Below are 57,671 nucleotides of genomic sequence, written 5' to 3' on the forward strand. Positions count from 1 at the left end.
AGTATTGGTATCACCTAAAACTATACTAAGTACACTAGATTAGGGTGAAACCTAGCTCCACCCTCCCCTTAAAAATCAAGGTGTTGACATCTATAGGTGTACTATCTGTACCATCCGCACCTTTTTGGGTGGGTGCATTGGATGGCAGTGGTTCAGGTGGTAGCGAAGGTGGTGGTTGACGGCACGGGAATCCAGAGCGAGATTCCTGTCTTGATCACAGAGCACGGTGTGGTCTCCTCGCTGATTGACTACCTCCTGGCCAACCATCATCTGAGCCCTAGTTGGCAGCGTGCGGTAACCCAGGCCACAAAGCTGCTGCTGGAGTACATGGAGGCCAACCAGCACCATTTCTCCGACCCCCGCTCTCTCTTCCAGGCCTTTGCCTCACGTCTCTATACGGGAACAATCGGAGATGATGGGCTAGATCCATCTGGCTTAGGGTGGGTGCCAGCCAGTCGTAACTCATCAGACCGTCATATCTCAGTCCTCAAGGGCTTCACAGACTATCTGGCTGATCTGTACGACGCTCCGGCCATGAACCCCCTGATGACCGCCAGTACCTATGATCAGCGGCTTAATTACGCTGCCTGGCACCGCCGCAACAGCAATGATTTCCTAGGGCACATCAAAAGCAAAGCGCTCTCGAAGAACGTCGATCAGGCGCGGAATATTCGAGGCCGGCGCGCACTCAGCAAGGCTGATGATGACGCCATCGCGTTCCCTGAGAAGCTTTTCCAAGCGATGTACATGGAGGGCTTCGGTGGCGCTCCTGATCCTAGGTGCGCAGTGCGAGATCAACTGATACTGATCATGATGCACGGCGCGGGCTTACGAGAGAGCGACGCACAGCACCTCTGGGTAGTGGATGTCGAAGATCACCCTCTGATCGAGGGTGGCGCCATGGTTCGTGTCTATCATCCCGAGGAAGGCAAGGCCCCAGACAACTGGAGAGGCCGCAAGGGCACCACGACTCGCGCAGCGTACTTGAGGGAGAAGTATGCCCTAACGGCCAGGAACCTTCGCCAAGGCACGAAGCGTGTTGGGTGGAAAACGAGACTGGTCGACCACGCGGACAACTACATCCAACTGTACTGGTTCCCTACACGCTTCAGCGTGCTATTCATGATGCTTTGGAAGGTTCATATCCGATACTTGGCGACTGTAGAGCGGCACCATCCTTACGCCTTCGTTTCCTACGAAGAATCCGTCGCAGGCCAGCCATACACCCTTCAAGCACTGAACGGCAATTACAAGCGAGCCTTGGCGCGTATTGGGCAAACCGTATCGAAGCCTGAGGGTCGATCCACCCATGGCCATCGGCACGCTTTTGGTCGGCGCCTGAGGAAGGCTGAGGTTCCCCCGCAGATCATCCGCAAGGCTATGCACCACACCTCCCTGGACTCGCAGAAAAGATATACCGCACCAGGTATCGCGGACGTTTCCTCTGCGCTTACCGCCGCAGGGGAAAGGCTCGACGAGCTGACCGACAGCGGCCAGATCATTTCGCCCTTCAACGATTGGGACGAAGCGCTACCAGCGACTCTGGAAGCATTCGAATCGCCACAAACAAGGTACAGAGTTAAGAAATTTTGACTAAGACAACACGACGCGGATCACGAGACGGTCGCTCTTCGGACACGAACTTCACTTGGATTGTGCAGGAGCGAGGCGAAGCCTGGGAGCGCTGGCGTCAACTCCTATCCGGCTGGATTGCAACGCAGACCGGCTCAATTGGTGTGAAGATCAACGCGATGAATTGGTTCATGGCCAATTACCTGCCGACGGTGCCAGGCGGATCTAGTCCTGACGTGTTCTTTCAGGTCGCGGAGAAGGGTTTGCTGCCAGAGTTGAGGCCGCTCATGGAGTCATCCATGAACGCTGCGACTGCCGTGAAAAACCAGAACTGGATCGTGGATCTGCTCGACTGGATCATCATCCACAGCTACAGCGAGCCAAATGACCATGGCGTCCCTATGGCTCTGGTCAAGAATCCGTTCGCCAAGGGCAAGGAAAAGACGGTAATCACCGAGACCGTGCACAATCCGTTGCCCTACGCATATCTTCGTGAACTTCGCGAAATTCTGTGCCCGCAGCCCAGGGGTACATTCCGCGATTGGGAGTGGGCTCAGCGACAGTCCGGTCAACTGCGCTCTGATTTTGGAGATTGGTTCCCGGTCGAGCAGTCGGTTATCGACGAGGATGACCCGGATTGCGTATGGCGCTACAAAAATGATCGCTACGAAATCTGGTCGCCTGTTCGGTCGATGGCGCTTCACGTAAAGCTTCATTTGCCGCTTCGTACCTATCAGGTACGTTTCCTGGACTCTGGCGAGGCTGATACGTGGCGGTATGAGGGTGGCGACTGGGTTCTGAACAATCGCCATGGGTTCTCTCTAGGTCGCGAGGGAAACCCCTGGAAACGGGGAATCTTCTGCCGTATCCACGACCAGGACATCGGTGAAATCATGACCGGTCTCTACGTCAGCACAAACAAAACGGCAGACCAGAACAAGGAGTCTCGTGAGCGAGGCTACACGATTCCATGGCAGAACGAAGATGTCCTGTACTGGCTGGAGCGCCTGAGGAATTGGCAAGAGAAGTACAACCCCATTAACGGCCCAACCTCCTGTGCTGATCTGGCAGAGAAGCACTTCGGTAGTGTCAAAACTGCCGAGCAGAAGAAAGACATGGGCTCGATCTGCTTCCTCTTCCGCGACCCCACGGCGCCTCCAGGAGAGCGTGACAAGCCCATGGGAGGCTACACACTGCCTAACCTGTGGTATCGATTGCTCTCGACGTTAGAAGATCGGGTTGCCGCACGTGGCCAGACCCTTTCTGACGGCTCTAGGTTGCGTTTCGTACAGCCTCCCGACCCCAAATTGAATGTGCTGCCGATCAAAACGGATTTCCCACTCCACAGCCTCCGTGTTTCGCTTCTGACGTGTTATGCCATGGAGGGGCGCGTCCCGATTCAAGTGCTATCCAAGCTGATTGCAGGTCACTCTCGGATCATCATGACGCTGCACTACACGAAGCCGACCCCGGCTATGGTGTCCCAGGTAATGGACGTTGCAAGCGGACGCATCAGCGCTACGCAGGATGAAAATCTGAAGATCTTCCTTCGGGACGCTGACATGCGTCAGATCCACTCTAAAACGGCCTTCATTGATGGCAGCGCAATCGAGATTGCGTTGGCGAATCGCAATGCAATCGGCTGGGAGCAGCGTCACATCGGGCTGTGCCTTGTCGGTGGAAACAGCGCTCGATCTGACGAAATGAGCAACATAGGCGGATGCTGGAACGGTGGGGAGGTCATAACTCGGGGCAATAAAGGGCCTGTCTATGGCCCAGTCCCACATGGCCTAGAGAACTGCCCACGTTGCCGCTGGTTCATCACCGATGCACGTTATTTACCAGCGCTTGTGGCCCACCTCAACATGCTGAGTTATCGAGCCTCCCAGGTTTCGTCGCTTGCCGTTGAGATCGAGCAGCAGCGCGATGATCTGCTAGACGAGATGTACTTTGCTGAGCAGGAAAACCGCCCATTCCTGCTACAAGCAGAGCTGCAACAGGCTCAAAGACGCTATGAGAAGCAAATCAAAGAGGCTGACGAGTACGCGAAAGACCTGATCTCCTGCTTCCAGATCATCAGCAAGATTGTCTCAATCGAAGAGGGTCGGGACACAGGTGATTCGGCCACGAAGTTGGTAGCCGTGGGATCTTTGGAGGACATTCATCAGCCCATCTCATTCATCGAGACCAGTAGTGAGCTGTGGCAGATCTCCCAGCTGTGCGAAAACGCTGAAATCTATGCTGATTTGACGGATGAGCTGAGGGCCACACCTGCCATCGAGAAGCGCTCTCGCGCTTTGAATCACCTTCTGATGCGGGGCGGCTACGCACCTATTTTGATGGGAATGGATGATCGCCTCCAGCTTATTGCCGGGAATGCGATGATGAGGTCTATGGCTTTGACGCTGTCTCCCAATGACCGAATGGAGGGATTCCGTGAGGTTTCCAGCCTGCTTGAGGCAGGAGAAGGCCTACAGCTTCTACCAGCCGCTATGGAGCCGCTGGAGCGCCTCACGAAGCAACCGGTGGCGAAGCTATCCGATCTGATCACAACCACCTCAAAACACGTCCGGGAGGCCATCCGTGATCGATCCCCAGCTCATCTTTGAAGAATTGGTAAGCCAGGCCACCAAACAGCAAGCCAAGTCCCTGACGGTGCTGCATGGCGTCCTGGAGGCACATCAGAAAACGAAGAGTCGCAACTTCTCGATTGCCACGATTGCCAAGCTATCCGTTGCGGCTGGCGGGCCATCTGCCTCAACGATCCGCAACAGCGGAGGGTTTCGTTTCCGTCAGCTGATTGAGGCCTGGGCTGCAAGTGTGGGCACGGATAGGAGACTGCCTACGAAGTCCAAGGAACAGGGCATACCAAGCGACAACGAGCTGCTTCAACGTATTGACGATCCAGCTCTGCGTGCGGTGTTTACACAGGTTATGGCCGAGCGCCGTCGCTACTTGGCTGAACTCAACCTTCTGAAATCCCAGAAGGACATCGTTGTCGACCGCCGCCCAAATGTGGTCGAGATACCTCAAGAGAGGGAGTCAGTTCAGCTTTTGCCCTCATTGACAGGGGTTCTTAGTGACATGGAGATCACAGCCCTCAGAGCGGCGGTATCGGACGATTTCTTCGATAGGCAAGGCTGGATGGTGACCAGGGCGGGCCAGGTGAAAGGCGATTCAGGTGAGATCTATAAGCATGGGTACGTGCCTGCAATTCGGAAAATTCTGAAAGAAATCGAATGATCTGACACAGCTGCGTGGAGATGGCTTGTAGTACATAGACATAGTACATATACTAACCATCCCTCGCGGCTGTAGCCCCCATGGTTAATGGCCCACGATCATCTTAGTACAGTAGGTGATCTTATCTGTACTCATTTAGTCGAGTTATAAGTTAGATTTACTCCACGGCACATCCCTTTCAAATCAATCTAGAGCCAACTAGAGCCAACACGCTCTCCCTACCTTCGCTCTGTTCCAGCGCAGCCCTGCCACGTTCGCCGATGGGTGATAGATCCATAGTGGTCAGCGTCACGCCGGAGTACTCGCGTGTTGCGGCAGCCGTCGACCTAAGGGGCATGTTCCTCAACAGGTCGAACCGTACTTACCTAACGACCGCTGCGGTTACCCTTTGACTAGACGCAAGTGGGCCGCGGAAGGCGGGCGCGAGACGTCGGCATCGCCGCCCTGCCCCTTCAAGACATTCAGCATCAGGCCAAAGGTCAACTCGTTGATCTCCTCAGGCGGAATGGCCAGCTGCGCGGCCACAGCCGATTTGCTCAGCCCTTCGGCCCGTAACGCCCCGAAAATCTTTTCCAAAACCACCGAGCGCTCATGTTGCATCGGCTGTGGCTCATTGGTGCGGTAGCCTTCCTGGGCAATCTGAATGCACAAGGTTCGATAGGTCCAATCAGAGCTGAGGCCCAGGCTGTGCAAGCGATAGTTCAATGCGGCAACCGAGACGGCCCATACCCGCTTGAACTTGATCAAGCTGTTCAAGGTGATCGAGCGCGGTGCACTTGCCAGTACGCTTGCGCGCGGCATCAGAAATGCCGACGCGAATGCGTTGGCTTCGCGCTCCAAATCGGGGCCCTGGGGATGGGCGTGCTGGTGCATAACCAGGTGGCCCAATTCATGCGCCGCATCAAACCGGCATCGTTCCGCTGACTTATAGGTGTTGAGGAACATGAACGGTCGCCCTCCGCTCCACATGGAGAACGCGTCGACCTCCTTGGCGTCGATGGCCAAGGAGTAGACCCTGATGCCCTTCGATTCCAGTAATAGAATGAGATTTTTAATCGGCTGCTCGCCGAGCTGCCACTGCGCCCGCAACATTTCGGCAGCGACTTCCGGGGTTTGATCGGCTCCCGCCACTCCATCCACGAAGGTCTGTGCGCCGCGCTCGCTGCCCAAGTCAGGTACATCTACCGGTGGAAGATCGAAGCGTGATTCCAGCCAGTCGTTGAGCAAAAGGGCAATCGCCCCGGCGCCTAACGCACTGTCACGCAGGCCGGCTGACATTTTCGACAGCGAGCGAAAGCTGGCCACGTCAGGGGTGGGTAGTTCCGGATCGTCGCCGAAAAAGAACGCTTCAGGGAAACCCAGTGCCTGAGCAATCCGCGTCATCGTGGTAGCTTCAGGTTCTTGTGTGCCACTTTCATAGCTCGATACAGAGCGCTCCGTCACACCGATACGGGAGGCCAGCTCCCGTTTTTTCATACCGCGCCGCCGTCGGGCAAGCGCAAACCGCAGGGAGTTAAACATACAGAAATCAGGCGTTCTTACGGCGGATGTCAATTTCGATGTCAGCACCGCTCGGCGTCGAGAGGGCAGTGAAATCATCATTCAGGTCAATGGGAGACAACAGGATGCGTTCAAACCAGGCAGTAATTTTCCCGCCGCGGCCAATACTCGCTGGACGGGACAGCTCCAGACGAATTTCATTTTTTACCGTGTCCGTGTGATGTAGCAGAATCCAGGTTTCGTGTCCGTCAGTCCCGTGGGGGCCGCTCAACTGCGGGATCAACTCGGCAAACATGTCCAATTGGCGGTTCTGCTGGACCGCATCGACGGTGCTCTTGCCCTTTTTGGAGCGATTGGTGGGCGTGCACGATGGATTCCCTACCCCAGCGTCAGCCGAGGCGACGCTGAGAGCAAGCAAAAGATCCGGGTGCACGGTCAGGGGGTAATTGGCATTCTCGTGAGCCATCCAACCGAACGGGCGCAACTGATCACGCAGCGAGCTCACTATCCAGCCCCACATTTCCATACCTGGGAAAATCCCCGGATGATTGGGGGTCAGCCTGACCCGGTGCAAGTGGCCTTGATAGACAGCTTCAGCGATCGCCTCGGCTGGCATGCGTAACTGGCCGAGACGGTCAGCCACTTCGACAATATCTTCGTAAACCTGACAAACCTGCATGCCAACTTCCTCCAGGGGACGCGCTTCCGGTTATCCTCCCTCTTTTGAGGGATAAAAACAAGAAGTCCTGCACTGCAAGCAGCTGTTCTGCAGACTGCTAAAGTAGCGCTGCTAGCCAGTACCACCATCTCAGCGCCGCCTTCACCAAAACCAAGGTCTGTACGTCCAGCTCACTTAACGCCTCCCCGTTGCTTCACCCACTGCTTCGACAACGCTACTCCCATCGATTGTGGCAGCTCACTCGCTACCATGAGCTTCGGCGGGAAACGTCGTTGCCAGAAGTGACGTCAATGTAAAGGGTCGAGCGGCTTTGACCTGCGCTTCAGCCTATACCTGCCTAGCATTGCCCCTACATGCCGACATCAATACCTCACCAAGTCGAGCACATCAGGCGAGCAAGGCCTGAGCGAGACAGTGCTGGAAACTTTCCAGGAATACTGTCTCTGCCATGGTCATCCTCTGGTCCCTATTCCAGAGCAAGTGCAAGTCCGCGTTGACGATACCTTCAGCCGGCGGCAGCCGCCACAACAGCCCTTTTTCCACATCATCATGGAGGAGGTGCTCAGGCATGCAGCCCACTCCAAACCCTGCACAAACCAGCCTCTGAACCTCCTCTACGCTAGGTGAGGAAGCGACTATGCGCCCAGTGAACCCATGCTGGTCACGGAATACCGCAAGAGGTGATAGGTTGCCCCCCAACTGGTCGCTGACAAAGCTCACGAAATTCTCCCCACGTAGAGACTCTAGCGTCACATCGCTGCGCCCGAACAAGCGATGCCGCACGCCACAGAAGAACGCATAACGCTGGGTGAGCAATAGGCGCTGTTCCAGTTTAGGCTGTGGAATGCGACACAAGCCAACACCGGCAGTGGCCGTTTTTTGGAGCAAAGAACTGATTATGTCGGCACTACGCATGACATCAATTTCCAGCTCCACACGGGGATGCGCCTCATGGAAATCACCCAGAAAATCGTCATAGATCTGTGACTGCACACGACTCACGCTCAGCAGTCGCACCTTGCCTACTACGTCATCACTTTCCTTCTCCACCGCTGCGCTGATGCGCGATACGTCGCCATAGATATCGATGGCGATACGCAGCACCTCCTCCCCGGCAGCCGTCAGGTCGAAGCGCGGGCCACCTCGAAGAATGAGGGCACAGCCAAGTTGCTCTTCAAGACGCCTGAGCGCCTGGCTAACCGCTGACTGGGTCACGTGCAATCTCGCTGCAGCCCTGCTGATGCTGCCCTCCTGGCCTATCGCAAGGTAGGTACGCAGCAAGTTCCAGTCCAGGCGGTCGTTCAGAAATCGACGCCCTTCCCATTTGTTGACCAAAGCATCAGATCTTGAAGTTGGCGGATTCATTAACGGGCCCATTAGTAGCGCTGCTAATACGACGGATAAGAATTAGCAAATTGACTAATCATAGCCCCAAGGCGATAAATCTCGAAAGCGCCGAACAGAGCGCGACCGGTTTAGCCAAACCTGCCCACCTGCCTATAACTCTAAGAAGGGCCTTGCATGCATACGTCAAACCAGCCGCGTCGTGCGGCGGCTGCCGCATTTGTCGGCACCACCATCGAGTTCTACGACTTCTACATCTACGCCACGGCGGCTGCACTCGTACTGGGTCAGGTGTTCTTCCCGAGCAGCAACCCCTTGCTCAGCACCTTGGCGGCATTCGGCACCTTTGCCGTAGGCTTCATTGCCCGACCGATGGCAGGCATGGTCTTCGGCCATCTGGGCGACCGTCTGGGCCGCAAGAAAATGCTGCTGGTCACCATGGTACTGATGGGCCTGGCCACCACAGGCATTGGCCTGCTGCCCAGCTACGCCTCTGCTGGCATCTGGGCCCCCATCGGACTGATTGCCCTTCGAATTGTCCAGGGGATCTCTGTCGGTGGTGAGTGGGGTGGTGCTGTCCTGATGGCCAGCGAGCATGCGCCGGCCAAACGCAAAGTGTTCTACGCCTCGTTCGCTCAGCTCGGCAGCCCGGCTGGCCTGCTGCTCGCGCTGATCGCATTCCGCCTGGTGTCTTCCTTGGAGCCCGAAGAGTTCCTGAGCTGGGGTTGGCGTCTGCCGTTCCTGGCCAGTGGCGTCCTGATGCTGGTGGGTCTGGCTATCCGCTTCGGCGTCGAGGAAAGCCCTGAGTTCCAGGCTGCCAAGGCCAAGCAAGAGGTCGTCAAATACCCGGTGCTGGAAGTGGTACGTGACTGCTGGAGACAGATCCTGTTTGCCGCTCTCGCGGTGACCATCGGCTCCGCCGGCTTCTTCTTCACGAACACCTTCATGATCACCTACGTCACCACCTACCAGGGTATCCCTCGAGCAACCATCCTCGACTGCCTTTTCCTGGTGACCATCCTGCAGTTCTTGACCCAGCCCCTAGCCGCGCTGCTGGCTGAACGCATTGGTGAAGGCCGCTTCCTCAAGCTGGTAGCTCTGCTGTGCATGGCTGTGCCTTACCCCATGTTCATGCTGGTCGGCACCCAGAATCTGGTGTTGATGACAGCCGGCATCGCCATGGCAGTGGTCACGCTCTCGGCACTGTATGCGGTGATCGCCGGCTACATGACGCAGGCCTTCCCTGCTCACCTGCGCTACTCCGGGATCTCTCTGGCCTACCAGTTGATTTGCGCTATCGCCGGGGGCAGCACGCCGATCATCGGCACTTTGCTGGCCGACCGCTTCGCCGGCCAGTGGCTGCCACTCGCCGTGTTCTTCACCGCGCTCTCCACGCTTTCCTTGATCGGCGTCTGTGGCCTCTCTCGCCTGCGTGGCGAGCAGCAGCAACCCACCCCCGCCATCGCTCGTTAAATCAGGAGTTTTTATGAGCAAGCCGCACAACATTAGCGATGTCGAATGGCAGGCACGCTGCGAACTGGCCGCGCTGTACCGGATGGTTGCGCACTTCCGCATGACCGATTTGATCGACACCCACATCACCCTGCGTATTCCTGGGCCTGAGCATCACTTCCTGATCAACCAATACGGCGTGATCTTCGACCGGATGCGCGCCAGTGATCTGGTACGCATCGACCAACATGGCAATGTGGTCGACCAGGCCAATGGCGAGCGCCGGGTGAACGCGGCTGGCTTCGTGATCCATTCGGCGATCCACATGGCACGACCGGACATGCACTGCGTGATCCACACCCACACCGCAGCCGGCATCGCCGTCTCGGCTCAGGAGCACGGGTTGCTGCCGATCAGCCAGCACGCGCTGAAGTTCTACGGCAAGCTGGCCTACCACCAGTACGAAGGCATCGCCCTGTCTCTGGATGAACGCGAGCGCCTCATCGCCGACCTCGGCACGCACAAAGCAATGATCCTGCGAAACCACGGCCTGCTGGCCGGCGGAGCCAGTGTTGCCGAGGCCTTCCACGAGATTCACTTCCTGGAGCGCGCCTGCCAGGCGCAAGTACAGGCATTGGCCGGCGGCAGCAAGCTCATCTACCCCAGCGAAGAAGTCTGCCGCCACACCGCCGCGCAGTTCCAACGCGACGAGTCAGCGCAAATCATCAGCCTGAGCTGGAACGCCGCCCTGACCTTGATCGAACACCAACGCGAGTCGTACTGCTCATGAAACCGCTGGTACTGCTTTCAACCGACCAGGCACTTCTGGGCCAACTGCAGTCTGCCTTCGCTCGCAGTGCTCCCCAGCTACGTGTGGTGCTGGCCAACGACCCCGCAGCCCAGGAGGCTCAGGTAGCCGCATGCTGGTTCCCTCCCGTAGGCAGCCTCAGCGCATTACCCAACCTGAAGCTGATCCACTCGGTGGCTGCAGGTGTCGATCACCTGGCCAACGACCCGAGCCAGCCAGCATTGCCAGTGTGTAGAGTCGTAGACCCAGCTCACCGCCAAGGCATGGCGGAGTATGTTCGCTGGGCGGTCATCCACTACCACCGGGACTTCGACCGAGCACTTGCCCAACAGCAGCAACCGGTATGGCAACGTCACCCTCAACGCCTCGCTAGTGAATACCGCATCGGCGTCATGGGGCTCGGCTCCCTTGGAGGGGCTATTGCGGGCGAGTTGGCCGAGGCTGGATATGCTGTCCGAGGTTGGACGAGGAGTGCCAGGCAGCTGAGCGGCGTGCGCACATTCTCGGGCCCAGCGGAGTTCGATCAGTTCCTGGATGGCCTCGACCTGTTGATCAACCTGCTGCCTTTGACCGATGCCACTCGCGGCATCCTCTGCCAGAAGACCTTTGAAGCCTTGGCGCCAAACGCGGCAGTGATCAACTGCGGACGCGGGCAGCACCTGCAGGTGGATGACCTGGTCAACGCCGTCAACAGTGGCCGACTGCGCGGTGCGCTTCTCGATGTGTTCGAGAAAGAGCCGCTGCCATTGGACAGCCGCCTCTGGAACACGCCGGGAATCGTCGTCACACCCCACATGGCCTCATGCGCTTCCCACGACTGTATCGCCCAGCAAGTTGCCGAGAACGCTCGGCGTCTGGCCTGTGCTGAACCACTCCTGAACCAAGTAGACCCCGCGCTCGGATACTGATCCCACCGCCTGTTTGAGGATTCACATCATGCATACATGCAATGGCACACGGCTGTGGGACAGCCTCATGGACATGGCCAAGGTCGGCCCAACCGCCAAAGGCGGCAACTGCCGCTTGGCACTGTCGAAAGAAGACCGAGACGGACGCGAGCTGTTCGCAAGCTGGTGCCGCGAGGCCGGAATGAGCATCCATGTTGATGCCATCGGCAACCTATTCGCACGCCTGCCAGGTCGCAATGACGCCCTGCCCCCTGTGGTCATGGGCAGCCATTTGGACACCCAGCCGAAGGGCGGTCGCTTCGATGGCATCTACGGCGTACTTGCCGGCCTGGAAGTGGTACGTAGCCTTCAGGACAAAGGCCTGCAGCTCGAGCGCCCATTGGAAATCGCGGTCTGGACGAACGAAGAAGGCGCTCGTTTCACTCCTGCCATGCTCGGATCGGCGGTGTTCACGGGCGAGCTGCCCCTCGAGCAAGCGCTGTCCAGCCGCGATACTGAAGGCGTCAGCGTTGCCGAAGCGTTGGAGCAAACCGGCTACGCAGGTGAGCTACCTCTGGGCCGTGAGTTCGACGCGTACTTCGAAGCACACATCGAACAAGGCCCAATCCTTGAGGACGCCGGCCTGCCCGTAGGGTTGGTCACGGGTGGGCAAGCGATCTGCTGGCTGGACATCGAGATCAGTGGTCAGGCCGCTCACGCAGGCACCACGCCAATGCCTCTGCGCCGCGACTCTTTGTTCGGCGTAGGGGAAATGATCACCGCACTGGAACAACTGTCACGCGACTTCGCGCCCAAAGGTCTCGTTACCGTTGGCCAATTGCAGATCGCCCGCTCTTCCCGCAACACCATCCCTGGCCACGTGGCGTTTACCCTCGATCTTCGCCACCACGAAGATGCCGCCATCGCAGACATGGAAGCCAGCGCCCGTGCACTCATCGACCAAATCGCCACCAAGCGTGGCTTGGAAGTCCAGATCAACCGTCACTGGCTGAGCCCGGCCACGCCTTTCGACCCGGCCTGCATCGATGCAGTACGCAAAGCCATCGAAGGCCTGGGCTACCCGTACCAGCCAATCGTCAGCGGCGCCGGCCATGACGCCATTCACCTGGCCCGTCACTGCCCAACCACCATGGTGTTCATCCCCTGCGTCGGCGGTCTGAGCCATAACGAAGCCGAAGACGCCTTGCCCAACGACGTGACCATGGGCTGCGACGTACTGCTCAACGCCGTGCTGACCCGCGCCGACAGACGCTGACTTAACCAGATCCACCCAGGCGCCCAGCCAATTCAAGAAAGCTGGGCCACGGGAACGCTTTGCCCAAAAACAAGAAATAGCCGCTCCACCTTCAGCTGCCAATAACAACCAGAACCCATCTTTCGGGAGAAAATGGCAATGACCAGCCCTGCGTACACCGAGGTTGCCAGTGCGCAACCACAACGCACCGCCGACATGAAAAAAGTCGCGGTCGCCAGTGTGATCGGCACCACCGTTGAGTGGTATGACCTGTTCCTCTTCGCCACGGCCTCGGCCCTTGTATTCAACAAGATCTTCTTCCCAGGCTTTGATCCCCTGGTAGGCACCCTCCTCGCTTTCGGCACCTTTGCTTCAGCCTACGGCGCCCGGATGATCGGCGCCGCTCTCTTCGGTCACTTCGGTGACCGCCTGGGCCGAAAGTCGATGCTGCTCATCTCGCTGCTGACCATGGGTGCGGCCACCTTCGCCATCGGCCTGTTGCCGAGCTATGAATCGGTGGGCATCTGGGCGCCGATCATGTTGCTGACACTGCGCATCATCCAGGGCCTGGCTCTGGGCGGAGAATGGGGCGGCGCCGTGTTGATGGCGGTGGAACATGCGCCAAAGCATCAACGCGGACTCTACGGCTCGTGGGTTCAAATCGGCGTACCGGCGGGGACGATGCTGGCCAACCTCGTGTTCCTGATGTTCGCCACCACGCTGACCAACGAGCAGCTGCTGGATTGGGGTTGGCGTGTGCCGTTCCTGCTCAGCGTTCTGCTGATCGGACTGGGCTTGTACATCCGCCTCAACATCCATGAAACGCCGTCGTTCAAAGCAGTGGAGAACAAAGGCACCCAAGTCAAAGTGCCGCTGTTCGAAGTGTTCCGTAAATACTGGAAGCAGGTAGTCCTGGGTGGTGTGGCAACTATGTCTACTGGCACCTCCTACAATCTCATCGTGGCCTTCGGCCTGACCTACGGCACCCAGACCTTGGGCTTCACACGTGGCGAAATGCTCACGGTTGTTCTGGTTTCCTGCGCTGCCTGTATCGCCATGCTGCCGTTCTTCGGCGCCCTCTCCGACAAGGTTGGCCGCAAGCCGATCATCATCGGCGGGATCATCGCCGAGGCACTCGTGGCCTTCCCGATGTTCTGGCTGATGGATTCCAAAGTTCTCGGGCTGGCGTTCGCCGGTTACATGCTGATGATGACGGCATTCGCGGCCAACTACGGCCCCATTGCCACATTCCTCGCGGAGTTGTTCGGCACTCGAGTTCGTTACTCGGGCCTGTCGATCAGCTACATGCTTTCCGGCCTGCTCGGAAGCGCCGCAACGCCTCTGGTTACCACCGCATTGCTGTCGTGGACTGGCAAAGGCTCATCAATTGCCTGGTACATGATCGGCTCAGCCGTTGTTTCTCTGATCGCGCTGCTGCTACTCACTGAGACCTTCAAACGGGATATCGACCAAGCACGGCAGTAATTCCGTGCTGTACCCCCGAGTTTCTCTCGCCAACCAGGCGAGTGTTTCCTACTTCTGTTTGAAGAGTTTCCAGATGAAAAAATACCTGATGAGTGCAGGCGTTTTCGCCTTGTCCCCTTTCGCTCAAGCCGATCTGGTGGGCGACAGCCATGCGAACCTTGGCCTGCGCAATTTTTACTTCAACAACGACTTTCGCGACCAAGCCGGTAGCCTCGGCCAAAGCAAAACCGAAGAGTGGGCCCAGGCCTTCGTGCTCGACTTCAAATCCGGCTACACCGAAGGGCCAATTGGGGGCGGCGTGGATGCCCTGGGCTTGATGGGCGTGACACTGGATAGCGGCGACGGTCGCCACCGGGGCAGCAGCATGATCCCCGACGACGGCAGTGGCGCGGCCCGACAGTGGAGCCGCCTGGGCCTGACACCCAAGCTGAAAGTCGCCAACACCGAACTGCGATACGGCACGCTGATGCCCAAGCTGCCGGTGCTGACCTACAACGATGGTCGCCTGCTGCCCCAAACGTTCGAGGGGGCCCAGATCACCTCAACCGACCTGGATGGCCTGACCCTTACCGGCGGGCGCCTCAATCGTGCTACGGGTCGTGCCTCCAGTGACCGTACTGGATTGGCCGTAGCTGGCGGCACCCGTGAGAGCGACCAGTTCCTCTTCGCGGGTGGCGACTACCGGATCGGCAAACAACTCACGGCGCAATACTACGTTGCCAACCTCGAGGACTATTACACCCAGCACTTCGTCGGTCTCACCCACACGCTTCCACTCTCCGAAGGGCAATCGCTGCGAACTGATCTGCGCTACTTCCGCACCTTCGCCGATGGAGCCAACGACTCTGCTGCTGGTCGCGCAAGTGGATACCGCGTGGGCGGCTACACCGAGGACGGTGACGGCAAGATCGATAACCATACCTGGAGCGCCGCGCTGACCTATTACGTCCAGGGCCACGCGCTCATGGCCGGCTATCAGGAGGTGTCGGATGGAAGCAACTTCGTCCAGCCGAACCAGGGCTCCCTCAGCGGCAAGGGCGCAGGTGGTGCCAGTGTCTACCTCTACACCGACCGGATGCTCGCGAGCTTCAACCGAGCGGGCGAGCGTACCGCGTTTGCCCAGTACAGCTATGACTTCGCCGCTGCCGGCGTACCTGGCCTGAAATTCTCCCTGATGTACCTGAAGGGTGAAGACATCCGCACCACCAGCGGCAATGACGCGTCCGAGTGGGAACGGGATGTGGGCCTGGACTATGTCATCCAGGACGGTGCGCTAAAAGGCCTCGGCCTGGCTTGGCGCCATGGATTGCTGCACTCCGAAATCGACCCCAACCAAGAGCAGAACCGACTCATCGTCAGCTACACCCTGGCGCTCTTCTGATCTCTGACCACGTGCTGCCGGCGAGCCAGCGGCACATCTTCGCTTCAAGGAGCTCTCAATGAAACGCATACACAGCGCCCCTGGCACCATTAGCCCAGTGGGCCCCTACTCCCAAGCCGTGGTCAGCGGCCACTTGGTGTTCACCGCCGGCCAAATCCCATCGCTGGGCAGCCTGGAAGAACAGCCCGACAATTTCAAAGACCAGGTCAAGCAGACCTTCTCCAACCTTGCCGCGATCCTCGAAGCGGCGGGCTCCAGCCTTTCCCACATCGTCAAGGTGAACGCCTACCTGACAGACCCCGATCAACTGGTGCCCTTCAACGAGGTGTACAAGGAAATCCTTGGCCATGCACCACCCGCACGTACAACCGTCTGCGTGCAGTTGTGGGGCGTGAGCTTGGAAATCGACTGTGTGGCCGAGCTGATCGACATGGAGCGCGGGCATTGAACGACGACCTGATCGCAAAACTACGGGAGGTGAGCTTCGCCACGCTGGGCCACTTCCTCGAGCGCGGGTTCGTCAGCCATGAAGTCCGCGCAATGGTGCCGGGCGGTCGCGTTGTTGGGCGCGCCGTGACGCTTCGCCTGGCCGAGCCAGATGCCATCGCTGTCAACCGCGCCCTGATCGCCCTGCAGCCAGGAGACGCCCTGGTGATCGACATGACGGGTGACCATGCCCACGCTTGCGTGGGTGCGGTCACGCAGTTTGCGGCTCGCTGCGCGGGTGCCGCCGGCATCATCGTCGACGGCTTAGTCACCGACATCAACGAACTGCGTACCTGCCAGTTGCCGGTGTTCGCTCGTGGCACCACTCAGCTGACTACCAAGCTGATCGGCGGCCAAACGAGTCAGGTAAACGTACCCGTGAACTGCGCGGGGGTTGAAGTCCATCCCGGCGATTATGTCCTGGCCGATGACAACGGTGTGCTCATCTTGTCAGCGCGAGAGTTGGCAACAGTAATAGACAAAGCGCTGCATTCCGACCTCACTGAACCTAATTTACTGGGGCGCCTGCGCAATGGCGAACCGCTCTACGAGGTGTTAGCTACGAGTATCGGAAACGGCTAGCTCAACCGAGTGACGCTGCTCGTAAATAGGTGATTGGGAAACCTGCCGGTCACCTTTAGGCGCTACAAGCCATAGAGCAAAAATCGCCACTAAGGCGCTACCCGAGGCGTTAGTAGAAACACCTGCGGCTCTTCTCGGCGTAGGTGGCTGTTGAACGTGTGAGAAATCGGCTCGAACCACTCTACCCGGAGTGACGGGGAATGGGAGGCGCCCCCCGCGCCCCCACGCTCTAGCTACCTCAACAAAGGTGAACCACGTTATACAGCCAGTGAACGCTCACGCAATTCCCCATTAAGGATACGGTCGTTTTCGCTGTAGTCGACCGGGCAGTCGATCACGTGCACACCGGGGTTGGCAATGCAGTGATCCAGCAGCGGCAGCAAAGCATCAGCACTGTCAACTCGGTAACCATTGGCACCGTAAGCTTCGGCGTATTTGACGAAGTCCGGGTTGCCGTAGTCCAGGCCGAAATCGGTGAAGCCCATGTTGGCCTGCTTCCAGCGGATCATGCCGTAGCCGTCGTCACGCAGGATCACCACGGTGATGTGCATGCCCAGACGTACAGCCGTTTCCAGCTCCTGGCTGTTCATCATGAAGCCGCCGTCACCACACACCGAAATCACCGGGCGGTCCGGGTGCACCAGGTGCGCCGCCATCGCCGATGGCAGGCCGGCGCCCATGGTCGCCAGGGCGTTGTCCAGCAACACGGTGTTCGGTTTGTGCGCCTTGTAGTTACGGGCGAACCAGATCTTGTAGATGCCGTTGTCCAGGGCAACGATGCCTTCGGACGGCAGCACGCGACGGATGTCGGCAACCAGGCGCTGTGGGTAGACCGGGAAGCGGTTGTCGTCACCACCTTCGGCGATCTGTGCTTCGTTGGCTTCACGGATGGCCATCAGGCGGGTGAAGTCCCAGTGCGACGTGTCGTTCAGCGCTTCGCTGATCTGCCACACGGCGTTGGCGATGTCGCCGATCACTTCAACCTGCGGGAAGTACACGGCATCGACTTCGGCGGAGCGGAAGTTGATGTGGATGACTTCGGTGCCGCCACGGACCATGAAGAACGGCGGCTTCTCGATCACGTCGTGGCCGATGTTGATGATCAGGTCGGCCGCTTCGACGGCGCGGTGAACGAAGTCACCCGACGACAGCGCAGCGTTGCCCAGGAAGCGCGGGTGGCGCTCGTCGACCACACCTTTACCCATCTGGGTGGTGATGAACGGGATGCCGGTCTTGTCGATCAGCTGCTTGAGGACCTTGGCGGTCATCTTGCGGTTGGCGCCGGCGCCGATCACCAGAATTGGGCTGCGAGCATTCTGCAGTTTCTCAACCGCTGCCTCGACGGCCTTGTGTTCTGCCAGCGGTCGCCGGTGCAGGCTTGGTGGAATCGGCAAACTGTCGGTCTGTTCAGCCGCGATGTCCTCTGGCAATTCCAGGTGAACGGCGCCCGGTTTTTCTTCTTCAGCCAGGCGGAACGCTTCACGCATGCGCGCCGGGATGTTGTCGGCCGAGGCGAACTGGTGAGTGTACTTGGTGATGGGGGCCATCATGCCGCACACGTCGATGATCTGGAAGCGGCCCTGCTTGGACTTCTTGATCGGCTTCTGGCCGGTAATCATCATCATCGGCATGCCGCCGAGATAGGCGTAGGCACTGGCAGTCACCAGGTTGGTCGCGCCAGGGCCCAGGGTCGACAGGCTGACGCCGGTCTTGCCGGTCAGGCGGCCATAGGTGGCGGCCATGAAGCCCGCGGACTGCTCGTGGCGGGTCAGTACCAGCTTGATCTTCGACTTGCGCAGGGACTCCAGCAGGTCGAGGTTTTCCTCACCAGGAATGCCGAACACATACTCGACACCTTCGTTTTCCAGGCATTGCACAACGACATCGGCGGCCTTGGTCATATCACTTCTACTCTCTGAGATTGTTGCGGAATTAAACGGACGAGGAACGGCAGTCCCCCTAGATTGACCCAGGCTTCTGGCGCCTTAGAACAACAAAACGGCCTGCAACCAAATGCGCTCCCCCTGTGCTCTGTTTTCCACCAGCGCTTCATGTTGCCACTTCAGGACGACTCCGAATTCTGCAGTCTGATATTTCACCACAGGGCCAAATGCAGCGACCTGACCGCGGTTACCGTTCTCTCCAACCGATTCACCATGCTGCTCGTCATCGCTGACCTGTTTGTACAGATAGCCACTCAAACCCACCTGCCAGTGCTCATTTACGCTGTAGCCAAGGTGGTAGTCGATGTTGACTTCTTTTCCAGATCGGTAATCCGTCTCACGGTTGTTCTCATTGATCATGTACAGCATCTTTGCACTGATCTCGAGTTCATCAATGGGGTTGGCTGTGATTGAGTACCAAGGCGAGTACGACCACACATTCGTCCCGGGATTGAATAGTCGGTCTTTGTCATACGAGCCCGTGGGGGCGTAGACATCCACCCCGAGCATTTGGTGAACACGTGGCGAGCTCCAGCCCATAAAAAGTGGGGTAAAGGCGAGGTTGGCAAGCCCCGCGCTTTTGCCGCTATAGCGCACCCGGCCCTGAGGCGTGTTCGTGTACCAACTCACTTGGCCACTGATGTAAGGTTGCGCTGCTCGGCTGGCCAGTGTTGCACCGAACAAGGTGTAGTCGCTGTACACATAATCAAGGCATACGGCGAGCGCCTCGTAACTGATGCTGAAGTCCTCGACACCCGACTGTTCATGACCATTTGCATCTTTCAGTTCTGTTGCCTTGTACGCAGAACTGTAAAGAAAGGTTGTCAGCCCTGGAGGTGGCATTCGGCCGGCGAGCACCGTGTCCAGTCCTAATGGGTACGCAGTACCGTTATACTCAGTCGCTTGAGCGAACGTATTCAATAACAGGGTGGCGGCTGCACAAAAAACAGGGAAACGGTTGCCGATCAGCAACGCAGGGGCACGCAGCATAAAGATGATCTCGTATGGATTGTTGTTGTAATTACGAAGATTCATGTCGTAGGTGCATCATTTCAGACAGCAGTGTTCCTCCTGGCACCAGGTCACTTGCTCGGATTTGGGGGAATGCTTTAGTTGCCCGCGACACCCTCGCCATAGTGGAGGATGCCGCGGCCATGATGGTTGAGCGCTACCAGGCAGTAGTACCGCCGTCTACGCGGATATCCGTACCGGTGATGAATGAGCTTTCATCCGAAGCGAGGAATAGCGCCGTGGCAGCGACTTCTTCAGGTTTTCCCATGCGCCCCAGCATGACCTTACCTACCATGGTCTCGGCCCACACGGGATCTTTCAACAGCGGGATGGTCTGCTTGGACTCGATCAGGCCGGGTGAAATGCTGTTAGCCCGTAGCCCGTGGGTTCGCCCCTCCAGCGCCAGCTGACGAGTCATCGACAGCACGGCACCTTTCGCTGCCGAATGAGCAATCCCGGGCAGCAGTTTGTAAGTGGACCAAGCGGACACAGAGGCTGTGTTGATGATCGACGCACCCGGCGACTTGATCAGTTCAGGCCAGGCGGCCCGCACCATGTGAAAGACCAGATTAACTTCCTGATCAATGGTGCGGTGCCAGTCCTCATCGGAGATCTGATCAACCCATCCGAAATAGGCCATTGCAGCGTTGTTGAACAGCACGTCCACACGGCCATATGTCGATACAGCGAGATCAACCAGCTTGGCACAACTGGCTGGGTCAGTCAGGTCGCAACGGCTGAGGGAAACCATATCGCCGCCCTCCCCCTTGACCATCTCAACTGTCTCTTCGGCAGATTCCGGATACACATCGCAGCCCACTACCTTGGCGCCCTGCCGAGCAAACATAAGGGCAGCGGCGCGGCCCATTGAGCCACCGGTACCAGTAATGATGCAGACCTTGCCTTTCAAACGATCGCTCATGTCGGTGTTCCTTGTTGTTATATGAACATTTCCAAGCGCAACATCTAAAATAAGACTGTGGAGTCGATAATTAAGCAAACTTTAGGGACTTGCTCACTTGGGTGACTAGTCGAGCAAATCACCAAAGACTGTTGCGTGTGAGCAACAATAATCATCGGGGCTGAGGTGGTATCGAGTGGACTTATACCTTGGCCCGCGCCCTTCAGATCTCACGCTGCCTGAACGTGCAAGCCGAGGATTTTCATAGCCTCAAGAAGATCTACGTGCATATCGTGCTGCCATAGCCAGTCAAATCGCTCGCTCAGCTCTTTGCCCAACATTTGCTGATTATCTAGTACACCAGGGTTACGAAACTCATAAAGCTCGCCCGCCTCCCACGACGTTCTTTGTGCACGGCAGGCGCGTGGGCGGCGTACGGCGTCGTATGCCTCCAGCACGGCTTCAGGCTGCTTGTTGACCACTTGTGGGTAGGCAAGCAGGCGCGCGAGTAGCCAGGCGTCTTCTAGGCCTTGACCAGCACCCGCACCTTGATGCGGCAGCATTGCATGTGCCGCGTCGCCGATCACGGCCACGCGGCCATACGTGTAACTTGGCAGCTCTGGGAGGTCATGCAGTGCCCATAACGATGGGGTCGCAATACATTCCAACAGGATGCGTGCGGCGTCCCCCCAGCCCGCAAATGCCTGCAGCATTTCTGCCTGATTTGCAGTCCTGACCCAAGGCTCATCCTTCGGCCAGGTTGGATTGGGTTGGGTACGATTGGAGGTGAATGCGACCACATTGATCAGCCTCCCCTGTTTGACAGGGAATGTGAGGATATGACCATCCAGACCGAGGTACATCTGCGGCACATTCAGTAGGTGTTCATCAACCCCACGCGCCCGGTAGGCGCTGCGTAACTGCTGGCTGTCGATGAGGCCGCGGTAGGCGCAAGTACCACTGAACCGGGGTGAAACCAAGGGCTGCTGCAAGCCCTGTAGCACATGGTCACGAATCGATGACTTGATGCCGTCGGCGCCGATCAACAAATCACAGCAATGCTCACTACCATCGGAAAACGTAACGCGAACCCCCTCCTCATTCTGAACCACCTGTTGCGCACGCTTTCCAAACTGAGCGATACCCGATGGCAGCTGGCTGGCCAGCGCATCCAGAAAATCAGCACGATGGACCGAAGACTGGCCAACCCCCTCTGCAATGCTGTTACCCAAATAGTGGGCATCGCTGCCAAGGCGCCATTCAAACCAGATGTCTTGCCATGGCGCTGGTGTGCAATCAGCGATCTTTCGGTAAGGCCCGGCAATACCTAAACCTGCGATTGCTCGGACCGCGTTGGCGCCAAACGAAACGCCAGCACCCACTTCGCCAAATGCGGGGGCGGCTTCAAACAATTGAACGTTCAGGTGAGTATGTCGGCAAAGGTTGAGCGCGAGGGCGACACCCGCAATACCACCACCGATAATCGAAACACGCATGGCAGAAGATGAGTCACGCATAGCAAATTACCCCTGGGAATGATTGTTATTGGAGCTCCCAGATGATTGCTGTTGCGGAGTTATTTATAAATGCAGTGACCTATATAATCTCCATCACGGGTGTGAATATTCACAACAGGCCGATTGGCATCGAGCGAAGGCAATTGATGGTTGGAGGGGCAACAACCAGGATGATTGCCCCCTCATGCCGCCCTATTACGCCTGCAACGCGCGTGGTCGCAAGCTACGCTGCTCTTCGGCAGCGCCCGCCGCAGGTTGCAGTTGGAAGTCAAAGGACAGTTCAGCAAAACGCCCCTCGATGCCTCTTTCGGCAGCCAAGCCGGCGTTTTCGATGAAACGCACCTCTCCGATCAGCCCCTCCCGCGTGGCATAGGCAAAGTCATCCCACAAATACTTGTCCCCTGACAGATTGATTTGCGTTGTCAGATGACGGAAGCCCGGTGCCGAGATGAAGTAGTGGATGTGCGCTGGTCGCTGCCCGTGACGCCCGAGCAAGTCAAGGCACTCCTGAGTGGGGCCCTGCGGATCACAACCATAGCCCGACGGTACGATGCTGCGGGCACGGTAACGGCCTTCGGCATCGGTCACGATGCGGCGGCGAAGATTGAAAGCAGACTGCGACTTGTCAAAGTACGAGTAGTTACCCTTGGTATTGGCTTGCCAGAGGTCAACGATTGCCCCGGCAATAGGCTTGCCTTGCAGGTCAATGACCTGACCTTCGATGAACAAGGTGGTGGCAACGCCGTCTTCGGTACCATCATCCATGCGTGCCTCGCCCTGGCACAGCGGGGCGCCGGCGACGTACAGGGGGCCCTCGATGGTGCGCGGGGTGCCGCCGGCATGGCCGACCTGCTCATCCCGGGCATCGTTTAGCAAGTCCAGGAAATGCTCGATGCCCAGGCCGGCAATCAGCAGCGCGGCCTCTCCACGGCCGCCCAGGCGGTTGAGGTAATCGACGGCGCTCCAGAATTCGTCATCGGTGATCTCGAGGTCTTCAATCAGGCGTGCGCTGTCCTGCAAAATACGCAGCATGATTTGTTTGACGCGGGGGTTACCCTGATCGTTGTCCAGCCCCGCTGCCTGCTGGAAGAATGCTTGCAACTGGGCGGTTTGGGAAATTTTGACAGTCATGATCTGATCCTTATTTTGTTCTTGTGATTCACAACAGTAAGCGTGGGGTTCAGCGATCATCCTCATGAATCGACGAAGGATGGCGGCACAGGCCGGTCACTTCGATGTCCATGTAGGGGAACAGAGGCAATTGCATAAGGGTGTCGTGTAGCGCTTCGACACTGTCGACGTCGAACACACTGAAATTGGCGTAGTGGCCAGCGATGCGCCACAGATGACGCCATTTGCCCTCACGCTGAAGGCGCTGGGCCAGTTCTTTTTCGTCAGCCTTCAAGCGGGCAGCCACTTGCGGGTCCATATCCACTGGCAGCTTTACAGTCATCTTCACGTGAAACAGCATTTGCCCATTCTCCTGTAAAGGTTTCAAGTACGGCGGAATCTGGCGAGGCGGTCCTCATCGAGCGTCAGCCCGAGGCCCGGCGTGGCAGGAACGTGCAGTTGGAAGTCGCGGTACACTGGCGCTTCGGTCACGATTTCCTCGGTGAGGAGCAGCGGGCCGAACAGCTCTGTGTGCCATTGCAGCTGATCCAGGGTGATAAACGCATGGGCCGATGCCAGGGTGCCCACTGCGCCTTCCAGCATTGTCCCGCCATACAGAGCAATGCCGGCTGCCTGGGCAATCTGGGCAGTGCGCAGCACGGCGCGAGGGCCGCCATTCTTGGCGATCTTCAGCGCGAAGATGCTGGCAGCGCCGTCGGCCGCCAGGCTGAAAGCATCCTCGACACTTTCGATGGACTCGTCCGCCATGATGGGCGCGGGGCTGCGCTGATTGAGCCGCACCTGCCCGCTTCGGTTGATCCGTGAAATCGGCTGTTCGATCAAGTCGATACCGTTTTCACCCAGCACCTGGCAGCCCTTGATGGCCTGAGACTCGCTCCAGTATTGGTTGACGTCGACACGTACGCTGGCGCGATCGCTCAGTGCTTTCTTGATGGCCACCACATGGGCAAGGTCATGCTCCAGGGTATTGGCACCAATTTTGAGTTTGAAGATGCGGTGGCGACGTTGCTCGAGCATACGTTCGGCTTCTTCGATGTCCTTGCCGGTGTCGCCACTGGCAAGGGTCCAAGCCACTTCGAGGGCATCACGCACCCGCCCGCCCAGCAACTCGCTGACAGGCAGACCCAGGCGCTTGCCTTGGGCATCGAGCAGCGCCGTTTCTACTGCCGAGCGGGCGAATGTGTTGCCCTTGATGGCTTTGTCCAGACGCTGCATCGCCGCATTGATGTTCTCGGCGTCCAGACCGACCAGCAAAGGCGCGAAGTAGCTGTCCAGGTTGCTTTTAATGCTTTCCGGGCTCTCATTGCCATAGGCGAGCCCGCCGATGGTGGTGGCCTCACCGATACCCTCGATGCCATCGCTGCACAGCAAGCGCAGAATGACCAAGGTTTGGCCGCGCATGGTGTGCATCGCCAGCTTGTGTGGGCGAATGGTCGGCAGGTCGACAATGATCGTCTCAAGTCGCTCGATCCGGGCTGTTGTCATTTCAGGTTCCATTTCGCAAGCTAAAGGGTGGGCACGACAACGACTCATCAATACCCATCAAATCTTGTTTCGTGTACCGTAGAATCGACCGATCGAATTCATTGAGTCCAATATTGATTTAATCTCGCAACATACCCAGGAGGTATCGTGGAGCTCAGGCATATTCGTTACTTCCAGGCGGTAGCGCAAACGTTGAACTTCACCCGTGCAGCCGAACGCCTGAACATCGCCCAGCCCCCCTTGAGCCGCCAGATCCAGCAGTTGGAAGAACAACTCGGCACCGCATTATTGGAGCGCAGCCGACCGCTGCAGTTGACCGAAGCCGGCCGCTTCTTCTATGAGCAAAGCGAGATGCTGCTCAAGCAGCTTGAGCAGGTATGCGAAAACACCCGGCGCATCGGTGAGGGGCACCGGCAATGGCTAGGCATTGGCTTCGCGCCGTCCACGCTTTATGCCGTCCTGCCTGAACTGATACGGGAACTGCGTCGCGCGCCTGACCTTGAACTGGGGCTTCAAGAAATGACGACCTTGCAGCAGATTGATGCCCTCAAGAGCGGCCGGATACACATTGGGTTCGGCAGAATCCATTTTGACGACGCGGCGATCCACCAGGAGGTGTTGCGTGAGGATCGTCTTGTGGCTGCACTGCCTGTCGGACATCACCTGCTCGGCCAACTGATAACGCTGGAGCGTCTATCTAAAGAACGCTTCGTACTTTATCCAGCCAACCCACGGCCCAGCTATGCCGACCACGTACTGGCGCTGTTCGCCAACCATGGCATGGGCATTCACGTCTCCCAGTGGGCCAACGAACTGCAAACAGCGCTAGGCCTGGTAGCAGCAGGTTTGGGAATTACGATCGTGCCCGCGTCTGTGCAGCAACAGCACCGCGCCGACCTGGCTTACGCGCCATTGCAAGACAGCGAAGCGGTTTCTCCGATCATCCTCAGCCGCCGGGTCGGTGACATCAGTCCGATAACCCTGCATTGCCTTGGCATCATTTCAAAAATCAACGGTTAGGAAAAGGAACGGCATCATGGAGCTACGCGACCTGGACCTGAACCTGCTGCTGGTGTTCAACCAATTGCTCATAGATCGCAAGGTTTCGACTGCGGCAGAAAATCTGGCATTGACCCAGCCCGCAATGAGCAACGCACTCAAGCGCCTGCGCACGGCGCTAAATGATGAACTGTTCGTACGGACCTCCAAAGGCATGGCGCCGACGCCATATGCGTTGCATCTGGCTGAGCCGGTATCACATGCCATACAAACGCTGCGCGATGCGCTTGGCCGACAGGATACATTCGATCCTTTGACCTGCAACCGGCGCTTCACCATGGCCATGACCGACATCGGTGAAATCTATTTCATGCCCGCTTTGATGGATGCCTTGGCTGAGCGAGCCCCAGGATGCACCATCAGTACACTGAGAAACACTGCGGACTCCCTGGCCGAGGGGCTGCAAAATGGTACTGTCGACCTGGCGGTTGGTCTGCTTCCCTATCTGCAAGCCGGTTTTTTTCAGCGCAGGCTGTTCCATCACCGCTACGTATGCCTCTGCCGTGCGGGTCATCCTGCCACGCTGCAACCACTGACAGTTGAAGCGTTCTCCAGTTATGGCCACGTAAAGGTCGTAGCTGCCAACACAGGGCATGGTGAAGTGGACACCTTCTACGCTCGCGCTGGCGTAGTCCGCAATGTTCGCCTTGAAGTCCCGCATTTTGTCGCGGTGGGACACATTCTTCAGTGCACCGACCTGCTCGCGACAGTACCCGAACGCTTCGCGATCAGCTGTCAGGAACCGTTCGGCCTCTGTATGTTGCCACCCCCGGTTGATTTACCAAATATCGAGATCAACCTGTTCTGGCATGAGCGTTTCAACAAGGATCCGGCGAATCGATGGCTGCGCCAGCTGATGTTCGAACTGTTTTCGGATCATCCATCCACGGCCCCATAGTAAGCGCGCGGACTTCCTCAGCACTGCTCCCAGGGTAGAGGCGGTTCGGCACCCTCTCCCTGCAACCGATCACGCACTCATACTCCAACCTGCTGCGATGACTCCTCTGATCCTCACCGGCGCAATCTCAGTAGATGCGCCGGAGGGTCATTAATGAGCGAACGAATGGAATGCATTGTGGCAATGATCATTCTGACACTCTGAGTCGTGTCGTTAACGCCTTCATAAAGCAGGCCTGTAACCCACGCCCTGAACATTTCAGTGACCAAGCCCCTGTCCAATGCGGTCGGTAATTCACCACGGCCAACCGCCTGCTCCAGCACGCAGCTGAAGTGTTCAGCAAAGCTTTTGACTGAATCTTCGAAGCCCTTTCTGGCGCCATCTGTAACCAACGCACCATTGTTGACCATGATTTTCGAAAGCCGCCGGGATTGATCCGTACTTATTGCGTCGATCAGAGCAGTGATCATTTTCTCCCATGCGAGATCAAGGCGCACGTCTGTACTCGGCTCTATACCAAGGGGATGATCCAGCTCGGACAGGATTGTCTTCACGAGGTCTTTTTTGCCCTTGAAATACCAATACACCGCGCCACGTGACACCCCTGCAGCTTTCGCAACTTGCTCAAGGGTGGCTTCGGAGATCCCGTAACAGGCAAACACTTTCACAGCCGCATCGATTATGTCTTGCCGCGTTTTAGCAGCATCTTCCAAGGTTTTCCTAGCCATGCTGACCCAGCGATCCTCAGGGGTGGTTAAGTGAGCGCTAAAAGCAGAAATCAGCAGTTCCAGCACTGTTCGGCCGTACCGGAAATCCCGTGACAATCAGCCCGCTCATATTTCTTTGCAATCGGCCGCCGCTGATACCACCGCAGCAGTCCTCTCCAGCGCGCTTCGAATGACCATCTGACATCGGATCCTCAGAAAGTCATCAGGCTTGCCTTGCGCTTGCAGTATCACTGGATGATACACTGTTCCGCATAACGATTCATCACCATGGCCTGCTTCATTCTCGAAGCGCAGCGACGGAGCCCACAAAGTGAGAAAAAATTATCCCCCCCGAGCTTTTCAAGCTGTACCACTGGCAACGTTGCTACTGGTTTCTGCATGCGGACAGCATGAGGCGGTTACCACCGCTCCCTCGGCGCCCCAAGTCGGTGTTTACACCGTGCGGTCGCAACCGCTAACGCTCACCACCGACTTGCCTGGGCGCACCTCTGCCTATCGGATCGCAGAGGTACGCCCTCAGGTTTCTGGCGTTCTCTTGGATCGGTTGTTCACGGAAGGTAGCGAAGTCAAACGAGGCCAGCAGCTTTACCAAATTGATCCTCGGACCTACCAGGCGCAGATGCAGCGTGCGGATGCGAATCGCACGACAGCGGCAAACCTCGCGCGCCGCTATGAAATGCTGTTAAAGACGAAAGCTGTCAGTCAGCAGCAATACGACGATGCCTTGGCGGCATCCAAGCAAGCTGAAGCCGATTACCAAGTAGCGAAAATCAACGTTCAGTACTCAAAGGTGCTGTCGCCTATTGCAGGCCGAATTGGGCGTTCAACAGTGACTGAAGGTGCACTCGTCACCAATGGCCAGGCTCAGTCTTTGGCAACCGTCACGCAGCTCGACCCAATTTACGTCGATGTCAATCAGCCCATTACCAAGTTGCTCGGCCTTCAAAAGGCACTGGAGTCGGGGCGTTTGCAGAGCTCGGGTAATAATCAGGCACAGGTCAGCCTGACACTCGATGATGGTAGTACTTATCCGATTCCTGGTGTACTCAAGTTCTCGGAAGTCAGCGTTGACCCCACCACGGGGTCGGTCACGCTCCGCGCGGAATTTCCAAATCCCGGTCGCAAGCTCCTTCCTGGCATGTTTGTACATGCCCTGCTGAATGAAGGCGTTCAAGAAGCCGCCATCCTGGTTCCACAGCAAGCTGTTAACCGAGATACCCGAGGTGTCCCGACTGTGTGGGTGGTAAATCCAGATAACAGCGTGGAACTCCGAGAAGTGGAAACACTCCGCACGATTGGCAATGCATGGCTGATCGGCAAGGGGGTTGGCGATGGCGAGAAGGTCATTACCGAGGGTGTGCAGCGGGTTCGCAGCGGCATAACAGTCAGCGCGGTCGAAGCCAAAAACGTAAATCTGGCAGCTGAGTTTGCCGTCAAAACCCAAGCCTCGGCTAATTAAGGAGGCCTGCCATGTCTCGTTTCTTTATTGAAAGGCCGATTTTCGCCTGGGTACTGGCGATCGTTGCGATGCTTGCCGGTACGTTGTCATTGATCAAGATGCCGATCAGCCAGTACCCAAACATCGCGGCCCCCGCCGTTTCCATTCAAGTCAGCTATCCAGGCGCATCGGCTCAAACCGTTCAGGATACGGTTGTTCAGGTCATTGAACAGCAACTCAGCGGGATGGACGGCTTCCGCTACATGTCCGCTGAAAGTGCGTCCGATGGCAGCATGACAATCATCGTCACCTTTGAGCAAGGTACCGATCCAGACATTGCCCAGGTTCAGGTGCAGAACAAGCTGCAGTTGGCTACTCCGCGCCTTCCCGAAGAGGTACAGCGCCAGGGCCTTCGTGTCGTTAAGTACCAGATGAACTTCTTCCTGGTACTCAGTCTTGTTGATCGTTCGGGCAAAATGGATGACTTCGATCTCGGCAATCTGATCGCCTCCCAGTTGCAGGATCCGATCTCCCGTATTCCAGGTGTGGGTGATTTTCAGCTGTTCGGATCGCCGTACGCCATGCGAATCTGGCTCGACCCAGCGAAGCTCAATAGCTATCAGTTGACGCCGGGGGATGTCGCTACGGCAATCCGTGAGCAGAACGTCCAGGTTTCATCCGGCCAATTGGGCGGGCTACCAACTCGCTCGGGCGTACAGCTCAACGCCACGGTGCTCGGCAAAACGCGCATGACCACCCCGGCACAGTTCGACGAAATACTCGTGAAGGTCAATCCGGACGGCTCTCAGGTTCGAGTGAAGGATCTTGGCCGTGCCGAACTCGGCGCCGATAGCTTCGCAATTTCGGCTAAATACAAAGAGCTTCCGTCAGCGAGCCTGGCCCTGCGCTTGTCTTCGGGCGGTAATCTGCTGAAAACCGTGGATGCGGTGAAGGCGTTGATGGAACAACAGAAAGCTTACCTGCCGGAGGGTGTCGAAGTCGTTTACCCGTACGACACGACACCTGTGGTGAACGCTTCGATCGAATCAGTCGTACATACGATTTTCGAGGCGGTGGTACTGGTATTTCTGGTGATGTACCTGTTCCTGCAAAGTTTCCGGGCAACCCTTATTCCGACCCTGGCGGTTCCAGTGGTGCTGTTGGCGACTTTTGCGTTGTTGCCTTACTTCGGCCTCAGCATCAACGTGTTAACCATGTATGCCATGGTCCTTGCGATCGGTTTGTTGGTCGATGATGCCATTGTTGTTGTTGAGAACGTCGAACGTCTCATGCACGAAGAAGGCTTATCACCGCTGGATGCTACACGAAAGTCAATGGGGCAGATCTCCGGTGCGTTGGTGGGAATTGGCATGGTGCTCTCCGCCGTATTTATCCCTATGGCCTTCTTCGGTGGCTCTGCAGGCATCATCTACAAGCAGTTCGCGATCACCATCGTTGTCTGCATGGGCTTGTCGATTCTTGTCGCCATGATATTCACCCCTGCCCTGTGCGTGACCATCCTCAAAGCACCGCAGGGTGATGGCCACCATGTCAAGAAAGGCTTCTTCGCCTGGTTCAACCGCATGTTCGACCGTGGCACCCTGCGATTCGAGCGTGGTGTAGGAGCGATGCTCAAGCATCGTGGCCGATATCTCCTGGCCTTTACCCTGATTACAGTGGGGACCGGGTATTTGTTTACGCAGATTCCGAAGGCCTTCCTGCCCAATGAAGACCAGGGTCTGATGATGGTCGAAGTTCGTATGCCGGCGAACGCCTCCGCTGAGCGAACCGAAGCGGTGCTTGATGAAGTACGCAACTACCTGCTCAACGAGGAAGGTGGATCGGTCCAGCACGTTCTGACGGTCAACGGTTTCAACTTTGCAGGAAGGGGCCAGAACTCTGGCTTGGCGTTGATTACGCTCAAGGATTGGTCTGCACGTCACAAGGCTGGCCATGATGTGTTCAGTATCGCTCAACGCGCTAACCAGCATTTCGCCGGCATCAAGGATGCAAATGTTATGGCATTTGTTCCACCATCAATCCTGGAGATGGGCAATGCGATGGGCTTCAACCTTTATCTACAGGACAATCTCGGCTTGGGTCACGAAGCACTAATGACCGCACGTGATCAATTCCTGCAGTTGGCCAACCAGCACCCCGCGCTTCGCGCAGTCCGCCCCAATGGCAAAGATGACGAGCCACAATTCCAGGTAAATATTGATGATGAGAAAGCTCGAGCACTGCAGGTGAGCATCGCGTCGATCAATGAAACGATGTCTGCAGCCTGGGGCTCGATGTACGTAAACGATTTCATCGATCGCGGCCGTGTCAAGCGCGTTTATATACAAGGCGAAGACTCCTCACGCATTTCGCCAGAAGACTTCGATAAATGGTACGTACGTAACAGCCTGAACCAGATGGTGCCCTTCTCGGCCTTTGCCAAAGGTGAGTGGGTTCACGGGTCACCAAAACTGGAACGTTACGGTGGTATTTCTGCAGTGAATATTCTAGGGGAGCCGGCACCGGGTTACAGCACTGGTGACGCCATGCTTGCTATTGCCGAGATCATGCAGCAGCTTCCTAACGGTATTGGCTTGAGCTACACCGGATTGTCTTACGAGGAAATTCAGACAGGCAACCAGGCGCCGATGCTCTATGCATTGACCGTAATGATGGTGTTCCTGTGCCTTGCCGCTCTATACGAAAGCTGGTCAGTCCCCGTATCGGTCATGCTCGTGGTACCACTGGGTATCCTGGGTGCTGTAGTGGCGACCCTGGCCAGGGACCTGACCGCAGATGTGTATTTCCAGATCGGCCTCATGACCACCGTTGGCTTGTCCGCCAAGAACGCGATCCTGATCGTGGAGTTCGCCAAAGAACTTTATGAGAAGCAAGGCTATCCGCTCGTGAAAGCCGCCATTGAAGCCTCGAAACTCAGGTTGCGGCCCATTCTGATGACTTCCCTGGCATTCACATTTGGTGTGTTGCCCATGGCTATTTCCTCAGGCGCAGGTTCTGGTAGCCAACACTCCATCGCGACCGGCGTCGTGGGCGGGATGATCACGGCCACACTCCTTGCGGTGTTCTTCGTACCCATGTTCTTCGTGGTGGTGATCAAGTTGTTCGAGGGCATGAAAAAACGCAACCCGAGCGCGGTGAAAGGAGACCAGTATGAAGCTTAAGACACTGCCTGTTGTTCTAGGGCTTGTGCTCAGCGGTTGCAGCCTGATACCCGATTATCAGCGCCCCGCCCCTCCCATTGACGCAAACTGGCCGCAGGGCAACGCCTACCGCAGCCCCTCCTCGGCTCAAAGCCAGCGTACGAAACTGCCGGCGGTTGAGCATTTCTTCAACGATCCTGCGTTGATTCGCCTGCTTGGAACTGCGCTGGACAACAACCGCGATCTCAAGATCGCGGCGAAGAATGTGGAAGCTTACCGAGCCCTCTACCGGATTCAGCGAGCAGAGCGGTTCCCCTCGGTAGACCTCGCCGGTTCCGGTGACCGCCGACGCCTGCCTGATGATCTGTCCTCCACTGGCGAATCGGGTATCGAAAGCCAGTATCAGGTTGGTCTCTCGACTGCATACGAGCTCGATCTTTTCGGTCGGATAGCGAGCTTGTCGACTCAAGCATTGGAGCAGTATCTAGCGACCGAAGAGGCGCAGCGCAGTGTTCATATCACCCTGGTTGGCGATGTCGCAACCACTTACTTTCTGTGGCGTACCGACCAAGCCTTGCTGCAGTTAACTGAGGCAAGCCTGGCCAGCTACATCGAAAGCCTGTCCATGATTGAAGCGACAGCTGGTGCAGGTACAGCCTCGGAGCTGGATGTGCGTCAGGCCCGCACCTTGGTCAATCAGGCGACCGCCAAAAAGGCGCTGTACACTCGCCGCATTGCCGAAGACGTGAACGCCCTGCAACTGCTGTTGGGCAGCCAGTTGCCAACGAACTTGCCCGAAGCCGCGCCATTGACCATGAGCGTCATCGCTCAGGTACCGACAGGCCTGCCCGCTGACCTTTTGCTCCAACGCCCGGACATACGCGCAGCCGAACATCAACTACTAGCGGCCAACGCCAACATTGGCGCAGCTCGTGCGGCTTTCTTCCCGCGGATCAGCCTGACCGCCACGGCCGGCACCTCAAGCAGTGACTTGGATGGTCTGTTCAAGAGTGGCTCGGAGAGTTGGAGCTTTGTGCCGCAGATCAGTGTGCCGATCTTCAACGCTGGGCAGCTCAGGGCCAGCTTGAACTACGCGGAAATACAAAAGGACGTCAGCATCGCACGCTACGAAAAAAGTATCCAAACCGCTTTCCGCGAAGTGGCTGATGGTTTGGCTGCCCGCGGAACGTACGGCGAACAGGTCAACGCGCAACAACAACTGGTAGGCAACTACCAGGCGTACTTCCAGCTGGCACAGCAACGCTACGATCAGGGTGTGGACAGTTACCTGACCGTCCTGGATGCGCAACGGGAGCTCTTCGCTGCGCAGCAGCAGTTGCTCAATGACCAGCTTGAGCAGATCACCAGCGAAGTGCAGCTCTTCAAAGCCCTGGGCGGCGGCTGGACATCTCCGTCAGCCTGAGCAACCGAAATAGTCATAACTTGAAACGATAGCTTTCCTCTGCCGTGTCCAGGATGCGTCGGTGGAGGGAAGCTTATCGAACGGCCGATTGCGCAGTGTGCAGGTTTGGAGGTCTATCAATGCAAATCGACGAAAAAGTACTCTTGGGCGCGGACATCCAGCACCTGATCACGTTTTTGGTGGTGCACCGAGAAGGCAGCGTAAGTCGCGCAGCTGCTTGTCTAGGCGTCAAGCAACCTGCGGTGAGTAACATTTTGGCTAAATTGAGAGAGCGTTTCGATGATGAGCTTTTTTCAAGAAAGGACCGTTGGCGTCCCACCCAGAAGGCGGAACACCTGGCGCAAATGCTGACACCTGGCTTCGCATGCCTGCAGCAGGTGATCGTGGCGCTATCAGGGCAGCGCGGAAACCTGGACAGCCCATTGCCCTAAAGCAATCAGCGACGACCGATGGCTTTCTCGACATTCTCTTTCGTGCTCAGCAAAGCACGCTTAAATTCATCGACGCGCTTTATCAGCCTTGCCCCGGGGGCGACAATAGCGATTGCAAACGGCCCCATGTAGGTTTCGACCACCACGGCGAGAGAGCTCATGCCCTCTAGGTATTCGCCAGCATCGTAGCCAATACCCGATTGACGAATTTCCTTCAGTTGTTCAAGCAGAGTGGGTCGACTCACGGTTTCGTCAGTAAAACGGCTAAAGGTACTCGGGAGCTGTTTTTTCATTTGCTCCTCAGTCATGTTCGCCAATAGGCATTTGCCGCTGGCAGTCGCGTATGCAGGCGCACTGATGCCAATTGGAAAAACTACGCGCAATTCGCGCTCGGCCACCATGCGATCAATCACATAGGTCTTGCCATCGTTGATCGAGGCCAGGCAAACCGACTCGTTAACCTGTTCACAGAGCGTAGAGAGATGGCCTTTGACAGCGGAAATGATGTCTGTTTGAGTTCGGCTTACCAACTGGCCAAACGCAGGCCCCAGGTGATAGCCCCCCGCAGGCCCTAATGGTTCGACAAGGTATTGGCCAACCAACGCGTTGATGATCCGCTGAACCGTTGAGCGTGGCAGGTTCACTTCTTGAGCAATCGCAGAGAGGCTCAAACCCTCAGGGTTGTTTCCAAGCGCCCGCATGATTTCACCTGCGCGGGCTATGACTTGAATGCCGGTAACTTTATTGGACTCACCGGTGTCCATGTCTTTTGCCATCAAAATCTCCTCATGACCACCTGGGTCAAGGTGGCACTGTCTGCGCGCCACTCTAAAGAGCCTTTGCCAATCAAGCCAGTTTTTCGTCCCGCCCGCTTTGCTACAGGCACTGCAGGAACCATGGAATGCTGATTGGGTAGCGGTCTGAGTACGCTGCTTCAGACCGCACCGGCTAAATGCTGAGCTACAGCGTCAAGCCTAAGATTGCGTTACCAAGCAGTGGTACCGCCATCAACGCGAATGTCGGCGCCGGTGATGAACGAACTCTCGTCAGATGCCAGGAACAGGGCGGTAGCTGCAACTTCCTCCGGTTTACCCATCCGTCCCAGCATAACTTTACCCACCATGGCTTGGTTCCACTCAGGGTCTTGCAGAAGCGGGATGGTCTGCTTGGACTCAATCAGGCCGGGAGAAACGCTATTAGCCCGCAGACCGTGGAGCCTTCCTTCCATGGCGAGTTGACGCGTCATCGACAAGATCGCCCCTTTTGCCGCGGAGTGGGCCACGCCGGGCAGCATGCGGTAGGTTGACCACGCAGAGACCGAAGCGGTGTTGACGATCGAAGCCCCTGGACGTTTGATCAACTCAGGCCAGGCGGCTCGCACCAAGTGAAACACCAGGTTGAGTTCCTGATCGATGGTCTTGTGCCAATCTTCATCCGAGATTTCATCAACCCAGCCGAAGTAAGCCATGGCAGCGTTGTTGAAAAGCACATCGATCCGGCCATAGGTCGCAACCGCCAGATCCACAAGCTGCTTGCACATATCAGGCTGGGTCAAATCGCAGTGATTCAATGAAACCATCTCCCCCCCTGCAGCCTTGACCAGTTCTACCGTCTCATTCGCAGATTCAGGGTAGAGGTCACAACCTACGACCTTTGCTCCCTCCTTCGCGAACAACAACGCCGCTGCGCGGCCCATTGCGCCGCCTGTGCCTGTGATTACGCAGACTTTATCCTGCAACCGATTAGCCATCAGATTTTCCTCTGTCTCGAAAGGAGAAAAGTGCGACCGCATAGGCGCAGTACAGGTACGTCAGCGCTGGGTCGCACATCGCGACATGTATCGCGATGTGGAATAGTGTACCATCTGACGATCTAGGGGAAGCAAGCGCTGATATCTGTCCCTGAGCGGAAGCAGTTCATCCTTGCAGCCCTTTGAAGCGAGTAGCGCAGAGGGGCGGTGCCAGCCGGTTCAAATACGCCGGCCGGGCTCACCACCCTAGTCATGATCCATTGGCACAGCGGGCTCAGCCGCTGCTGAGCGGGTCGATCATCGATTTATAGTTCACAGCCAAGAGATGATTTTCATGCATATCGTTATCGTTGGAGGCGGCGCAGGTGGCCTGGAACTGGCCACGGGTCTTGGTCGTCGATTCCGTCGCAGTAAAAACGTCAAGGTGACCCTGATTGACGCCAAACCCACCCATGTCTGGAAACCGCTACTGCATGAGGTCGCGGCGGGGTCGTTGAATACCTCCGAGCACGAAGTCAACTATGTAGCCCAGGCCAACTGGAACCATTTCGCCTTTCAGCTCGGTCGCCTTACAGGGATAGATCGGGGCAGGAAGAACATCCAGCTGGACGCAGTCGTTGATGACCAGAACACCATCCTCATCCCTGCTCGTAGCATTCGATACGATCAGCTGGTTGTAGCCATCGGTAGTAGAACCAATGATTTCAATACGCCGGGGGCAGCCGAGCATTGCCACTTTCTTGACTCTACTGCGCAAGCGGAAAGCTTCCATCGCCACCTACTAAATTTGTACCTGCGCGCGCATGCTGCGGCACCCTGTGCCCGCCCGCAGAAGATATCAGTGGTCATCGTGGGCGCTGGGGCCACAGGTGTAGAGCTCGCAGCGGAACTGAGAAACTCGGCAATTGAGTTCTTGGCGTATGGGCTGAGTGGAATCCCGCCTGAGCAGATGAGCATCACCGTTGTTGAAGCAGGTAGCAGAATTCTACCTGCGCTCTCTGAGCGGACCTCTCGATCCGTGCATGATGCTCTGAGCAAGATCGACGTTGATGTCATGGTGAATACCAAGGTTTCGCAAGTGAGCGCTGGAGGTTTGGCAACCCACACCGGTGCTCTGATTGCAGCGGACCTCATGGTGTGGGCAGCTGGGGTGCGTGGACCCGAAGTTTTACAAAATATCGGGGGCTTGGAGTGCAATCGGTCCAACCAGTTGGTGGTGCGGCCGACCTTGCAAACGACAATGGATGACTCGATATACGCCATAGGCGACTGTGCAGCGTGTTCTCTAGGCGAGAACTTGGGCAATGTCCCGCCTCGAGCTCAATCAGCCCATCAACAAGCCTCGTTGTTGGTGAAGAGCTTTACTGAGCAAGTTCGCGGTGCTCCCCCCCTCGCCTACCGTCATAAGGATCACGGTTCACTGGTTTCTTTGTCCCACTTCACGGCGGTAGGCCATCTTATGGGCTCTGTTCTGCGTAACATGAATGTGGAGGGACGGCTCGCCCGCTGGATCTATTCATCCCTTTACAGATTGCACCAGGTGGCTCTATTTGGATGGACGCGCACGGCACTAAGAATCTTGAGTGAACGCCTGGCCCGTTCAACTCGGACACGTCTCAAACTTCATTGACAGGGGCGCCGTCCGCCCATTGTGAGAGGGCCTGTTTGATTTGGAGGCATCATCTTGATGCCTCCAAATACTCCGGCGCTGGACGCTTACTGGATACCAGCTCCCAATGCAGGGAACACATCACTGAACAACAGGCCAATCAACTGTTGTCCGATTGGTGTTGACCAATCTTTGCCGATTTCTGCCATCAACGTATTGGTAGCGGTGAGTACAACCCCAGCATCATGCATTCTCTGCCTGGCGAATTCCTCAGATAGCAGGCTTGGCGATCCTGACGCATCCATCACCGCTTGCACTGCAAAGCCTTCTTGCGCAGCATCGATCGCTGGGAAGATGAGACAGACATCAGTGGTTACGCCTGCCATGATCAGGTTCTTGCGCCCAGTGGCCAATACCGCCTTGTGAAAGTCGGAATATTCCCAGGCATTGACCACGCCTGGACGTTTGACCCTCGCCGCGTACGCATCTGGTAGCACCTGAGCGATTTCCGGCAGTATCGGGCCCTGAGCCTGATCTTCCTGACTGGAAGTGATGACGACCGGCATATTGAGAATTTTCGCCATTTTTGCCAATGCGATCGATTGTTTGGCGGCAAGATCACTGTCTATGTTCTTGATCAGTTGCATCGTACCGACCTGATGATCGATGAGCAGCAATGCGGCGTTATCTGCGGTAAATCGTACGACAGCCATAGATCAGATCCTCGTTGGGTGGGGTCAAACAAAGGGTAGCGGAGGGCCACTGAAAAGCACGGCCTGGGCCCTACCGTGCGGCGCCTTGAATATGACCGGCAGGGGCTTATCTTGTGCCTTGAAAACCGGGACCTTGAGGTCCTCACGGTCGAAGAGCTGTCCATCGATTTCCACCGTACCGGTTATCGGCAACACGAACATGCAATGCCCCTCAGTCACGGGCACGCATAACTCAGCGCCTGCGTCGAGGTTGATGTCGAGCATCGTTACTTCGGTAGGAGGATCCAGTGGAGAGCGCACGCCATCGTATTGCCCTAACGGTACCCTGATAATCGCCCCCGGCTTGTTCACCACTGGAACAGCCTGTGATTCGAGTATCAACGGGAAAGGGGCAATGCCTTGCTTCGACTGCGCAAGGGCTACGAAAATTTGTAAACCATGGACCGTTTTTCCGGATTGTGCCGGTACTTCCTCATGGGTCACACCGCGCCCGGCTGTAGTCCAATGCAGCCCGCCGGGGCTGATAATGTTTTGTGTACCGATGGAATCCCTGTTTGCCATCCCCGTTTCGGAATCGCCAAGCAGGTATGAGAGTGCAGAAATACCGGCGTGATGGTGCGGAGCAAAAGTGGGTGCGGTCATCCAGTAATGATCAACCCCGATGAAAGGTGAGATCAGATGCTGATCTGTTCGCAGCCCGTACCCATGGAAGTGAGCACCAACCTTGGCGCGCTGAACTGGGACAATGACTTTAGACATGTGAGCAACCTCTGGATCGGGTCTCAGGCATGAGCTTCAGCATAGGGTGCGAAAAAGCGCTGCAACGCGCCAAGCAGTGCCTCCGGTTGCTCCTCTGCTGGGTAATGACCACACTCCGGAATGACGACGGATTCGACATTGGACGCCACTGTACGGAGCTCTGCCTCAACACTGTCGCCGCAGGCAAGTGCGCCGGAAAACGCAAGCACCGGCAGAGTCAATCGCGTTGCCATGCGCTTGCGGTTTTGCGGGATCGACTGATCAATGGCACGGTAATAATCAAAGCTTGCTCGCAGCGCTTCTGGATCACGCTTGAGCAGTGCGATGTAATGGTCAACGGCGTAACGGGGCACGGCGTCGGGCGAACCGGCCTTGGTAGCGAACTGATGCCCGAAATAGATCTCCTCACGCCCTCTGACCAGCAACTCGTTGACGCTGTGAGCCCGATTGAAATTGAAGTGCCAAAGGAAGTCGCTTAGCCATCGTTGGTCGGGCAGTAGCGGTGGTGAAGGTGAAATCCCTGGGATTAGTGCCTCACCCAAAGCAATGCGCTCTATACGCCCAGGTTGGTCGTGGGCCATGGCATAGCCTGTCCACATGCCGATATCGTGGCCTGCCATGGCGAAAGAGGCGTAACCCAAGGCATCCATGAGCCCAAACATGTCTTGGGCAAGGGTTATGGAGTCATATCCCATCGACGGTTTTTCTGAAAGCCCGACACCACGAGGATCGACGGCGATCACGGTGTAGTGGTGAGCCAAGGGCAGCATGAGATACCGCCAGGCAAACCAGCTCTGTGGCCAACCTCCCAGCAACAGCAATGGCTTGCCTTTGCCGCCTATGACGACGTGTAAGTCCACACCGTTGGCAGGCACCTGATAGCTTTCAAATACCTTGGTAAAACCCTCAGACAAGCCTGGGGCATCGTGTACGGATCCAAGTCCCGACAGTTTCTTGAGGTGTTCCGTTTGCAACATCCGAATTCATCCGAGTCATTTAATCGAATGACGTTAGAAGTGAACCGCAGGGATGACTAGGGGCGAAAACACCAAAGGCTGTTGCGACTATGCACCAGTCGCTGTCGACGGCCTAGCGTGACTCATCACTCGCTGAACACCGTCGAGATCAATCGCCGCAACCACACACTGCGTGGTGACTCGTGATAGCGGGCATGCCAATACTGCTTGAGGTCGTACCGGGGAATCGCCAGTGGCGGCTCTACCGTACGTACATTTGGGTGATGAATGTACATGTTGGCTACGGTGCGTGGTAGCACGACGATCAGGTCCGATTGCTCGATGATCGAGGGAACACTCATGTAATGAGATGTCTGCAGCACAATATTGCGATGAACGCCGCTCTTACCCAAGTGGGCTTCGTACATCTCCTGGCGACGACTGCCGTCTCGAACCTGCAGATGTTCCAACTTGCTGAAGGTATCAAGCGTCAGGTGTTCGCCCACCAAGGGATGGTCGAGTCGTACCAGGCAGACCAAGTCGTGTGAAAACAGCCGCTGCTGGTAAATGTTCGGCGTAATCAAATCGGGAAAATAGCCCAACAATGCGTCCACCCGCCCTTCATGAAGACTTTCCACAAGCTCATCGGGGGCGAGGCTGATGGTGCGGATTCGGGCATTGGGTGCAAGCTTTCGCAGGCTCTGGAACAAGGCCGGCAGAAACACTACCTCCCCTACCTCACTCAGGCAGAAAACGAACTCCTGTTCGCTGGTAGCCGGGTCGAAGCTGGGGCCGCTGAGGATGTCACGATCAATGATCTCGATGACTTCACGTGTGTGTTCAATGATGCCTTGAGCACGGGGGGTGGCCTCCATCGCATTGCCGGAGCGAATGAACAGTGGGTCACCCAAGGAATGACGCAATCGGGCCAGCGCAGCGCTTGCCGCCGGCTGACTCATGCCAAGACGCTTGGCGGCTGTTGTTACGTTGCCAGTTTCGTATACGGCCAGTAAAACGCGCAGCAGGTTAAGATCGGTTCGCATGGGTATAACCAAAGCGGATAGCTTACATAAATAGAATTAGCTTCCTTTATTTAAAACGCTTAGCGACGATCCCGTCTACACAAAAAAATAAAAATACGGATCGTCCCTATGAAAGCTACGCCCATCCGAATTGGCGAAATCATCGATCGTGCCAAGATTTCGCCCTACCAGATCGCAATCCTGTGCTTGTGCTTCATCATTGTGCTGATCGATGGTTTTGACACCGCAGCCATTGGCTATATCGCGCCTTCTCTGCGCGAAGAATGGGGGTTGCAAGCCAGCCAGTTGTCACCCGTCTTCGGCGCCGGACTGTTCGGGCTCATGGTCGGCAGCTTGATGTTGGGCCCTGTAGCTGATGCCGTCGGACGTAAGCGTGTTTTGCTGATTTCCATTCTGGTATTCGGGCTGGCCACACTCGCCAGCGCATACACCCAAACCATCGAATCGTTGACAATTTTGCGTTTCGTCACAGGCGTCGGCTTAGGCGGAGCGATGCCCACCTGCATAGCCTTGAGTGCTGAATATTCACCAAAGCGACGCCGAATGATCCTCGTGACATTGAGTTGGAGTGGCTTCACTGCTGGGCTCGCTTTGGGCGGCGTGCTGGCTGCCGACCTGATACCTGCCTATGGCTGGCGTTCAGTGTTGATCCTTGGCGGTGTTTTACCCTTGCTGCTATTACCGCTGCTGGCGTGGCTGATGCCAGAATCTGTTCAGTTCATGGCCTCATCAGCCAAGCATGCAGAGCGCCTGCGCAAAGTGGTTGAGCGGATCACTCGCACTAGCTGGAGCGGGATCACGATCACCGGTGACCATGATCAGTACCAGGCAAAATCGCCGGTCAAACATCTTTTCATCGAGGGCCGCCTCATTCGCACGCTGCTGCTGTGGTTCTCGTTTTTCTGCTCACTGTTTGTCTTCTACCTCCTGAGCAGTTGGCTGCCAACGCTGCTCAAAGATGCTGGTTACGATATTGCTCATGCATCCCGCATCGGTGCCATGGTGCCCCTGGGCGGAACAGCTGGCGCCCTCCTCATGGCCTTGCTGATGGACCGTACAGGGCCTTACCCAGTGCTAGCAGTTGCGTATTCGGTGACAGCAGTGGTCGTTGCGATTACTGGCTACATGATGGGGGATGCTTATCAGTTGGCCGCCATGGTGTTTGTCATTGGCTTTGGTATCGCCGGTGCACAGAATGGCCTGAATCTCGTGGCAGCAACGTTGTACCCCACCAGCGCCCGCGTCACTGGCGTCAGTTGGGCAATGGCGGTAGGCCGTTCCGGTTCGATTGTGGGCTCCATGATGGGCGCGTGGGTCATCGCCACAGCTGGCAACGCCCAGGCATTCTTCCAATGCCTGGCTGTTCCAGTGGCGGCGGCTGCAATCACGCTCTGCACCCTGTATTGGTTAGATACGCGCAAACGCGATCCAGGCGCTTCCACAGTGACGGCTCATACCGACGCTCTGTGAGCCACCAGGGCCATGACTGCTCCACTGATGGAACAGTCATTTCAACCCAGACGCCTTTATCCCCTTTCTTACGTGATTGATCATTAGTGCATCAGTCCGCGTAGCCGTTACAGGCGCCACGACTCCTCTCACTCCAGCGATGGGCTATTCCCCCTAACGGGGCGTCCGATTGCAGGAAAAGGTGACGCATGAAAGATCTGAACGACTTGTATTACTTCGTGCTGGTGGTCAAGCACGGCGGCTTTTCTGCGGCGTCTCGAGCAACCGGGATCGAAAAAACGCTTCTCAGCCGGCATGTGGCCCACCTGGAATTACGAATGGGCGCACGCCTGCTGCACCGGACGACCCGTCAGGTCTCGCTGACCGAGGCAGGTCACCATTTTTATGCCCTCAGCCAACCTGTCGTTGAGGGAGCACACACTGCCTATGAAAGTGTCGAGCACCTGCGGCGTGAACCCGTCGGGCTGGTGAGGCTGAGCTGCCCGCAAGTGATGGCGCAGACCTACCTGGCCCCCCTGCTGCCAGGTTATATGGAAAAGTATCCCAAGGTTCGTCTGGAGATGAGCGCGGTGGACCGTGAGGTCGACTTGTTCGAAGAGCGCTTCGATCTGGCGCTACGATCACGTGCAAAAATTGAGGAAACCGCAGGCCTGGTTGCGAAAAGCCTGGGTACCTCCAGGAAAATTCTGGTCGCAAGCCCTCGCTACCTTGATCGTGTGGGGCGGCCCGCAACTGCACACGCCCTGTCCGGCTTGGAGACGCTCTCCCGCCCAGGTGACATACACGATGGCGTTGGACGATGGCTGTTGCAAAGTGACGAGGGTGAAGATGTTCTGATAAGCCATCAACCACGGTTGATCACTGACGACCTGCGCATGCAGCTGGAAGCTGCGATCAATGGCATCGGAGTAGCTCTGCTGCCCGAACCCATTGCTGCGGCATCCGTCAAATCAAAGGATCTGGAGGTCATTCCGTCCTGGACCGGTGCAACCCACATCATCCATTTGCTCTATCCCAAGCCCAAAGGGATGCTGCCCTCTGTCCGTAGCCTGATCGACTACCTGAGCCTGCATCTGCCCCACATCTTTACAGCCGATGACTCTCCTTCGAGCCCGCACAGCGACCAGGCCAAGTCCTCGTAAGCTGTAGGGCAGCGTCAATCTGAACTGGAAAAACTGTCACTGCCAAACCGATTGCTGGCTGCGCAAGACGCTGCCGACCATTTCCCTGAACCATCGGCTCTGTGGGTCGCGGTGAAACCGATCATGCCAATACAGATCGATCTCGAATGAGGGCACCTGCAAGGGCAGAGGCCATATCACGAGCGGATAAAACTGCGCCAAGGTTTTACCCAGTGCATTGGGGAGCGTCCAGATCATGTCAGAGTCCAGCAGCAGATGAGGGCCTGACAGGTATTGCGGAATTCTCATTTTGATGCAGTCCCGCCCTCCGGCATCGATCATCGCGCGCTCCAGCGCCAGATGGCCACTCCCCCCAGACTCGACCAGCAAATGTTCACTTCTAGCAAAAGCTTCCGGCGTTAAGCCCCCATGCGCCAGAGGATGATCCTTGCGCATGGCGCAAACATAATGCTGAGAAAAGACGGCCGTTCGGTGAATATCAGTTTGAAGCGTTGGCATGAACCCCAGCGCCAGATCAATCCTGCCAGTGGATAGGCCATTCAGGGTTTCATCCATCCCCGCCGCCACAGTGTGGATACGCGCTTTCGGCGCCACACGCCTGAGTTCACTGACAATGGCAGGCAAGCAGACCACTTCGCCTACATCACGCATGCGTACCGTGAACGCTTTTTCGCAGCTTTGCGGGTCAAACATGGGCATCTGGCAGGCAGCTTCTCTCACCATGGCCAGCGAGGTCAGTAATCTCGGTGCTATGTGAATGCAGAACGGCGTCGGCTCCATACGCCGACCTACCAGCGTAAAGAGCCTGTCGCCATACTCGCTGCGCATGCGTTTGAGCGAACCGCTCACCGCTGCCTGGGTGACCCCTAGATTCTGGGCCGCTATTGAAGCCGAATGGTCCCGCCATAACGCTTCGAAGGTATAGAGGAGGTTTAAATCTTTCATCACAAAACCTTCTGCTGCGCAGAAACCAAAACACCGCACTCGTCGGCAAAGTATTCGTGGACTTTGGCCGACAAGCGCGGTGCAACCACTGGGTGCTTACGCAGTCGCCTGCAACAGCACGGCATCGACTGAGGCTGTGCTGAACAGTGATGAAATATCGATGTGGATTCGATAGTCGTGGATCAAACGTGACGCATTGAACTGTACGACGACGCAACACGGCACGGAGAGGACGACACCATCGTGCTTGGTGTAGTGCGTATCAAAACGTAAGACAGTGGTATCTCCTTCACTCCAAACACCTTGGGGCTCGTGTTTGAGACCGGCAATACCACTGAAAAACAGCTCGATTGCCTCCCGCACAGCCTGCTTGCCGCGAAGCTCTGGGGCATTTCCGAAACGAAATACAACGTCATCCGTCAGATAGCTCAAAAAACCATCCACGGACATCCGGTCTACATCTTCAAACATACCTGCCAGTTCATGTTTCATCGCAAGGCAATCCTCATTTCTTGTTTTTGTTTTTGGGCGTGTGTCAGGTTATCGCTCTTCAGGCGGCCTTTTTGACCTTGTTACGAATGGTATCCAAGGTACTCTTTACAGCGCCCAGGTAAGACTTCTGCATCCCTTCTGCAAATGCAGTCTCTTCCTCGCTGCCAGGCTTGGCACCAGGCAAGGAAAAATCGAACGTGAACCGCAGGTACAGTTCGCCGTTTTCTTCTTCGATGACGTTCTTGATGATGCCGCGCGCGTTGCCAGACAGGCGCACGAACTCGACTTGCTGCTCTTCGGTGAAAATGACCAACTCTTGCAGACGTTCGCCGTGTAGCAACACCTCACGAATGAAGCGATCGCCCTTGTCTTCGACGATGTTGCATTCCGTGATGGCCGCTACAAAAGGAACGGCATTTCGCGCTTTACTAACCAGGCCTTCCCAGACTTGGCTGCGGTTCAGGCGCACGCCGCCCGCGTCCGGTTCAGCGTTTACTTGGATACGACGACCTACATTAATCATGAAAGACTCCGTTTACTTCTGAATTAGACCTGCTGCCGTTGGTGAATTATCAAGGCAGCCTTGGGCGACCGTTACCGGTCGGTGATACTCAAAATACAACGACCGCGAGCAGATCCATCACGTGATGAGGTAACCGCCGTCGACGGCCAGCGATGCACCGGTTACGAAACTCGCGTCATCCGACAGCAACCACAATGCCGCTTTGGCAATCTCTTCTGGCTGGCCGAGACGGCCGATGGGGTGGCGCTCCCGCAATGCCGAAAACTGCTTCGCGAAGTTCGGGTCTTGCGAGGCACGTACAATCATCGGCGTTTCGATGACACCCGGCATGATCGCGTTAACGCGGATGCCTTGCGTGCCATAATCAACCGCAGCCGCCTTGGTCAAACCAATCACGCCGTGCTTGGCTGCTACATAATCAGCAGCGGCCGCAATTGCAACGGCGCCTAATGCAGATGCGGTGTTCACGATTGAACCACCCCCACTGTTGAGCATGGCGCGAACCTGATACTTCATGCAGTAGAAAACACCCGTCAGGTCAATGCGAACAATGCGTTCCCATGCGGCAGAGGAGATCTCATGAAGCGGCAGGTTACTTTGCTCGACGCCGGCATTGTTGAACGCACCGTGAAGCTTGCCGAACCGAGTAACGACCTCCTCAACCGCAGCGGCAACAGCTTCTTCGTTCGTGATATCGCACACGATTGAGTAGGCCTTGCCGCCCGCCGACGTAATGGCGCTGTAGACCTCTTCAAGACCCGAAACATCGCGGTCTACCAATACAACCCGTGCGCCGGCCTCGGCAAAGGCCAGTGCGGAGGCACGGCCAATGCCGCCTGATGCCCCGGTCAGCATGATGTTTCGGTCTTTTAGATCAGCCATGATGGAACACATCCTCGTTGTTTTTTTTCACTCTATTTTGAGTGACCAAGACGGACAATCCCGTAAAAACACCAAAGACTGTTGCGCGTATCCACCAATCAGCGCCGCGTCAGATCCAAAGCAACATCGACAATCATGTCTTCCTGGCCTCCAACCATTTTCCGGCGGCCCAACTCGACCAAAATGTCCACAGTACTGAGGCCGTACCGTTTGGCCGCTGCTTCTGCATGGCGAAGGAAGCTCGAGTAAACGCCCGCATAGCCAAGCGCCAGCGTCTCGCGGTCAACCCGCACCGGTCGATCCTGAAGGGGCCGGACGATGTCATCGGCAGCGTCCATCAGGGTGTAAAGGTCGGTGCCATGATTCCAACCCAACCGCTCGGCGGCGGCGATGAAAACCTCCAACGGCGCGTTGCCGGCGCCAGCGCCCATTCCCGACAAACTTGCATCAACGCGATCACATCCCTCCTCCACCGCCACAATGGAGTTGGCCACACCCAAGCTGAGATTGTGGTGGGCATGGATACCAGTTTGCGTGTGCGGATCAAGCACGTCCTTCAGCGCTTTGAAGCGATCGCGCACATCAGTCATGTTCAGGGCGCCGCCCGAGTCGACTACATAAATGCAGTTGGCTCCATAGCTCTCCATCAATTTGCCTTGTTGCGCCAACCCTTGCGGCGTCTGCATGTGGCTCATCATCAGGAAACCCACAACATCCATGCCCAGCTTTCTGGCGTATTCGATGTGTTGACGAGAAACATCGGCCTCGGTGCAATGGGTCGCAATGCGCGCACCTCGGGCACCCGCTGAATAGGCATCCTTGAGGTCATGAATTGTCCCGATCCCGGGCAGCAGCAGTGTGGTGATCATCGCGTGGCGGGTCACGCTCGCCACCGTCTCGATGAGTTCCAGGTCACTGTGGGCAGCGAACCCATAGTTGAAGCTGGAGCCCTGCAAACCGTCGCCATGGGCTACTTCGATGGAATCAACCCGAGCATCATCCAGGGCTTGGGCGATTTGCCGAGCGTGCTCAAGGCTGTACTGATGGCGAATGGCGTGGCTACCGTCGCGCAGAGTCACGTCCGAGATGTAGATCTTTTTCTGCGTTGTCATGGGTTAGCCCTCCGCGCTCATGCGAGTACTTGCAATGCGCTCGGCGCAGGCCATGGCGGCCGAGGTCATAATGTCGAGGTTGCCGGCGTAAGCTGGCAGGTAGTGGGCGGCGCCCTCTACCTCCAGAAACACCGAGGTTTTCAGGCCACTGAGTTTACCCAGCCCCGGTACATTGACCGGGGCGTCTTCGGGAATGACTTCGAACTGAACCTTTTGCTTGAGCCGATAGCCCGGTACATAGCTCTGCACGCTGGCTACCATGTCTTCGATCGAGCGTTCGATCTCATCCTGACTCCCAGGCTCGGACAACACGAACACGGTGTCGCGCATGATCAGGGGTGGTTCGGCAGGATTGAGCACAATGATGGCTTTACCGCGCTGTGCACCGCCAAGCTTTTCAATCGCCTGGGAGGTGGTTTCGGTGAATTCGTCGATATTGGCTCGGGTGCCGGGACCTGCAGATTTGCTGCTGATCGAGGCGATGATCTCTGCGTAGTGCACCTTGGCCACCCGCGATACCGCAGCCACCATTGGGATAGTGGCTTGCCCGCCGCAGGTCACCATATTGATGTTTGGCGCATCCAGTTCGGCGTCCAGGTTGATCGCGGGGATGGTATAAGGGCCGATTGCCGCCGGCGTAAGGTCGATCACTTTGATGCCATGTTGCTGCAACACAGCGTTGTGGTGTGCATGTGCTCCGGCGCTGGTTGCATCGAAGACAATGCGGATATCTTTGAAATTGGGCAGTGCCAGCAGGCCCTCGATCCCACCGGCCGTGGTTGCTACACCCAGGCGATCAGCACGGGCCAGGCCGTCGGAGGCCGGATCGATACCGACCATTGCGGCCATCTTCAAATGCTTGCCATTGCGCAGGATCTTGATCATCAGGTCGGTGCCGATATTGCCGGAACCGATAATTGCGACGCTGATTGGATTGCTCATTGTTGTTCTTTCCTCTCGTTGCACACAGCCTTGGGTCAGGCGTTACCGCGCCGGCGTTCGGCCAAGGTCTTGCCACCTGCGGCCCACTGCGTATCGGGGATTTCCTGCAACAACACGCGCACGCTGTCCACGGGCACTTCGAGACTGTGCGCGATGGCCTGGGTGACGCTCACCAGCAATGCGTGCTTTTTCTCTTCACTGCGCCCTTCGGCGAGGTGGATCATGGCGATAGGCATGGTCGAATCCGAATCAACGTTGGCTGGAAGAAGTGAAACGCATGGAAACGCTGCCCAGGTGCTGGTAACGGACGGTGATATTGTCCCCAGCAGCAACGGCGATCGCCTCGGTAATGCCTCCGGTCATGATGAAGCAGCCAGCCGGCAGCTCACGTCCCTTGGCGCCCAGCATGTTCGCCAGCATTGCCACGCTTTGCGCCGGGTGGCCGAGTACCGCAGCGCCAGCGCCGGTGGCGACGACTTCGCCGTTCTTCTCCAGGACGACACCCAGGCACTTCAGGTCGATGCCCTGGACGCCGCTCATCTGGCCGCCGGTGACGAAACGTGCCGAGGATGTGTTGTCAGCAATGACGCTCTTGAGATCGAAGCGGAAGTTTTCGTAGCGCGAGTCGATGACCTCGACCGCCGGCAGAATGAAGTCAGTGGCCGCCAGCACATCACCGACGTGCACACCTGGGCCTTTAAGCGGATGCTTGAGCACAAAAGCGATCTCCGCTTCCACTTTCGGGTGGATCAGTCCATCTACATCGATGGCCGCGCCATCAAGGCATGAACCGTAGTCGGTCAGGAAGCCGTGTATAGGGTCAGTCACGCCCATTTGTTTCATTTTGGCAAAAGAGGTCAGCCCCATCTTCAGGCCCGGAATGCGCACGCCGCGCGCCTCCTTGCGCTGACGGATCGCATCCTGAATCGCGTAGGCATCTTCCCAGTCCATGTCTGGGTGGGCGTCAGTGATCTTAGCTACCGCCTCACGCTTGAGTTCAGCGTTTTCCAAGTGCTCGGCGAGTTGGGCGATGGTGCTTGCAGAGAGATTCATAAAAGTTCCTTCAAACGAAACGGACAGAGGCGGAGCCGATGCCACCGAGAGATACACGCAATTGATCGCCTGGTTGAACCGGGACCATGGCGGCCAGTGAGCCGGAGAGAATCACCTCGCCCTTGTTGAGCCCGATACCCAGCTGCCCCAGTTTGTTGGCCAGCCACGCAACAGCATTCGCGGGGTGCCCCAGTGCAGCAGCGCCAGCCCCGGTCGCGACGACTTCACCATTTTTTTCCAGCGTCATGCCGACACAGGCCAGATCGACGTCACGCGGTGCGGCGCCCTGCCCGCCCAAGACGAACGCACCCGCAGAAGCGTTATCTGCAACGGTGTCCTGGATGCGGATCTTCCAGTCGCGAATGCGCGAGTCGACGATTTCAAAACAGGGCATCACATAGGCGGTGGCTCGAAGCACATCGGCTACGGTGACGCCTGGACCGCGCAGGTCTTCTTTGAGTACGAAGGCAATTTCGCCTTCCGCCTTAGGGGCGATCAGGCCGTCCAGAGAGACCGCAGCGCCGTCGACATAAAGCATGTCCGAGAGCAGGTGGCCGAAGTCCGGTTGATCGACACCGAGCATGTCCATGACAACTTGGCTGGTCACGCCGATCTTCTTGCCGATGACCTTCTGGCCACCTTCGAGACGATGCTGAAGCATTGCCAGTTGAACTTGGTAAGCCTGCTCCAGGGTCATGTCGGGGTAGCGCTCGGTCAACGGTGCGACTGCTTGGCGCTCAGTAAGGGCCCGATGCAACTGCAGGCCGAGCTGTTCGATTTCTTGCTTGTTCATGATGGCTCCTTACAGGCGCACGCAGACGTTGCGCAACTCGGTGTAGAACTCAAGCGAGTGAACGCCCCCTTCGCGGCCGATACCGGACTGCTTGGCCCCGCCGAAGGCGGTACGCAGATCGCGCAGGAACCACGAGTTGATCCAGCAGATACCCACATCGAGCGCGCTGCCCAGGCGGTGGGCTACCTGCAGGTCGCGGGTCCACACACTGGCAGCCAGGCCATAGGGGGTGTCATTTGCCAGGCGGACCACTTCTTCTTCGGTATCGAATGGGGCGATATGACACACCGGGCCGAAGATCTCTTCGCGGACCACGGCAGAGGTTTCTGCAAGGCCCGTCCAGATGGTCGGCTCAAACCAGGCGCCCTCGGCCAGGTGTTGCGGCACCTGAGCAATACCGCCGCCGTGGACCACCGTTGCGCCATCGGCAACGGCCTGGCGGCAGTAGGAAAGAATCTTCTCGCGATGGCCCAGCGAAATGACTGGCCCCATGTTGGTATCGGCCTGGTTGGGGTCGCCAACCTTGATACCTTCCGCGTGGGCCTTGAATGCCGCGACAAAGCGCTCGAACAACGGGCGCTGCACGTAGATACGCTCGGTACCCAGGCAGACTTGGCCACTGTTCTCGAACACGGCACGCCCCAACCCTTTGACAGCTTTTTCAAGGTCTGCATCGGCGAAGACGATGCCGGCGTTCTTGCCACCCAATTCCAACGATACCGGGCGGATACCATTGGCGGCTGCTTTCATGATGATCTCACCGGTGCCGGTTTCCCCGGTAAATGTCACACCGTCAACCTCAGGGTGAGCGGTCAGGAACGCACCGGCCGAATCACCGCCGAACCCATGCACGACGTTGTACACGCCAGGCGGCACACCTGCGTCATTCATCACTTCGGCTAGCAACGTGGCCGTTGCGGGTGTTTCTTCAGAAGGTTTCACCACCACGGTATTGCCACAGGCCAAAGCCGGGCCGACCTTCCAGGTCATGAGCAGCAACGGCAGGTTCCATGGGCAGACCACGGCGATCACGCCACGTGGAGCGCGCACGGCATAGTTGACTGCCTTGCCACCATCGGGTGTGTCCATGACGAAGCTTTCGGTGGGCACATTCTTGATGAGGTCAGCGAATACCTTGAAATTGGCCGCCCCGCGCGGGATGTCCAAGTGACCAGCAAGCGCTCGTGGCTTACCGGTATCGGCGACTTCAGCCGCGACGAACTCGTCATGACGACGCTCGATGCCTTCCGCGACTTTGTGCAACAGCGCGGTCCTCTGCGCCACTGTCATGCTGCCCCAAGGGCCTTTCAAGGCGTTGCGCGCAGCGCGTACGGCAGCATCGACTTGCTCCTGGCTTGCCTCGTGGACCAATCCGACAAGGCTGTTGTCGGCCGGGTTACGGTTTTCAAACGTGCGGGCGCTGGACACCCACTCACCATTGATGAAATGGCGGAATTCTTTCGCAGGCATACGGTGTTCCTTCTTGTTCTAGAGAGAGGGGATGCGGTATTCGGGGTCAGCTGCGGTGAGGTAGTCCCACATGCGCTCATAGATCCGGCCGGTGGTGACTGCCCGCTTGGCACATGCCTGTGCATCGAGCACTGGTCCCTCAGCGGCCAAGCCTGCACTGTGCAACTGCAACTCGATGCGCGCGGCATCTTCCAGGTACCAGGTCAACGTCAAAGCTTCGACCAGCGATACGCCAGCGACGATGGCGCCGTTACCGCGCATCACAAGCGCGTTCCCCTGTCCGAACTGGTCAGCCAGGGCGCTGGCTTCTGCGTCATTGCGTAGCAACTGAGGGTCATCCCACAAAGGAATCGGTGCGCTGAAATAGCTGCCCATCCCGTGCCGTGGTTGCGGCGTCAGTCGGGCGCAGGACAACGCCATGACTTGGGCTGGCATGCTTCGGATCACTGCGCGGACATCGGGGCGGCGGCTGTAGATCTGCTGGTGGATACGGACCTCACCCAACACACCTTCGGGCAACTCCCCATGAATCGGCACCACGACGCCTGGTTCGCCTGCTCTGATAAGCCCCATGGGGCGTGCCGCGCACACCAGAAAATGCTCGTCATCCAGGCGAAGGCTGCAGTGCCCATATGCATGCACCAGGCCAGCCCGCGCCAGCGCTCGCGCTGCCATGCGCACCTGCCGCTGCGCATCACCGCTGGGTATTGGAAACTGATTCACGATTTGAACTCTGGAATGTCAGGTTTTGCGCCCCATGCGCAGAAGGATTCGTTCGTCGCCGAGAACTGCCGTGGCTGGTGGCTGGCATCCTTCTCCGCAGGGATGAGGCTGACGCCGGTCGAGTATTCGTAAGTCATGCCGTCCGGCCCTTCGAAATACAGGAACATCGCGCCTGAGGTCGGATGGCGCCCTGGGCCGAAGAGGATGCGAATCCCCCGGTCAACCAGGAAGTAATAGGCACGCATCAGATCATCCACCGACTCCACCTGATGGTTGATGTGCTGTACCCCGGCGTGGGACGACGGGAATAGCGCAATCTTGTGATGAACTTCATCGATGCGCAGCAGTGGCGCCTCGCCGATGCGATCGCTTACCCGGGCGTTCGCGAGCTGTGTCCAGAACAACTCGTCGCGCCGCGGATTCATCGTGCGCAAGCCGATATGGCTAAAGCCGGTGATGCCGGCATCTCGGCTCGGGAAATAGTTGCGGCCACTGGCATGGGGGCGCAGCACCAGCTCGATGTTGTTACCGCTAGGGTCTTTGAAACGAATGAAGTCGTCGACATAGCGCACTTCAGCGTGCTCACGCGAGCCGTGCTGAACTTTGAATTCGTTTCGCTCAAGCAGGACGGCTGCGTCTTCCAGATCCTGCGCGGTCCTCACCTCGAATGCGGTGGTGGTCTCGTGAGGATCGCCCTCGTAATAGCAGAGCGTGTGATCGCGGCTGTCGGACCGGAAGTAGATGGCGCCATGCGCTTCACGGACCACCTGCAGGCCCAGAATCTGAGTGGCGTAGCGCTTCGCATCATCCAGGTTGGCCGTCCCCAGCCTGACGTAACGAATATCGTGCAAGTTGATCATGAGGGTTGTCCTCTTATTGATTGTTGTCTGACAAGGATCTTCAGGCGCGACAGCCAATAAAAGAAGCAAATATTCTTTATTCCCACTATCCGATTTCGTTATACAGGCCCCGGATCTGGCTTTCTCTTAGGCAAAAAAAGCCCCGAATCCTGGGACCCGGGGCGCGATGCGTAACATTAATCTTAATTGATCGCTTCTTGTCCTGGCAGCACGGCTTCGACTTTGTGGCCTTCATCTGCCATTACAGGGTTCTTGGGCATAGCGATGACAAAGATGGCTGATATAACGTAGAAGCCTGCACAGACCATCAATCCAGCGGCCAGGCTGTAGAAGCTGGCAATGCCACTGAGGAGTATCGGCGCGAATGCCGCCAGTCCCCTACCCGCATTGAAACAGAATCCCGCTCCCAGTGTTCGCACGCGGATCGGGTACATTTCGCTGAAGTAAGAGCCGAACAACCCAGCGAACACCATGAAGAAAGCATAGCCCGCACCAATCCAGATGAGCCATTGCGCCTCCGGCGTGTAAACGTACACAACGGCCATCAGCGATGTGAGCAGCAGCGATATGACAATGGTCAGCCGCTTGCCAATACGGTCCGCAACGAAGCCGAACACGTTCAACCCGACAAAATTACCCAAATGCAGTATCGCCATGAAGCTGGTCATGGCCGCCAAGCCCAGCCCCTTGTCTTGCATGAGGTATGTGGGCAGCCATGTACTCACACCCCACGAACCCAGCAAGGCGAAGCTCGCTGCACATGAGCCGAACAGCGTGTAGCGAAGCAGCCCCGGTGCGAAAATCTCCCGCACGGAGATACGGGTTGCGACTTCAGCGGTTGAGCGCCTTTGTGCCTGCCACGCAGGTGACTCGGGTATGAGGAAGTACACATACAGGATGGGCAAGAGCACCGAGACGCCTGATAGCAGAAACATAGAACGCCATTCAGGCAACATGAACTTCGCTGCCAAAGCGGCGACGATGGCCCCTATTGGAAATGCGCTGATCACGAACGAGATCGCGCGCGCCCGTTGTTTAGGTGGCCAGGTCTCGACGATGTAAGCTGAGAGAATGGTCCAAACCCCACCGAGCCCCAAGCCGGATACGAATCTCAGTGCCATCAGCACGTAAAGCTCGTGAGCCTGTGCAAAGAAGCAGGTCAGCACGCCAAAAATAGCCAACGATGCGAGTAACGCGTTGCGGCGGCCAAAATTGTCGGAGTACCAGCCGGTCACCACCCCGCTCACGCCAATGCCCAATAGCGTCGCACTGGCCATGGCGCCTGCCTCGTTGAGGCTGAATCCCAGATCCTGACGGATGACCGGGAGCGCCACGGTCAGCAGAATAATTTCCATTGCGTCGAACAGATAGGCAATGAAACCGCCGATCAATACATGCCACTTGGATATACCAGTCATGATTTCACCTGATTGTCGTTTTAGTACAGGGATATTCATTGAATGACTGTCGCTTTGCTTTGCGCGATCCTTGCAGCAAACGACATTCAGAATCGGTAAACGGCTTGCATCCAGATACGATCACCCGAAGCCCGATTCTCCACCTGCGTTTCATGTTGCCACTTCATGACGAAACCGAATTCGGGGGTTTGGTACTTCAACGCAGGACCGATAGCGGCCACTTGACCCCGATTGCCATCCAGGTAGGTATGCCCGTCTTTTTCGTCATCGCTGACCTGTTTGTAGAGATAGCCGTTTAGCCCAAGCTGCCATTCGCGGGTAATGTTGTAGCCAATGTTGTAGTCGGCATTGAACTCATGACCGGAGCGATAATCAGTATCCTTGTTCTCTCCGTTGATCATGTAAATCAGCTTTGCGCTGACTTCGAGATTCTCCAGCGGATAGGCCGTAAAGGAATACCAGGGGCCATAGGCCCAGGTGTTCCTGCCAGGGTTGAACAAGCGGTCTTTGTCGTAGGAACCCACCGGCACAAACACATCCAGCCCGAACAGCTGATGGTAACGAGGGGAGCTCCAGCCCAGCACGAATGGCACGACGGTGAGGTCGCCGACGCCCTCCTGATGGTCACTGCGCTTGACGCGGCCTGCCGGTGTATCGACATTGAAACTGATATCGCCTTTGACCAGTGGCAAGGCGACGCGACTGGCAAGTTTGGCACCGAGAAATGAAACGTCCTGGTAGACATAATCGACACGAATCGAAAGTGCCTGGATATTCAGGTCGAAGTCATGAATGCCGGCTTTTCTATCGCCGTCGCCGTCGAGGGTTCGGCTCGCCCGATAATCGGAAAGATAGAAGAACTCGGTAAATCCGGGCGGTGGCATCTTGCCGGCGCCCACCGTGTTGACACCGAGAGGATAAGAACTACCTCCCCCTTCAGTGGCGTAAGTCATCGAGGTGAAAAGTAGCGTGACACACAGGCACGCTGCACGGCTGGCCGTGACGTTTGGTTTGCTCATCTCATGGTCCACTTTTATTGTTGTATTGCGGAGGAGATTTTCAATTTTTCAGGCCAAGTTTCCTCAGCCGCGGCTAAACGATCGGGTGCTAGGGCGCACGCCGATCATTCAGCAAGTTGCAAACATGTACAGTAAATCAACGAATCGGGTAGTTCGTTTTTGAGGCATTAGCGGATAGTCGTTACCAACTCGCCCAACCCCTCGATACACACCTTCAACACATCGCCGCGCTCAAGGAAGGTATGGCTTTCCATGCCCACCCCGGCGGGCGTGCCGGTGAGCAGTACGTCCCCTGGGAACAGGTCGATGGTCTGGCTGAGATAAGAGATCTGCTCAGCGACGCCGTACATGTGGTTGCGGGTGTTGGAGTCCTGCACCCAGGCGCCGTTGCGTGACAGTTTGATATCCAGGTTCTCAGGGTCTTTCACGAACTGTGCCGGCGTCAGGTAAGGCCCCAATGGGCATGACCCGGTGAAGCATTTGTGCCCGATCCAGTCGAAACGAAACGGCGAACTGGCATCTACCTGCTCGCGGCGCAGGCGATCGCGTGCCGAGAGGTCATTGGCGCAGGTATACCCGGCCACATACTCAAGTGCTTCTTCAACGGAAACGCGCGAGGCGCGCTTGCCGATGACGACCGCCAGTTCAGCCTCCCAATCCAGCATCCGCACACCTGTCGGGAACTCCACCGACTGCTTGTGGGCCACCAGGCAGCCACGGCCGGGCTTGATGAAGTGCCATGGCGCGATGCCTTCGCTGCGCGGGTCCAGCGACAACTTCATGTTGAACGCCCGCGCCATGGCCTCCACGTGGTCGCGGTAGTTAGCGCCCGCCGCATAAATGGTACCCGGCCGAGCCAAGAACGGGGCAAACTCCAGAGTCTCCAGGTCCAGACGATAGGCCTCATGGAGCGCTGGAGCGCGGAAAACCGTTTCGGCCAGTGCATGCAACTGGGCATTGGTTGAAGTCCAGTCGTCAAGCAGCGCATCCAGCGAAGCCGTCGGGATCTCAACCCCGGCATAGGCAGCCAGGCGAGCCAGATCATAAGCGTACTCACCCACCAGCAGGCCGGTTGCATGGGCTTGGACGTCATTGTGAAATGCAAAAAGCTGATACTTCATTGGACCACCATCACAAAAGCGAATAGCGTTGATCGGAGAAACTGACGTGGACGGTCAAACCACCTTCCATCAGCAGCCATTTACGTATCTCCACCTCATAAAGTCCGTTGGCAATGAACGGATCTGATTGGACGATGCGCAGGGCTTCGGCTTCATCAGCGGCGCGCAGAATGCTCATACCTCCCAGCTCACCCGGTGACGCTTGCGCCGAGACGAAAGGGCCAGATGCAAACAGTTCGCCGCGTTGCTCGGCAACAATGGCCCACTTCAAGTGAGCTTCCAGCAACTCCGCCAACCGGGTGAGATCGCGCGGCTTGCGGAGCACCACGAACAGCGGCTTTTTCAGCATGCCAGCCAGAAGTTCCTGAGCCGATGAGTTACTCATCGCGTGCCGCCTCGAAGTTTTGGATGAACGCTTCAGGTGGAGGGTTGGTTGCCCATACCGCAATCACATCCTGAGGGTCGCCATCGAAAGCATCCCATTCGCTGTCGTCTTCCGGGATCACGTCGATGTCCCAGAAGTACTCAACCATGCTGTTCCAAGGGTCGCGAATGTAGTGGAAGTAGTTGGAACCGGCCACATGACGCCCCAGGCCGAACGCGCTCTCGTAGCCAAGACTCATCAGGTGCTTGGCACCGAGCTGGATTTCGTCGAGATCGGTCACTTCGAAACTCAGGTGGTGCAGGCCACTATGGCTGCTCTTGGCCAGGCCCAGGACGTGGTGATCGCCGCCACAGCCGCAGCGCAGGAACGCAATCTTGTCTCCGGCACGGTCAGAGACTTTCATCCCCAGCACGCGGGTGTAGAACTCGATGGAACGGTTCACGTCGGGGGTGAACTTGATCAGGTGACCGAGGCGCAGCGGTGTCACCCGACGCAGTTTGGAGGTTGGAGTACAGCCGCGCTCACCGATACGACGATAGCGACCCGGGGTATTCAGCTCCGGGGTTTCCAGCGGTTGTGCAGGCATCGATTCGGCTTCGTTGACATGTACCCAGTCACCGGCTGGATCACGGAACCAGATCCCGTCCTGACCAATGTCAAACGGCGCCGGGTGAATCACTACCCCATGAAA

General features: G+C 57.2%; 54 protein-coding genes (1 of these 54 running past the window's edge). 20 read left to right on the top strand and 34 right to left on the bottom strand.

Annotated features, from left to right (window positions below):
* The first annotated feature begins 141 nt into the window (after positions 1-141).
* Genes gmtY through gmtX form a run of 3 tightly spaced genes read left to right on the top strand, consistent with a single transcriptional unit; the run spans position 142 to position 4,815 of the window.
* On the top strand, positions 142-1,593 hold the full coding sequence (gene gmtY, locus ACLCGK_RS22065) for a gamma-mobile-trio recombinase GmtY (RefSeq protein ID WP_410950742.1): 1,452 nt from the start codon (positions 142-144) through the stop codon (positions 1,591-1,593).
* Entirely contained in the window at positions 1,590-4,181 is a 2,592-nt protein-coding gene (locus ACLCGK_RS22070; protein WP_410950741.1) for a VPA1269 family protein, read from the top strand. Before gmtY ends, ACLCGK_RS22070 begins: the two co-directional genes overlap by 4 nt.
* A complete protein-coding gene (gmtX, locus tag ACLCGK_RS22075) occupies positions 4,156-4,815 on the top strand; it encodes a gamma-mobile-trio protein GmtX (RefSeq protein WP_410950740.1) in 660 nt (219 codons plus the stop codon). The genes ACLCGK_RS22070 and gmtX overlap by 26 nt, the downstream gene beginning before the upstream one ends.
* A 381-nt stretch (positions 4,816-5,196) precedes the next feature.
* Here gmtX and ACLCGK_RS22080 read toward each other — a convergent pair whose 3' ends face one another.
* The 3 genes from ACLCGK_RS22080 to ACLCGK_RS22090 form a co-directional block, all read right to left on the bottom strand.
* On the bottom strand, positions 5,197-6,336 hold the full coding sequence (locus ACLCGK_RS22080) for an ImmA/IrrE family metallo-endopeptidase (RefSeq protein ID WP_410952912.1): 1,140 nt from the start codon (positions 6,334-6,336) through the stop codon (positions 5,197-5,199).
* A gap of 7 nt (positions 6,337-6,343) precedes the next feature.
* Positions 6,344-6,994 (bottom strand): hypothetical protein, encoded by a 651-nt coding sequence (locus tag ACLCGK_RS22085; RefSeq protein ID WP_410952913.1) that lies wholly within the window; start codon positions 6,992-6,994, stop codon positions 6,344-6,346.
* 387 nt (positions 6,995-7,381) lie between these two features.
* Positions 7,382-8,359 (bottom strand): LysR family transcriptional regulator, encoded by a 978-nt coding sequence (locus tag ACLCGK_RS22090; RefSeq protein WP_410952914.1) that lies wholly within the window; start codon positions 8,357-8,359, stop codon positions 7,382-7,384.
* 156 nt (positions 8,360-8,515) lie between these two features.
* On the opposite strand from ACLCGK_RS22090, the gene ACLCGK_RS22095 reads away from it, so the two are divergent.
* The 8 genes from ACLCGK_RS22095 to ACLCGK_RS22130 all read left to right on the top strand — a co-directional run bounded on the left by ACLCGK_RS22095 (position 8,516) and on the right by ACLCGK_RS22130 (position 16,674).
* Entirely contained in the window at positions 8,516-9,811 is a 1,296-nt protein-coding gene (locus ACLCGK_RS22095) for an MFS transporter (RefSeq protein WP_410952915.1), read from the top strand.
* 13 nt (positions 9,812-9,824) lie between these two features.
* Positions 9,825-10,580, top strand: a complete 756-nt coding sequence (locus tag ACLCGK_RS22100; RefSeq protein ID WP_058603579.1) for a class II aldolase/adducin family protein — start codon at positions 9,825-9,827, stop codon at positions 10,578-10,580.
* Positions 10,577-11,506: a 2-hydroxyacid dehydrogenase gene (locus ACLCGK_RS22105; protein WP_410952916.1), complete on the top strand. Its 930-nt coding sequence runs from the start codon at positions 10,577-10,579 to the stop codon at positions 11,504-11,506. The genes ACLCGK_RS22100 and ACLCGK_RS22105 overlap by 4 nt, the downstream gene beginning before the upstream one ends.
* 28 nt (positions 11,507-11,534) lie before the next feature.
* Entirely contained in the window at positions 11,535-12,761 is a 1,227-nt protein-coding gene (locus ACLCGK_RS22110) for a Zn-dependent hydrolase (protein ID WP_410952917.1), read from the top strand.
* A gap of 138 nt (positions 12,762-12,899) precedes the next feature.
* On the top strand, positions 12,900-14,225 hold the full coding sequence (locus ACLCGK_RS22115) for an MFS transporter (RefSeq protein ID WP_038409459.1): 1,326 nt from the start codon (positions 12,900-12,902) through the stop codon (positions 14,223-14,225).
* A 73-nt stretch (positions 14,226-14,298) separates the two neighbouring features.
* Entirely contained in the window at positions 14,299-15,606 is a 1,308-nt protein-coding gene (locus ACLCGK_RS22120) for an OprD family porin (protein WP_410952918.1), read from the top strand.
* Between the two features lie 58 nt (positions 15,607-15,664).
* Positions 15,665-16,054, top strand: a complete 390-nt coding sequence (locus ACLCGK_RS22125) for a RidA family protein (RefSeq protein WP_410952919.1) — start codon at positions 15,665-15,667, stop codon at positions 16,052-16,054.
* Entirely contained in the window at positions 16,051-16,674 is a 624-nt protein-coding gene (locus ACLCGK_RS22130; RefSeq protein ID WP_410952920.1) for an RraA family protein, read from the top strand. Before ACLCGK_RS22125 ends, ACLCGK_RS22130 begins: the two co-directional genes overlap by 4 nt.
* Positions 16,675-16,931: 257 nt before the next feature.
* Here ACLCGK_RS22130 and ACLCGK_RS22135 read toward each other — a convergent pair whose 3' ends face one another.
* From ACLCGK_RS22135 to ACLCGK_RS22165, 7 genes are all read right to left on the bottom strand, one after another.
* The gene (locus ACLCGK_RS22135; protein ID WP_410952921.1) at positions 16,932-18,575 is read right to left on the bottom strand and encodes an acetolactate synthase large subunit; all 1,644 of its coding nucleotides are present in this window, start codon (positions 18,573-18,575) and stop codon (positions 16,932-16,934) included.
* An 84-nt stretch (positions 18,576-18,659) separates the two neighbouring features.
* Positions 18,660-19,607 (bottom strand): transporter, encoded by a 948-nt coding sequence (locus tag ACLCGK_RS22140; RefSeq protein ID WP_410952988.1) that lies wholly within the window; start codon positions 19,605-19,607, stop codon positions 18,660-18,662.
* Between the two features lie 178 nt (positions 19,608-19,785).
* Positions 19,786-20,550: an SDR family NAD(P)-dependent oxidoreductase gene (locus tag ACLCGK_RS22145; protein ID WP_063977235.1), complete on the bottom strand. Its 765-nt coding sequence runs from the start codon at positions 20,548-20,550 to the stop codon at positions 19,786-19,788.
* Positions 20,551-20,759: 209 nt separating this feature from the next.
* A complete protein-coding gene (gene salA / locus ACLCGK_RS22150; RefSeq protein WP_410952922.1) occupies positions 20,760-22,046 on the bottom strand; it encodes a salicylate 1-monooxygenase in 1,287 nt (428 codons plus the stop codon).
* A 195-nt stretch (positions 22,047-22,241) separates the two neighbouring features.
* The gene (gene catA, locus ACLCGK_RS22155) at positions 22,242-23,177 is read right to left on the bottom strand and encodes a catechol 1,2-dioxygenase (RefSeq protein WP_410952923.1); all 936 of its coding nucleotides are present in this window, start codon (positions 23,175-23,177) and stop codon (positions 22,242-22,244) included.
* Between the two features lie 49 nt (positions 23,178-23,226).
* Positions 23,227-23,517 carry a muconolactone Delta-isomerase gene (catC, locus tag ACLCGK_RS22160; protein WP_014756783.1) on the bottom strand — a complete coding sequence of 97 codons (291 nt, stop codon included), beginning with the start codon at positions 23,515-23,517 and terminating at the stop codon, positions 23,227-23,229.
* 23 nt (positions 23,518-23,540) lie between these two features.
* Positions 23,541-24,662: a muconate cycloisomerase family protein gene (locus ACLCGK_RS22165; protein WP_410952924.1), complete on the bottom strand. Its 1,122-nt coding sequence runs from the start codon at positions 24,660-24,662 to the stop codon at positions 23,541-23,543.
* A 147-nt stretch (positions 24,663-24,809) separates the two neighbouring features.
* On the opposite strand from ACLCGK_RS22165, the gene ACLCGK_RS22170 reads away from it, so the two are divergent.
* A complete protein-coding gene (locus tag ACLCGK_RS22170; protein ID WP_410952925.1) occupies positions 24,810-25,682 on the top strand; it encodes a LysR family transcriptional regulator in 873 nt (290 codons plus the stop codon).
* A 16-nt stretch (positions 25,683-25,698) separates the two neighbouring features.
* Positions 25,699-26,619, top strand: coding sequence for a LysR family transcriptional regulator (locus ACLCGK_RS22175; protein WP_410952926.1), 921 nt, complete (start codon positions 25,699-25,701; stop codon positions 26,617-26,619).
* Between the two features lie 113 nt (positions 26,620-26,732).
* Here ACLCGK_RS22175 and ACLCGK_RS22180 read toward each other — a convergent pair whose 3' ends face one another.
* Complete coding sequence (locus ACLCGK_RS22180; RefSeq protein ID WP_410952927.1) at positions 26,733-27,413, bottom strand: TetR family transcriptional regulator; 681 nt, start codon at positions 27,411-27,413, stop codon at positions 26,733-26,735.
* A gap of 244 nt (positions 27,414-27,657) precedes the next feature.
* Here ACLCGK_RS22180 and ACLCGK_RS22185 point away from each other — a divergent pair, with 244 nt between their 5' ends.
* The 4 genes from ACLCGK_RS22185 (at position 27,658) to ACLCGK_RS22200 (ending at position 33,800) form a co-directional block, all read left to right on the top strand.
* Positions 27,658-28,806, top strand: a complete 1,149-nt coding sequence (locus ACLCGK_RS22185) for an efflux RND transporter periplasmic adaptor subunit (RefSeq protein WP_410952928.1) — start codon at positions 27,658-27,660, stop codon at positions 28,804-28,806.
* Between the two features lie 11 nt (positions 28,807-28,817).
* Positions 28,818-31,967, top strand: a complete 3,150-nt coding sequence (gene srpB, locus ACLCGK_RS22190; protein ID WP_410952929.1) for a solvent efflux RND transporter permease subunit SrpB — start codon at positions 28,818-28,820, stop codon at positions 31,965-31,967.
* Positions 31,957-33,369, top strand: coding sequence for an efflux transporter outer membrane subunit (locus ACLCGK_RS22195; RefSeq protein WP_410952930.1), 1,413 nt, complete (start codon positions 31,957-31,959; stop codon positions 33,367-33,369). Before srpB ends, ACLCGK_RS22195 begins: the two co-directional genes overlap by 11 nt.
* 119 nt (positions 33,370-33,488) lie before the next feature.
* The gene (locus ACLCGK_RS22200; RefSeq protein ID WP_371059052.1) at positions 33,489-33,800 is read left to right on the top strand and encodes a LysR family transcriptional regulator; all 312 of its coding nucleotides are present in this window, start codon (positions 33,489-33,491) and stop codon (positions 33,798-33,800) included.
* Between the two features lie 5 nt (positions 33,801-33,805).
* On the opposite strand, the gene ACLCGK_RS22205 is transcribed toward ACLCGK_RS22200, so the two are convergent.
* A complete protein-coding gene (locus ACLCGK_RS22205; RefSeq protein WP_410952931.1) occupies positions 33,806-34,576 on the bottom strand; it encodes an IclR family transcriptional regulator in 771 nt (256 codons plus the stop codon).
* Positions 34,577-34,785: 209 nt separating this feature from the next.
* A complete protein-coding gene (locus tag ACLCGK_RS22210) occupies positions 34,786-35,550 on the bottom strand; it encodes an SDR family NAD(P)-dependent oxidoreductase (protein WP_410952932.1) in 765 nt (254 codons plus the stop codon).
* A 328-nt stretch (positions 35,551-35,878) separates the two neighbouring features.
* On the opposite strand from ACLCGK_RS22210, the gene ACLCGK_RS22215 reads away from it, so the two are divergent.
* A complete protein-coding gene (locus ACLCGK_RS22215) occupies positions 35,879-37,180 on the top strand; it encodes an NAD(P)/FAD-dependent oxidoreductase (RefSeq protein WP_410952989.1) in 1,302 nt (433 codons plus the stop codon).
* An 86-nt stretch (positions 37,181-37,266) separates the two neighbouring features.
* On the opposite strand, the gene ACLCGK_RS22220 is transcribed toward ACLCGK_RS22215, so the two are convergent.
* From ACLCGK_RS22220 to ACLCGK_RS22235, 4 genes are all read right to left on the bottom strand, one after another.
* Positions 37,267-37,872, bottom strand: coding sequence for an isochorismatase family protein (locus tag ACLCGK_RS22220; protein ID WP_371059055.1), 606 nt, complete (start codon positions 37,870-37,872; stop codon positions 37,267-37,269).
* Positions 37,873-37,896: 24 nt separating this feature from the next.
* Positions 37,897-38,631, bottom strand: a complete 735-nt coding sequence (locus tag ACLCGK_RS22225; RefSeq protein WP_410952933.1) for a pirin family protein — start codon at positions 38,629-38,631, stop codon at positions 37,897-37,899.
* A gap of 23 nt (positions 38,632-38,654) precedes the next feature.
* A complete protein-coding gene (locus ACLCGK_RS22230) occupies positions 38,655-39,608 on the bottom strand; it encodes an alpha/beta fold hydrolase (protein WP_410952934.1) in 954 nt (317 codons plus the stop codon).
* Positions 39,609-39,733: 125 nt separating this feature from the next.
* A complete protein-coding gene (locus tag ACLCGK_RS22235; protein WP_410952935.1) occupies positions 39,734-40,630 on the bottom strand; it encodes a LysR family transcriptional regulator in 897 nt (298 codons plus the stop codon).
* A gap of 108 nt (positions 40,631-40,738) precedes the next feature.
* On the opposite strand from ACLCGK_RS22235, the gene ACLCGK_RS22240 reads away from it, so the two are divergent.
* Positions 40,739-42,100: an MFS transporter gene (locus ACLCGK_RS22240; protein WP_410952936.1), complete on the top strand. Its 1,362-nt coding sequence runs from the start codon at positions 40,739-40,741 to the stop codon at positions 42,098-42,100.
* Positions 42,101-42,288: 188 nt separating this feature from the next.
* Positions 42,289-43,242, top strand: a complete 954-nt coding sequence (locus tag ACLCGK_RS22245; RefSeq protein WP_410952937.1) for a LysR family transcriptional regulator — start codon at positions 42,289-42,291, stop codon at positions 43,240-43,242.
* 36 nt (positions 43,243-43,278) lie between these two features.
* Here the strand turns inward: ACLCGK_RS22245 and ACLCGK_RS22250 are convergent, their stop codons facing one another.
* The 17 genes from ACLCGK_RS22250 to ACLCGK_RS22330 form a co-directional block, all read right to left on the bottom strand.
* A complete protein-coding gene (locus ACLCGK_RS22250) occupies positions 43,279-44,187 on the bottom strand; it encodes a LysR family transcriptional regulator (RefSeq protein WP_410952938.1) in 909 nt (302 codons plus the stop codon).
* A 96-nt stretch (positions 44,188-44,283) separates the two neighbouring features.
* Positions 44,284-44,679, bottom strand: a complete 396-nt coding sequence (locus ACLCGK_RS22255) for a nuclear transport factor 2 family protein (protein ID WP_410952939.1) — start codon at positions 44,677-44,679, stop codon at positions 44,284-44,286.
* A 58-nt stretch (positions 44,680-44,737) separates the two neighbouring features.
* Positions 44,738-45,202, bottom strand: coding sequence for an SRPBCC family protein (locus tag ACLCGK_RS22260; protein ID WP_410952940.1), 465 nt, complete (start codon positions 45,200-45,202; stop codon positions 44,738-44,740).
* Between the two features lie 117 nt (positions 45,203-45,319).
* Entirely contained in the window at positions 45,320-46,084 is a 765-nt protein-coding gene (locus tag ACLCGK_RS22265; RefSeq protein WP_410952941.1) for an SDR family NAD(P)-dependent oxidoreductase, read from the bottom strand.
* A gap of 98 nt (positions 46,085-46,182) precedes the next feature.
* A complete protein-coding gene (gene dmpG / locus ACLCGK_RS22270; RefSeq protein WP_410952942.1) occupies positions 46,183-47,196 on the bottom strand; it encodes a 4-hydroxy-2-oxovalerate aldolase in 1,014 nt (337 codons plus the stop codon).
* A gap of 3 nt (positions 47,197-47,199) precedes the next feature.
* Positions 47,200-48,138, bottom strand: coding sequence for an acetaldehyde dehydrogenase (acetylating) (locus tag ACLCGK_RS22275; RefSeq protein WP_410952943.1), 939 nt, complete (start codon positions 48,136-48,138; stop codon positions 47,200-47,202).
* A gap of 35 nt (positions 48,139-48,173) precedes the next feature.
* Complete coding sequence (locus tag ACLCGK_RS22280; protein ID WP_019470811.1) at positions 48,174-48,374, bottom strand: 2-hydroxymuconate tautomerase family protein; 201 nt, start codon at positions 48,372-48,374, stop codon at positions 48,174-48,176.
* A 13-nt stretch (positions 48,375-48,387) separates the two neighbouring features.
* Positions 48,388-49,191: a 2-oxo-3-hexenedioate decarboxylase gene (gene dmpH / locus ACLCGK_RS22285; RefSeq protein WP_410952944.1), complete on the bottom strand. Its 804-nt coding sequence runs from the start codon at positions 49,189-49,191 to the stop codon at positions 48,388-48,390.
* Positions 49,192-49,201: 10 nt separating this feature from the next.
* A complete protein-coding gene (dmpE, locus tag ACLCGK_RS22290; protein ID WP_410952945.1) occupies positions 49,202-49,984 on the bottom strand; it encodes a 2-oxopent-4-enoate hydratase in 783 nt (260 codons plus the stop codon).
* A 9-nt stretch (positions 49,985-49,993) separates the two neighbouring features.
* Positions 49,994-51,454 (bottom strand): 2-hydroxymuconic semialdehyde dehydrogenase, encoded by a 1,461-nt coding sequence (locus tag ACLCGK_RS22295; protein WP_410952946.1) that lies wholly within the window; start codon positions 51,452-51,454, stop codon positions 49,994-49,996.
* A gap of 18 nt (positions 51,455-51,472) precedes the next feature.
* Positions 51,473-52,129 carry a class II aldolase/adducin family protein gene (locus ACLCGK_RS22300; protein ID WP_410952990.1) on the bottom strand — a complete coding sequence of 219 codons (657 nt, stop codon included), beginning with the start codon at positions 52,127-52,129 and terminating at the stop codon, positions 51,473-51,475.
* A gap of 44 nt (positions 52,130-52,173) precedes the next feature.
* Positions 52,174-53,037, bottom strand: a complete 864-nt coding sequence (locus ACLCGK_RS22305; protein ID WP_410952947.1) for a VOC family protein — start codon at positions 53,035-53,037, stop codon at positions 52,174-52,176.
* Positions 53,038-53,219: 182 nt separating this feature from the next.
* Positions 53,220-54,455, bottom strand: a complete 1,236-nt coding sequence (locus ACLCGK_RS22310; protein WP_410952948.1) for an MFS transporter — start codon at positions 54,453-54,455, stop codon at positions 53,220-53,222.
* 86 nt (positions 54,456-54,541) lie between these two features.
* Positions 54,542-55,474 (bottom strand): transporter, encoded by a 933-nt coding sequence (locus tag ACLCGK_RS22315; RefSeq protein WP_410952949.1) that lies wholly within the window; start codon positions 55,472-55,474, stop codon positions 54,542-54,544.
* Positions 55,475-55,641: 167 nt separating this feature from the next.
* Positions 55,642-56,595 (bottom strand): fumarylacetoacetate hydrolase family protein, encoded by a 954-nt coding sequence (locus tag ACLCGK_RS22320; protein ID WP_410952950.1) that lies wholly within the window; start codon positions 56,593-56,595, stop codon positions 55,642-55,644.
* A gap of 10 nt (positions 56,596-56,605) precedes the next feature.
* Complete coding sequence (locus ACLCGK_RS22325) at positions 56,606-56,980, bottom strand: YciI family protein (protein WP_410952951.1); 375 nt, start codon at positions 56,978-56,980, stop codon at positions 56,606-56,608.
* A protein-coding gene (locus tag ACLCGK_RS22330) for a VOC family protein (RefSeq protein ID WP_410952952.1) crosses the window boundary here: on the bottom strand, positions 56,973-57,671 show its 3' portion. The gene runs 234 nt beyond the window's last position; only the last 699 of its 933 coding nucleotides appear in the window; its start codon lies beyond the right edge, outside the window; its stop codon occupies positions 56,973-56,975. The genes ACLCGK_RS22325 and ACLCGK_RS22330 overlap by 8 nt, the downstream gene beginning before the upstream one ends.

It is taken from the genome of Pseudomonas sp. S1(2024) (assembly GCF_046557535.1).

Coding starts and splice junctions, on each gene's coding strand:
- ACLCGK_RS22095 (WP_410952915.1), top strand. CDS start 8,516: ATGCATACGTCAAACCAGCCGCGTCGTGCGGCGGCTGCCGCATTTGTC.
- ACLCGK_RS22250 (WP_410952938.1), bottom strand. CDS start 44,187: ATGAAAGATTTAAACCTCCTCTATACCTTCGAAGCGTTATGGCGGGAC.
- ACLCGK_RS22195 (WP_410952930.1), top strand. CDS start 31,957: ATGAAGCTTAAGACACTGCCTGTTGTTCTAGGGCTTGTGCTCAGCGGT.
- ACLCGK_RS22110 (WP_410952917.1), top strand. CDS start 11,535: ATGCATACATGCAATGGCACACGGCTGTGGGACAGCCTCATGGACATG.
- gmtY (WP_410950742.1), top strand. CDS start 142: ATGGCAGTGGTTCAGGTGGTAGCGAAGGTGGTGGTTGACGGCACGGGA.
- ACLCGK_RS22305 (WP_410952947.1), bottom strand. CDS start 53,037: ATGATCAACTTGCACGATATTCGTTACGTCAGGCTGGGGACGGCCAAC.
- ACLCGK_RS22145 (WP_063977235.1), bottom strand. CDS start 20,550: ATGAGCGATCGTTTGAAAGGCAAGGTCTGCATCATTACTGGTACCGGT.
- ACLCGK_RS22105 (WP_410952916.1), top strand. CDS start 10,577: ATGAAACCGCTGGTACTGCTTTCAACCGACCAGGCACTTCTGGGCCAA.
- ACLCGK_RS22090 (WP_410952914.1), bottom strand. CDS start 8,359: ATGAATCCGCCAACTTCAAGATCTGATGCTTTGGTCAACAAATGGGAA.
- srpB (WP_410952929.1), top strand. CDS start 28,818: ATGTCTCGTTTCTTTATTGAAAGGCCGATTTTCGCCTGGGTACTGGCG.
- ACLCGK_RS22260 (WP_410952940.1), bottom strand. CDS start 45,202: ATGATTAATGTAGGTCGTCGTATCCAAGTAAACGCTGAACCGGACGCG.
- dmpG (WP_410952942.1), bottom strand. CDS start 47,196: ATGACAACGCAGAAAAAGATCTACATCTCGGACGTGACTCTGCGCGAC.
- ACLCGK_RS22255 (WP_410952939.1), bottom strand. CDS start 44,679: ATGAAACATGAACTGGCAGGTATGTTTGAAGATGTAGACCGGATGTCC.
- ACLCGK_RS22245 (WP_410952937.1), top strand. CDS start 42,289: ATGAAAGATCTGAACGACTTGTATTACTTCGTGCTGGTGGTCAAGCAC.
- ACLCGK_RS22275 (WP_410952943.1), bottom strand. CDS start 48,138: ATGAGCAATCCAATCAGCGTCGCAATTATCGGTTCCGGCAATATCGGC.
- ACLCGK_RS22300 (WP_410952990.1), bottom strand. CDS start 52,129: ATGGCAGCGCGAGCGCTGGCGCGGGCTGGCCTGGTGCATGCATATGGG.
- ACLCGK_RS22120 (WP_410952918.1), top strand. CDS start 14,299: ATGAAAAAATACCTGATGAGTGCAGGCGTTTTCGCCTTGTCCCCTTTC.
- ACLCGK_RS22280 (WP_019470811.1), bottom strand. CDS start 48,374: ATGCCTATCGCCATGATCCACCTCGCCGAAGGGCGCAGTGAAGAGAAA.
- ACLCGK_RS22210 (WP_410952932.1), bottom strand. CDS start 35,550: ATGGCTAATCGGTTGCAGGATAAAGTCTGCGTAATCACAGGCACAGGC.
- ACLCGK_RS22230 (WP_410952934.1), bottom strand. CDS start 39,608: ATGTTGCAAACGGAACACCTCAAGAAACTGTCGGGACTTGGATCCGTA.
- ACLCGK_RS22240 (WP_410952936.1), top strand. CDS start 40,739: ATGAAAGCTACGCCCATCCGAATTGGCGAAATCATCGATCGTGCCAAG.
- ACLCGK_RS22125 (WP_410952919.1), top strand. CDS start 15,665: ATGAAACGCATACACAGCGCCCCTGGCACCATTAGCCCAGTGGGCCCC.
- dmpE (WP_410952945.1), bottom strand. CDS start 49,984: ATGAACAAGCAAGAAATCGAACAGCTCGGCCTGCAGTTGCATCGGGCC.
- catA (WP_410952923.1), bottom strand. CDS start 23,177: ATGACTGTCAAAATTTCCCAAACCGCCCAGTTGCAAGCATTCTTCCAG.
- ACLCGK_RS22325 (WP_410952951.1), bottom strand. CDS start 56,980: ATGAGTAACTCATCGGCTCAGGAACTTCTGGCTGGCATGCTGAAAAAG.
- catC (WP_014756783.1), bottom strand. CDS start 23,517: ATGCTGTTTCACGTGAAGATGACTGTAAAGCTGCCAGTGGATATGGAC.
- ACLCGK_RS22315 (WP_410952949.1), bottom strand. CDS start 55,474: ATGAGCAAACCAAACGTCACGGCCAGCCGTGCAGCGTGCCTGTGTGTC.
- ACLCGK_RS22200 (WP_371059052.1), top strand. CDS start 33,489: ATGCAAATCGACGAAAAAGTACTCTTGGGCGCGGACATCCAGCACCTG.
- ACLCGK_RS22265 (WP_410952941.1), bottom strand. CDS start 46,084: ATGGCTGATCTAAAAGACCGAAACATCATGCTGACCGGGGCATCAGGC.
- salA (WP_410952922.1), bottom strand. CDS start 22,046: ATGCGTGACTCATCTTCTGCCATGCGTGTTTCGATTATCGGTGGTGGT.
- ACLCGK_RS22165 (WP_410952924.1), bottom strand. CDS start 24,662: ATGACAACAGCCCGGATCGAGCGACTTGAGACGATCATTGTCGACCTG.
- ACLCGK_RS22080 (WP_410952912.1), bottom strand. CDS start 6,336: ATGTTTAACTCCCTGCGGTTTGCGCTTGCCCGACGGCGGCGCGGTATG.
- ACLCGK_RS22220 (WP_371059055.1), bottom strand. CDS start 37,872: ATGGCTGTCGTACGATTTACCGCAGATAACGCCGCATTGCTGCTCATC.
- ACLCGK_RS22225 (WP_410952933.1), bottom strand. CDS start 38,631: ATGTCTAAAGTCATTGTCCCAGTTCAGCGCGCCAAGGTTGGTGCTCAC.
- ACLCGK_RS22310 (WP_410952948.1), bottom strand. CDS start 54,455: ATGACTGGTATATCCAAGTGGCATGTATTGATCGGCGGTTTCATTGCC.
- ACLCGK_RS22135 (WP_410952921.1), bottom strand. CDS start 18,575: ATGACCAAGGCCGCCGATGTCGTTGTGCAATGCCTGGAAAACGAAGGT.
- ACLCGK_RS22085 (WP_410952913.1), bottom strand. CDS start 6,994: ATGCAGGTTTGTCAGGTTTACGAAGATATTGTCGAAGTGGCTGACCGT.
- ACLCGK_RS22235 (WP_410952935.1), bottom strand. CDS start 40,630: ATGCGAACCGATCTTAACCTGCTGCGCGTTTTACTGGCCGTATACGAA.
- ACLCGK_RS22320 (WP_410952950.1), bottom strand. CDS start 56,595: ATGAAGTATCAGCTTTTTGCATTTCACAATGACGTCCAAGCCCATGCA.
- ACLCGK_RS22295 (WP_410952946.1), bottom strand. CDS start 51,454: ATGCCTGCGAAAGAATTCCGCCATTTCATCAATGGTGAGTGGGTGTCC.
- ACLCGK_RS22140 (WP_410952988.1), bottom strand. CDS start 19,607: ATGCTGCGTGCCCCTGCGTTGCTGATCGGCAACCGTTTCCCTGTTTTT.
- dmpH (WP_410952944.1), bottom strand. CDS start 49,191: ATGAATCTCTCTGCAAGCACCATCGCCCAACTCGCCGAGCACTTGGAA.
- ACLCGK_RS22100 (WP_058603579.1), top strand. CDS start 9,825: ATGAGCAAGCCGCACAACATTAGCGATGTCGAATGGCAGGCACGCTGC.
- ACLCGK_RS22115 (WP_038409459.1), top strand. CDS start 12,900: ATGACCAGCCCTGCGTACACCGAGGTTGCCAGTGCGCAACCACAACGC.
- ACLCGK_RS22175 (WP_410952926.1), top strand. CDS start 25,699: ATGGAGCTACGCGACCTGGACCTGAACCTGCTGCTGGTGTTCAACCAA.
- ACLCGK_RS22205 (WP_410952931.1), bottom strand. CDS start 34,576: ATGGCAAAAGACATGGACACCGGTGAGTCCAATAAAGTTACCGGCATT.